Origin of the sequence: Lacimonas salitolerans (genome assembly GCF_042677865.1) — a bacterium.
In the GTDB taxonomy this organism is placed as follows: Bacteria; Pseudomonadota; Alphaproteobacteria; order Rhodobacterales; family Rhodobacteraceae; genus Lutimaribacter; species Lutimaribacter salitolerans.
Window position 1 is genome coordinate 55,207 of record NZ_JBHUDD010000059.1, and the last position, 56,611, is coordinate 111,817.

The 56,611-nt window shown below is 64.5% G+C and carries 53 protein-coding genes (1 of these 53 cut by a window edge); 32 read left to right on the forward strand and 21 right to left on the reverse strand.

Annotated features, from left to right (window positions below; genetic code table 11):
• On the forward strand, window positions 1-1,982 hold the 3' portion of the coding sequence (gyrB, locus tag ACFTOW_RS12035; RefSeq protein ID WP_379915997.1) for a DNA topoisomerase (ATP-hydrolyzing) subunit B. 436 nt of this gene lie to the left of the window's left edge; only the last 1,982 of its 2,418 coding nucleotides appear in the window; the start codon falls outside the window, past its left edge; the stop codon is at window positions 1,980-1,982.
• A gap of 144 nt (window positions 1,983-2,126) precedes the next feature.
• Here gyrB and htpX read toward each other — a convergent pair whose 3' ends face one another.
• Window positions 2,127-3,050, reverse strand: coding sequence for a zinc metalloprotease HtpX (gene htpX, locus ACFTOW_RS12040; RefSeq protein WP_379915999.1), 924 nt, complete (start codon window positions 3,048-3,050; stop codon window positions 2,127-2,129).
• Window positions 3,051-3,661: 611 nt separating this feature from the next.
• Here htpX and ACFTOW_RS12045 point away from each other — a divergent pair.
• The 3 genes from ACFTOW_RS12045 (at window position 3,662) to glpK (ending at window position 7,646) form a co-directional block, all read left to right on the forward strand.
• Window positions 3,662-4,438 carry a transglutaminase-like domain-containing protein gene (locus tag ACFTOW_RS12045; RefSeq protein ID WP_379916001.1) on the forward strand — a complete coding sequence of 259 codons (777 nt, stop codon included), beginning with the start codon at window positions 3,662-3,664 and terminating at the stop codon, window positions 4,436-4,438.
• A 106-nt stretch (window positions 4,439-4,544) separates the two neighbouring features.
• Window positions 4,545-6,104, forward strand: a complete 1,560-nt coding sequence (gene glpD, locus ACFTOW_RS12050) for a glycerol-3-phosphate dehydrogenase (RefSeq protein WP_379916003.1) — start codon at window positions 4,545-4,547, stop codon at window positions 6,102-6,104.
• Window positions 6,105-6,161: 57 nt separating this feature from the next.
• Complete coding sequence (gene glpK, locus ACFTOW_RS12055) at window positions 6,162-7,646, forward strand: glycerol kinase GlpK (protein ID WP_379916005.1); 1,485 nt, start codon at window positions 6,162-6,164, stop codon at window positions 7,644-7,646.
• Here the strand turns inward: glpK and ACFTOW_RS12060 are convergent, their stop codons facing one another.
• Entirely contained in the window at window positions 7,647-8,471 is an 825-nt protein-coding gene (locus ACFTOW_RS12060) for an ABC transporter permease (protein ID WP_379916007.1), read from the reverse strand.
• A 132-nt stretch (window positions 8,472-8,603) separates the two neighbouring features.
• Between ACFTOW_RS12060 and cysQ the strand changes: the two genes are divergently transcribed.
• The 8 genes from cysQ (at window position 8,604) to ACFTOW_RS12100 (ending at window position 17,915) form a co-directional block, all read left to right on the forward strand.
• A complete protein-coding gene (cysQ, locus tag ACFTOW_RS12065) occupies window positions 8,604-9,401 on the forward strand; it encodes a 3'(2'),5'-bisphosphate nucleotidase CysQ (protein ID WP_379916009.1) in 798 nt (265 codons plus the stop codon).
• Window positions 9,398-10,198, forward strand: a complete 801-nt coding sequence (locus ACFTOW_RS12070; protein ID WP_379916011.1) for a 3-deoxy-manno-octulosonate cytidylyltransferase family protein — start codon at window positions 9,398-9,400, stop codon at window positions 10,196-10,198. Before cysQ ends, ACFTOW_RS12070 begins: the two co-directional genes overlap by 4 nt.
• The gene (locus ACFTOW_RS12075; RefSeq protein ID WP_379916013.1) at window positions 10,195-11,433 is read left to right on the forward strand and encodes a glycosyltransferase family 2 protein; all 1,239 of its coding nucleotides are present in this window, start codon (window positions 10,195-10,197) and stop codon (window positions 11,431-11,433) included. The genes ACFTOW_RS12070 and ACFTOW_RS12075 overlap by 4 nt, the downstream gene beginning before the upstream one ends.
• A 154-nt stretch (window positions 11,434-11,587) precedes the next feature.
• On the forward strand, window positions 11,588-12,481 hold the full coding sequence (gene galU / locus ACFTOW_RS12080) for a UTP--glucose-1-phosphate uridylyltransferase GalU (protein WP_379916015.1): 894 nt from the start codon (window positions 11,588-11,590) through the stop codon (window positions 12,479-12,481).
• A gap of 14 nt (window positions 12,482-12,495) precedes the next feature.
• Window positions 12,496-13,731 (forward strand): glycosyltransferase family 4 protein, encoded by a 1,236-nt coding sequence (locus tag ACFTOW_RS12085; protein ID WP_379916017.1) that lies wholly within the window; start codon window positions 12,496-12,498, stop codon window positions 13,729-13,731.
• Between the two features lie 48 nt (window positions 13,732-13,779).
• On the forward strand, window positions 13,780-14,790 hold the full coding sequence (locus ACFTOW_RS12090) for a glycosyltransferase family 2 protein (protein ID WP_379916019.1): 1,011 nt from the start codon (window positions 13,780-13,782) through the stop codon (window positions 14,788-14,790).
• Window positions 14,787-16,484 (forward strand): DUF5927 domain-containing protein, encoded by a 1,698-nt coding sequence (locus tag ACFTOW_RS12095; protein ID WP_379916021.1) that lies wholly within the window; start codon window positions 14,787-14,789, stop codon window positions 16,482-16,484. Before ACFTOW_RS12090 ends, ACFTOW_RS12095 begins: the two co-directional genes overlap by 4 nt.
• Before the next feature lie 3 nt (window positions 16,485-16,487).
• Window positions 16,488-17,915, forward strand: a complete 1,428-nt coding sequence (locus ACFTOW_RS12100; protein ID WP_379916023.1) for a nodulation protein NodH — start codon at window positions 16,488-16,490, stop codon at window positions 17,913-17,915.
• Between the two features lie 6 nt (window positions 17,916-17,921).
• Here ACFTOW_RS12100 and ACFTOW_RS12105 read toward each other — a convergent pair whose 3' ends face one another.
• The 8 genes from ACFTOW_RS12105 to ACFTOW_RS12140 form a co-directional block, all read right to left on the reverse strand.
• Complete coding sequence (locus ACFTOW_RS12105) at window positions 17,922-18,386, reverse strand: PTS sugar transporter subunit IIA (protein WP_379916025.1); 465 nt, start codon at window positions 18,384-18,386, stop codon at window positions 17,922-17,924.
• A gap of 51 nt (window positions 18,387-18,437) precedes the next feature.
• A complete protein-coding gene (hpf, locus tag ACFTOW_RS12110) occupies window positions 18,438-19,004 on the reverse strand; it encodes a ribosome hibernation-promoting factor, HPF/YfiA family (protein WP_379916027.1) in 567 nt (188 codons plus the stop codon).
• 238 nt (window positions 19,005-19,242) lie between these two features.
• Window positions 19,243-20,001, reverse strand: a complete 759-nt coding sequence (lptB, locus tag ACFTOW_RS12115) for an LPS export ABC transporter ATP-binding protein (protein ID WP_379916029.1) — start codon at window positions 19,999-20,001, stop codon at window positions 19,243-19,245.
• A 4-nt stretch (window positions 20,002-20,005) separates the two neighbouring features.
• Window positions 20,006-20,485 carry a lipopolysaccharide transport periplasmic protein LptA gene (gene lptA / locus ACFTOW_RS12120; RefSeq protein WP_379916466.1) on the reverse strand — a complete coding sequence of 160 codons (480 nt, stop codon included), beginning with the start codon at window positions 20,483-20,485 and terminating at the stop codon, window positions 20,006-20,008.
• A gap of 18 nt (window positions 20,486-20,503) precedes the next feature.
• Complete coding sequence (lptC, locus tag ACFTOW_RS12125; protein ID WP_379916031.1) at window positions 20,504-21,109, reverse strand: LPS export ABC transporter periplasmic protein LptC; 606 nt, start codon at window positions 21,107-21,109, stop codon at window positions 20,504-20,506.
• 10 nt (window positions 21,110-21,119) lie between these two features.
• A complete protein-coding gene (locus ACFTOW_RS12130; protein WP_379916033.1) occupies window positions 21,120-21,731 on the reverse strand; it encodes a ribonuclease D in 612 nt (203 codons plus the stop codon).
• Between the two features lie 115 nt (window positions 21,732-21,846).
• Window positions 21,847-22,059 carry a hypothetical protein gene (locus tag ACFTOW_RS12135; RefSeq protein ID WP_379916035.1) on the reverse strand — a complete coding sequence of 71 codons (213 nt, stop codon included), beginning with the start codon at window positions 22,057-22,059 and terminating at the stop codon, window positions 21,847-21,849.
• Between the two features lie 157 nt (window positions 22,060-22,216).
• Window positions 22,217-23,233, reverse strand: coding sequence for a LacI family DNA-binding transcriptional regulator (locus ACFTOW_RS12140; RefSeq protein WP_379916037.1), 1,017 nt, complete (start codon window positions 23,231-23,233; stop codon window positions 22,217-22,219).
• 158 nt (window positions 23,234-23,391) lie between these two features.
• Here ACFTOW_RS12140 and denD point away from each other — a divergent pair, with 158 nt between their 5' ends.
• The 7 genes from denD to otnC all read left to right on the forward strand — a co-directional run bounded on the left by denD (window position 23,392) and on the right by otnC (window position 30,006).
• Window positions 23,392-24,363: a D-erythronate dehydrogenase gene (denD, locus tag ACFTOW_RS12145; RefSeq protein WP_379916039.1), complete on the forward strand. Its 972-nt coding sequence runs from the start codon at window positions 23,392-23,394 to the stop codon at window positions 24,361-24,363.
• A gap of 37 nt (window positions 24,364-24,400) precedes the next feature.
• Window positions 24,401-25,366, forward strand: a complete 966-nt coding sequence (locus tag ACFTOW_RS12150) for a TRAP transporter substrate-binding protein (RefSeq protein WP_379916041.1) — start codon at window positions 24,401-24,403, stop codon at window positions 25,364-25,366.
• A 70-nt stretch (window positions 25,367-25,436) separates the two neighbouring features.
• Window positions 25,437-25,946, forward strand: a complete 510-nt coding sequence (locus ACFTOW_RS12155; protein ID WP_379916043.1) for a TRAP transporter small permease — start codon at window positions 25,437-25,439, stop codon at window positions 25,944-25,946.
• A complete protein-coding gene (locus ACFTOW_RS12160; protein ID WP_379916046.1) occupies window positions 25,943-27,223 on the forward strand; it encodes a TRAP transporter large permease in 1,281 nt (426 codons plus the stop codon). Before ACFTOW_RS12155 ends, ACFTOW_RS12160 begins: the two co-directional genes overlap by 4 nt.
• Window position 27,224: 1 nt before the next feature.
• Window positions 27,225-28,112, forward strand: coding sequence for an L-threonate dehydrogenase (ltnD, locus tag ACFTOW_RS12165; RefSeq protein WP_379916048.1), 888 nt, complete (start codon window positions 27,225-27,227; stop codon window positions 28,110-28,112).
• Complete coding sequence (gene otnK / locus ACFTOW_RS12170) at window positions 28,112-29,365, forward strand: 3-oxo-tetronate kinase (protein WP_379916050.1); 1,254 nt, start codon at window positions 28,112-28,114, stop codon at window positions 29,363-29,365. The genes ltnD and otnK overlap by 1 nt, the downstream gene beginning before the upstream one ends.
• On the forward strand, window positions 29,362-30,006 hold the full coding sequence (gene otnC / locus ACFTOW_RS12175) for a 3-oxo-tetronate 4-phosphate decarboxylase (RefSeq protein WP_379916052.1): 645 nt from the start codon (window positions 29,362-29,364) through the stop codon (window positions 30,004-30,006). Before otnK ends, otnC begins: the two co-directional genes overlap by 4 nt.
• 53 nt (window positions 30,007-30,059) lie before the next feature.
• Here the strand turns inward: otnC and ACFTOW_RS12180 are convergent, their stop codons facing one another.
• The 7 genes from ACFTOW_RS12180 to ACFTOW_RS12210 form a co-directional block, all read right to left on the reverse strand.
• Window positions 30,060-30,806 carry a GntR family transcriptional regulator gene (locus ACFTOW_RS12180; RefSeq protein ID WP_379916054.1) on the reverse strand — a complete coding sequence of 249 codons (747 nt, stop codon included), beginning with the start codon at window positions 30,804-30,806 and terminating at the stop codon, window positions 30,060-30,062.
• Entirely contained in the window at window positions 30,803-31,528 is a 726-nt protein-coding gene (locus tag ACFTOW_RS12185) for an ABC transporter permease (RefSeq protein WP_379916056.1), read from the reverse strand. Before ACFTOW_RS12185 ends, ACFTOW_RS12180 begins: the two co-directional genes overlap by 4 nt.
• A complete protein-coding gene (locus tag ACFTOW_RS12190; RefSeq protein WP_379916058.1) occupies window positions 31,528-32,223 on the reverse strand; it encodes an ABC transporter permease in 696 nt (231 codons plus the stop codon). The genes ACFTOW_RS12185 and ACFTOW_RS12190 overlap by 1 nt, the downstream gene beginning before the upstream one ends.
• A 74-nt stretch (window positions 32,224-32,297) precedes the next feature.
• The gene (locus tag ACFTOW_RS12195) at window positions 32,298-33,080 is read right to left on the reverse strand and encodes a lysine/arginine/ornithine ABC transporter substrate-binding protein (protein WP_379916060.1); all 783 of its coding nucleotides are present in this window, start codon (window positions 33,078-33,080) and stop codon (window positions 32,298-32,300) included.
• Window positions 33,081-33,255: 175 nt separating this feature from the next.
• On the reverse strand, window positions 33,256-33,966 hold the full coding sequence (locus tag ACFTOW_RS12200; RefSeq protein WP_379916062.1) for a GntR family transcriptional regulator: 711 nt from the start codon (window positions 33,964-33,966) through the stop codon (window positions 33,256-33,258).
• A gap of 28 nt (window positions 33,967-33,994) precedes the next feature.
• Entirely contained in the window at window positions 33,995-35,371 is a 1,377-nt protein-coding gene (locus ACFTOW_RS12205; protein WP_379916064.1) for a glutamine synthetase family protein, read from the reverse strand.
• Window positions 35,372-35,496: 125 nt separating this feature from the next.
• Window positions 35,497-36,255: an SDR family NAD(P)-dependent oxidoreductase gene (locus tag ACFTOW_RS12210; RefSeq protein WP_379916065.1), complete on the reverse strand. Its 759-nt coding sequence runs from the start codon at window positions 36,253-36,255 to the stop codon at window positions 35,497-35,499.
• A gap of 183 nt (window positions 36,256-36,438) precedes the next feature.
• Here ACFTOW_RS12210 and ACFTOW_RS12215 point away from each other — a divergent pair, with 183 nt between their 5' ends.
• From ACFTOW_RS12215 to ACFTOW_RS12230, 4 genes are read left to right on the forward strand one after another with little or no spacing between them, the layout of a single operon-like run.
• A complete protein-coding gene (locus tag ACFTOW_RS12215; RefSeq protein ID WP_379916067.1) occupies window positions 36,439-37,371 on the forward strand; it encodes a 3-hydroxyacyl-CoA dehydrogenase NAD-binding domain-containing protein in 933 nt (310 codons plus the stop codon).
• Entirely contained in the window at window positions 37,364-38,044 is a 681-nt protein-coding gene (locus ACFTOW_RS12220; protein ID WP_379916069.1) for an aspartate/glutamate racemase family protein, read from the forward strand. The genes ACFTOW_RS12215 and ACFTOW_RS12220 overlap by 8 nt, the downstream gene beginning before the upstream one ends.
• A 12-nt stretch (window positions 38,045-38,056) precedes the next feature.
• Complete coding sequence (locus ACFTOW_RS12225; protein ID WP_379916071.1) at window positions 38,057-39,442, forward strand: aminotransferase class III-fold pyridoxal phosphate-dependent enzyme; 1,386 nt, start codon at window positions 38,057-38,059, stop codon at window positions 39,440-39,442.
• The gene (locus ACFTOW_RS12230) at window positions 39,435-39,920 is read left to right on the forward strand and encodes a DUF3237 family protein (protein WP_379916073.1); all 486 of its coding nucleotides are present in this window, start codon (window positions 39,435-39,437) and stop codon (window positions 39,918-39,920) included. The genes ACFTOW_RS12225 and ACFTOW_RS12230 overlap by 8 nt, the downstream gene beginning before the upstream one ends.
• 123 nt (window positions 39,921-40,043) lie before the next feature.
• On the opposite strand, the gene ACFTOW_RS12235 is transcribed toward ACFTOW_RS12230, so the two are convergent.
• Window positions 40,044-40,745 carry a GntR family transcriptional regulator gene (locus ACFTOW_RS12235; RefSeq protein ID WP_379916075.1) on the reverse strand — a complete coding sequence of 234 codons (702 nt, stop codon included), beginning with the start codon at window positions 40,743-40,745 and terminating at the stop codon, window positions 40,044-40,046.
• Between the two features lie 154 nt (window positions 40,746-40,899).
• Here ACFTOW_RS12235 and ACFTOW_RS12240 point away from each other — a divergent pair, with 154 nt between their 5' ends.
• The 8 genes from ACFTOW_RS12240 to ACFTOW_RS12275 all read left to right on the forward strand — a co-directional run bounded on the left by ACFTOW_RS12240 (window position 40,900) and on the right by ACFTOW_RS12275 (window position 51,225).
• Window positions 40,900-42,558, forward strand: a complete 1,659-nt coding sequence (locus ACFTOW_RS12240) for an amidohydrolase (protein WP_379916077.1) — start codon at window positions 40,900-40,902, stop codon at window positions 42,556-42,558.
• Window positions 42,559-42,591: 33 nt separating this feature from the next.
• Window positions 42,592-43,419 (forward strand): ABC transporter ATP-binding protein, encoded by an 828-nt coding sequence (locus tag ACFTOW_RS12245; RefSeq protein ID WP_379916079.1) that lies wholly within the window; start codon window positions 42,592-42,594, stop codon window positions 43,417-43,419.
• Entirely contained in the window at window positions 43,419-44,252 is an 834-nt protein-coding gene (locus ACFTOW_RS12250) for an ABC transporter permease (protein ID WP_379916081.1), read from the forward strand. Before ACFTOW_RS12245 ends, ACFTOW_RS12250 begins: the two co-directional genes overlap by 1 nt.
• Before the next feature lie 105 nt (window positions 44,253-44,357).
• Window positions 44,358-45,419, forward strand: coding sequence for an ABC transporter substrate-binding protein (locus ACFTOW_RS12255; RefSeq protein ID WP_379916083.1), 1,062 nt, complete (start codon window positions 44,358-44,360; stop codon window positions 45,417-45,419).
• A gap of 110 nt (window positions 45,420-45,529) precedes the next feature.
• Window positions 45,530-47,116 carry a gamma-glutamyltransferase gene (gene ggt, locus ACFTOW_RS12260; protein WP_379916085.1) on the forward strand — a complete coding sequence of 529 codons (1,587 nt, stop codon included), beginning with the start codon at window positions 45,530-45,532 and terminating at the stop codon, window positions 47,114-47,116.
• A gap of 54 nt (window positions 47,117-47,170) precedes the next feature.
• Complete coding sequence (locus ACFTOW_RS12265; protein ID WP_379916087.1) at window positions 47,171-47,713, forward strand: cysteine hydrolase family protein; 543 nt, start codon at window positions 47,171-47,173, stop codon at window positions 47,711-47,713.
• Window positions 47,714-47,955: 242 nt separating this feature from the next.
• Complete coding sequence (locus ACFTOW_RS12270; protein WP_379916089.1) at window positions 47,956-49,182, forward strand: ATP-grasp domain-containing protein; 1,227 nt, start codon at window positions 47,956-47,958, stop codon at window positions 49,180-49,182.
• 21 nt (window positions 49,183-49,203) lie between these two features.
• Window positions 49,204-51,225 (forward strand): hypothetical protein, encoded by a 2,022-nt coding sequence (locus ACFTOW_RS12275; protein ID WP_379916091.1) that lies wholly within the window; start codon window positions 49,204-49,206, stop codon window positions 51,223-51,225.
• A 22-nt stretch (window positions 51,226-51,247) separates the two neighbouring features.
• Here the strand turns inward: ACFTOW_RS12275 and ACFTOW_RS12280 are convergent, their stop codons facing one another.
• The gene (locus ACFTOW_RS12280) at window positions 51,248-53,191 is read right to left on the reverse strand and encodes an acetyl/propionyl/methylcrotonyl-CoA carboxylase subunit alpha (protein WP_379916093.1); all 1,944 of its coding nucleotides are present in this window, start codon (window positions 53,189-53,191) and stop codon (window positions 51,248-51,250) included.
• Between the two features lie 18 nt (window positions 53,192-53,209).
• Window positions 53,210-54,823 carry an acyl-CoA carboxylase subunit beta gene (locus tag ACFTOW_RS12285; RefSeq protein WP_379916095.1) on the reverse strand — a complete coding sequence of 538 codons (1,614 nt, stop codon included), beginning with the start codon at window positions 54,821-54,823 and terminating at the stop codon, window positions 53,210-53,212.
• A gap of 180 nt (window positions 54,824-55,003) precedes the next feature.
• Between ACFTOW_RS12285 and ACFTOW_RS12290 the strand changes: the two genes are divergently transcribed.
• Window positions 55,004-55,864 (forward strand): beta-keto acid cleavage family enzyme, encoded by an 861-nt coding sequence (locus tag ACFTOW_RS12290; RefSeq protein ID WP_379916097.1) that lies wholly within the window; start codon window positions 55,004-55,006, stop codon window positions 55,862-55,864.
• Here the strand turns inward: ACFTOW_RS12290 and ACFTOW_RS12295 are convergent, their stop codons facing one another.
• Window positions 55,865-56,575 carry a 2-keto-4-pentenoate hydratase gene (locus ACFTOW_RS12295; RefSeq protein WP_379916099.1) on the reverse strand — a complete coding sequence of 237 codons (711 nt, stop codon included), beginning with the start codon at window positions 56,573-56,575 and terminating at the stop codon, window positions 55,865-55,867. It abuts the gene before it with no gap.
• Window positions 56,576-56,611 lie beyond the last annotated feature (36 nt).

Consider the following 56,611-nt stretch of genomic DNA (forward strand, 5'->3'; position numbering starts at 1 on the left):
AGCATTGCGCGCGGTTCGAACGCGGTGACACGGTCGAACACCTGCGCGTCGTGGGCGACGCCCCGGGCGAAAGCGGCACCGAGGTGCGGTTTCTGGCATCTACCACCACGTTCTCGAACCTCGACTATGTGTTCGAGACGCTGGAAAAGCGCCTGCGCGAACTGGCGTTCCTGAATTCCGGCGTGCGCATCATTCTTGAGGATGAACGGCCCGCCGAACCCCTGAAAACCGAGCTTTTCTACGAAGGCGGCGTGCGCGAATTCGTCAAATACCTGGACCGTTCGAAATCCTCGATCATGGCCGAGCCGATCTTCATGGTGGGCGAACGTGACGGGATCGGCGTCGAGGTGGCGATGTGGTGGAACGACAGCTATCACGAAAACGTCCTGCCGTTCACCAACAACATTCCCCAGCGCGACGGCGGCAGCCACATGGCGGGCTTTCGTGGGGCGTTGACGCGCACGATCACCAAGTACGCGCAGGAAAGTGGGATCGCCAAGAAGGAAAAGATCAGCTTTACCGGCGATGATGCGCGTGAGGGTCTGACCTGCGTTCTGTCGGTCAAGGTGCCCGACCCCAAGTTCAGCAGCCAGACCAAGGACAAGCTGGTCAGTTCCGAGGTGCGCCCGGCTGTGGAAAACCTTGTGAATGAAAAGCTGTCGGAATGGTTCGAGGAAAACCCGAGCCAGGCCAAGATCATCGTCGGCAAGATCGTCGAGGCCGCACTGGCCCGCGAGGCCGCACGCAAGGCCCGCGAACTGACCCGGCGCAAGACGGCGATGGATGTGAACTTCCTTGCCGGAAAGCTCAAGGATTGTTCCGAGAAGGACGCCAGCAAGACCGAACTGTTCCTGGTCGAGGGGGACAGCGCCGGCGGATCGGCCCAGACCGGCCGCGACCGGCGCACGCAGGCGATCCTGCCCCTTCGCGGCAAGATCCTGAACGTCGAACGCGCGCGGTTCGACAAGATGCTGGGCAGCCAGGAAATCGGCAACCTTGTGATGGCGCTTGGCACCGGCATCGGTCGGGATGAATTCGACATCACCAAGCTGCGCTACCACAAGATCGTCATCATGACCGACGCCGATGTGGACGGCGCGCATATCCGCACGCTCCTGCTGACCTTTTTCTACCGCCAGATGCCGCAACTGATCGAGGGCGGATACCTCTATATCGCGCAACCGCCGCTCTACAAGGTTATGCGCGGCAAGTCCGAGGTTTACCTGAAGGACCACACCGGGCTTGAGGATTACCTGATCCATCAGGGCACCGACGGCTCGGTCCTGCGGCTTGAATCGGGCGAAGAGATCATCGGCAACGATCTGGTGCGCGTGGTCGAGGAAGCGCGGCAGGCCAAACGGAACCTTGAGTACTTTCCAACACATTACCCACGGCACATTCTGGAACAGGCGGCAATCGCCGGTGCGTTCGAAATCGGGCGCGCCGATGAAGACCTGCAAGGGATCGCAGACGATGTGGCCCGCCGTCTGGACCAGGTTGCGGTAGAGTATGAACGCGGCTGGCAGGGCCGCATCACGCAGGATCACGGTATCCGGCTGACCCGCGTCGTGCGCGGTGTCGAAGAGGTGCGCACGCTGGACGGTCCGGTTCTTCGCTCGGGCGAGGCGCGCAGGCTGGGGGCCATGTCGGGCGTGCTGAAAGCGGTCTACGACCAGCCCGCGTTTCTGATGCGCAAGGAGCGCAAGCAGGAAATACACGGCCCGCTGAACCTGCTGGATGCGATCCTGAAAGAGGGCGAAAAGGGTCTGAGCCTGCAACGCTACAAGGGTCTGGGCGAAATGAACCCCAGCCAATTGTGGGAAACCACGCTGGACCCCGAGGCGCGCACTCTGTTGCAGGTCAAGGTTGATGACATGGCCGAGGCGGATGACCTGTTCACCAAGCTGATGGGGGACGTTGTGGAGCCACGGCGCGAGTTCATCCAGCAAAATGCTCTGAATGTCGAAAACCTCGATTTCTGATCGGGTCACGGGGCGGGCGTGTCCGGGTTCAGGATGCGGTATCTTCGCCTTGGGTATAAAGGGGTGGCGAAAAGCTGCACCAGCAGCGGTCTTGGCGGCTCCGTCACCTGATCCTGCGGCGCAAGCATAAACAAAGGGTCGTGCTCAGTCCCATGGCCCTGTTTGCTTGCGGTTGCGGGTGTTGGGAACACGGCTGGCGGAAACCGGGTGGTCAGCGGCTCTTGACGTCTGTCGGCCTGGCGCCGCCATGGCGTGAAGGGCGGCCACGCGGTTCTCGGTCGCGGGATGGGTTGCGAACAGGCTGTCGTGTTTGTGCGCGTGCAGCGGATTGATGATGAACATATGCGCCGTCCCCGGATTGCGCTCGGCTGCGTGGTTGTCGATCTGCGCCGCGCCCATGGCGATCTTTTGCAGGGCCGAGGCCAGCCAGAGTGGCTGACCGCAGATCTCGGCCCCAGCCTTGTCGGCGGCATATTCCCGCGTCCGGCTGATGGCCATCTGCACCAGGGCCGCCGCCATCGGTGCAAGAAACATCATCAGAAGCGTGCCGACCAGTCCCAGCCGCTCTCGCGATCCGCCAAAGAAAAGCGCGAAATTGGCCAGCATCGAGATCGCACCGGCAAAGGTCGCGGTGACGGTCATGATCGCGGTGTCATGGTTGCGGATGTGGGCGAGTTCATGAGCGATCACACCGGCCAGTTCCTCGCGGGTCAAGCTGCGCATCAGGCCCGAAGTCACCGCTACGGCGGCATTCGCGGGGTTGCGACCGGTGGCAAAAGCATTCGGCTGCGGCGTGTCGATCAGATAGACATTGGGTTCGGGCAGGCCCGCGTTCCGCGCAAGATCGGCAGTCAGGGCGTGCAGGCCCATCCTGTCACCCGGCAGCACCGGCTGGGCGTTATGCATACGCAGGACCATGCGGTCCGAGTTCCACCAGGTAAAGGCGTTCATTGCCGCGGCGACGACAAGCGCGATAAGCGCGCCGCCCGATCCGCCGATCAAGTAGCCGACGCCCATGAAAAGCGCGGTCATCGCCGCCATCAGCATCGCAGTCTTTACATAGCCCATCTTTGTCTCCCGAACGTCACCCAGCGGTCATGCACGAGATATGGAGAGTGTTCGGGCCTATGCAAGCATCTGCGCCAAGGGCCGGTTGCACACGGGCGGTTCTTTCTGGATCGCCCTGCCCGTCAGGTATTCACCGCTTCGGAGATCGGCAGGCCGACCTCAAACCTGACGCCGGGGTGGCGAATGGGGCTTGCCGGCTTTGTTGCGCAGATCACATTGAGGGTTCACCCTGCGACCCCGGTATGATGGCCGAGCGGCAAGAGCAGTCGGGCATCCCAAGAAGGACAAGACCACGACCTGTCATTACGTTAGAACGCTCTGAAGCTGCATTGATCGCTCGCAATCTGCGTCAAGCCGGATATGCAAAGCTTCGTCGCGAGAACCTTCGATCCGCCCTTGGCATTCCCGTCACCGAGGTCGTAGGATGAACCCCTGAAAGGGGATATTCGCCCTGATACAGTTTTGCGCAACAAATCCCCTAACCCGCCTGACTTCGAAAGAATCGGGGCACGGCGCAACACGATCACCACATCCTGTGATGCCGGGCAGGGAAACTCGCGTCAGGCCGGATCGCGCCCTCTGACGTGACATAAACAACAGGCCACCCCACCGTGAGATTGAACATCGACGTCTACATGGATTACCAGACCGCGCCCAGCGATCCCGTCTTGCTGGCTGTGACCGCCGCGCAGACCGAGGGGCAGACCGTTCTGCAAAGCGACCTTGAGGTCGAAGGCGCCACGCTGCGCTGGATTGATGGTGCGGGGCAGCGCGGGCGCATGGTCTGGGCCTTTGTGCCGGGCGAGCGGCTGCAATTGCGCTACAAGGCGCTGGTCGAGGTGACGCGGGCCACCGTCCCGCTGGATCGGCTTGCGCCGACGCGGTTTCCCGATCTGCCCGGCGGGGTCATCCCCTATCTGCGGCCATCGCGCTTCTGCCCGTCGGATCTGTTTGTTTCCTTTGTGGCCAAGCAATTCGGCCATCTGGATGGCGGGGCCAAGGTTGCGGCCATGCGCGACTGGGTTGCCGGCGCGCTGACCTATGTTCCGGGCAGCTCCACCGGCACCACGACAGCCATCGACACATTCGTCACGCGCGAAGGCGTGTGCCGGGATTATGCCCATGTCATGTGCAGTCTGGCGCGCGCGGCGAACATCCCCGCGCGCTATGTCTCGGGCTATGGCCCGCAGGTCAATCCGCCCGATTTCCATGCTCTGGCCGAGGTCTGGCTGGATGGTGCCTGGCATCTGGTGGACCCGACGGGCACCAGCACCCCGTCCGACCTGGCGGTGATCGGATCGGGGCGCGATGCGGCGGATGTGTCGTTCATGGAGACCGAGAATTTTGCGCAGGCGATCTATCAACGTATTGAAGTATCGCAGGTTTGAGGAAAACCAGGGCCCATGCCGCCATCGATTTCGTGCAAACGTCATATGGTCGCGTTACGGCAGGGCAGGATTGACAAGGCGGGCGGGCTTGCTGCCCCTGTGACCCATGACTGATGCAACCAGACCTGACCCAGTGGACCTTTTGATCGTCGGCGGCGGCGTCAATGGCTGCGGCATCGCGCGCGATGCTGCGGGGCGCGGGCTGTCGGTGATGCTGGTGGAACAGGGCGATCTGGGGCAGGCGACCTCGTCCGCTTCGACCAAGCTGTTTCATGGCGGGTTGCGGTATCTGGAGTATTTCGAGTTCCGTCTGGTGCGCGAGGCGCTCAAGGAACGCGAGGTGCTGCTGCGCAACATGCCCCACATCAGCTGGCCGATGCGTTTCGTTTTGCCGCTGGACCCCGCGATGCGGTTCGAGGGGGACACACCGGCGGGTAAGCTGTTGTCCCGGGTTATGCCGTGGTTGCGCGGGCGGCGGCCGGGTTGGATGATCCGGCTGGGCCTGCTGGCCTATGACAACATGGGCGGGCGACAGATCCTGCCGCCTGCGCGCAGCCTGCGGCTGGATGGCCCCGAGGGTGTGGCGCTTAAGCCGCAGTTTCGGCGCGCGTTCGAATATTCGGATTGCTGGGTGCAGGATTCACGTCTTGTGGTGCTGAATGCCCGCGATGCCGCCGCGCGCGGGGCCCACATCGCGCCGCGCACCCGGTTGGTGCGCGCCACGCGCGGCGATGATCTGTGGCAGGCCGAGCTTCTGGATACAGACACCGGTGCGCAGCAGACCGTGACCGCGCGGATGATCGTCAATGCCGCTGGCCCCTGGGTGGCGCAGGTGATCCATGGCGCGCTGGGACAGAACACCAGCGATGCGATCCGGCTGGTGCGGGGCAGCCATATCGTGACCCGGCGGCTGTACGACCACGATAAATGCTATTTCTTTCAGGGGCCTGACGGGCGGATCATCTTTGCCATTCCCTACGAGCAGGAGTTCACGCTGATCGGCACCACCGATCAGGAACACCCCGACCCGGACCTGCCGCCGCATTGTACGGATGAAGAGCGCGATTACCTTTGCGCCTTTGCCTCGCGCTATTTCCGGCAGCCAGTGACGGCGGAGGATGTCGTCTGGAGCTATTCCGGCGTGCGCCCCTTGCGCGACGATGGCAGTGCCTCGGCCAGTGCGGCGACGCGGGATTACTCGCTGCGGCTGGACCGGGATGGTGCGCCGGTGCTGCATGTGTTCGGCGGCAAGATCACCACCTATCGCAAGCTGGCCGAGGCGGCGGTGGCCGAGATTGGCGCGGTGCTGCCCATGACCCATGGCCCGTGGACGGCGGATGCACCCTTGCCCGGCGGCGATTTCCCGGTGGCCGAGGTGGGTGCGCGGATCGCGCTGTTGCAGGCGGAGTATCCGTTCCTGACGCCAGCCTGGGCCGAGCGGTTGTTTCAGACCTACGGGTCCGAGGCGTGGGACGTGCTGGGCGATGCGCGCACGATGGCAGACCTTGGTACGGATTTCGGCGCGGGCCTGACCGAGGTTGAGGTCGACTGGCTGCGCAGCCATGAATTTTCCCACACGGCCGAGGATATCATCTGGCGGCGCACCCGCCTGGGCCTGCGGATGACATCGGAGCAGGTGGAACGCCTGCGCGTGCATCTGGGCTAAACCCTTGCCCGGAAATGGCTTTCGCCGCAGTATGCGGACCGAAAGGGAGGCAGGGCAATGACATATATTCTGGCCATCGATCAGGGCACCACATCCTCGCGCTCGATGATCTTTGACGCGGGCCTGCATCCCGTGGCCACGGCGCAGCAGGAATTTCCCCAGCATTTCCCGGCCTCTGGCTGGGTCGAGCATGATCCGAATGACCTGTGGTCCTCGGTCGCGGCCACGTGTCGCGCAGCGATTGAAAAGGCGGGGCTGCGGGCGGGGGATATCGCGGCCATCGGCATCACCAACCAGCGCGAAACCACGTTGATCTGGGACCGCAAGACCGGCAAGCCGATCCATAACGCGATTGTCTGGCAGGACCGTCGGACAGCCGAAACCTGTGACAGCCTGCGTGCGGCAGGACACGAGGCGATGATCACGCAGACCACCGGTTTGCTGCTGGACCCGTATTTTTCTGCCAGCAAGATCAAGTGGTTGCTGGATAATGTCGAAGGAGCGCGGGCGCGGGCGGAAAAGGGCGAACTGGCGTTTGGCACGGTAGACAGCTGGCTGATCTGGAACCTGACCGGCGGGGCGGTGCATGCGACGGATGCCACCAACGCCTCGCGCACGATGCTGTTCGATATCCGCAGCGGTGACTGGTCCGATGACCTGTGCGCGCTGTTCGGCATACCGCGTGACCTGCTTCCGCAAGTGCATGATTGCGCGGCGGATTTTGGCACGACGCGCGCCGATCTGTTCGGGGCGGAGATCCCCGTCCTGGGGGTGGCGGGCGATCAGCAGGCGGCGACGATCGGGCAGGCCTGTTTCGATCCGGGGATGATGAAATCGACCTATGGCACGGGGTGTTTCGCGCTGCTGAACACCGGCCCGGAAATGGTTATGTCGCATAACCGTTTGCTGACGACGATCGCCTATCAACTGGACGGGCAGCGCACCTATGCGCTGGAAGGGTCGATCTTTGTCGCCGGGGCCGTGGTGCAATGGCTGCGCGACGGGTTGCGGATCATCCGCGCGGCGGGCGAGACGCAGGCATTGGCCGAACAGGCCGACGCCGGTCAGGATCTGGTGATGGTGCCTGCCTTCACCGGGCTTGGCGCGCCCTATTGGCGGGCGGATACGCGCGGCGCGATCTTTGGGCTGACGCGCAATTCGGGACCAGCGGAATTTGCCCGCGCGGCGCTGGAAAGCGTGGGCTTCCAGACCCGTGACCTGTGGGAAGCCATGCGCGCCGACTGGCAGGGTGCGGATGACGGCGTGCTGCGGGTGGATGGCGGCATGTGCGCCTCGGACTGGGCGATGCAGTTTCTGGCCGACATTCTGGGCGCGCCGGTGGACCGGGCCGAGGTGCAGGAAACAACCGCGCTGGGGGCGGCATGGCTGGCGGGGATGCGGGCGGGCATTTGCCCGGATATGGAAGGGTTTGCGGCGGGTTGGCGATGCGACAGGCGGTTCGAGCCAAGCATGGAGCCTGACCGGCGCGATGCGCGTTATGCGCGGTGGCAAAAAGCGGTCAAGGCCGCGATGGGGGTGTGATCAGCGCCGCGCCTCCCAACTGGCCGAGGCGTGGCGGCGGGTATAGAACTCGCCCATCAGCCCGATCATCAGCAGGATCAGACCCACCCAGAACGCATATTCCCAACTGGAATAGCGCGGGGCATAGTTTATGAACACATAGCCGCGCGACTGGTCGATGGCGTGAAACAGCGGGTTCCAGTCGAACATCGCCAGCATGTAGGCGGGCAGGGTATTGGCCACGAACATCTTGCCCGAGGCGATCATGTTGGCGCGTTGATAGATCGTGGTGAAGATGCTGACGAAGGTCGGAAACCACGGCTTGATCGCCAGCAAAAGCACGCCCAGCCCCAGCCCGGTGAACCACGCCAGCATGACCATGGCAAAGGCGGATGCGGGGTCTTGCACCTCGAACGGGGTAAAGGCCACGTCATAGATGAACAGGATCACGAACAGCGACAGAACCTGGATATACAGCGTCGACAGGGCCGCCGCCGCGATGGCGATGATCGTGTTCATGGGCGCGTGCTTCATCATCGGCGATGCCGGTCCTTCGGAGCCGACAACCGCGCCCAGGGTCTTTGCATGGGTCATGTAAAGAAAGATGCCCGACATGATGTACAGCAGGAAGTCGCCGCGGATCGCAGCGCCGCGCAACCCCAGGACGGTGAACAGGATGTAGAAGGCCAGCACAAAGATCGCCACCTGAAGCATGTTCATCAGGATCGCCATGATGGCGTTGCCATGGGTCTTGCGGATGCTGCGCACCGTGCTGTGGTAAATCAGCTCGAATATCGTGAGGCCTGCCGACAGGCTTGATTGGCGATAGGGTCTTTGTTGAAACATGGCCTCACTGCTCCGCGTGCAGGCTGGATATCGCACGGAATTCTTGCCGATCCGTTTGTCGGGTACCATAAGGGGGCCAGCCCGATTTGGCAATTCGCGTCGTTGCCGCGACGCAAAGGCAGGAGAGATGCTTTGGATTACGAAAAACTGACCGTGGTGATGCGCCGGCTGGCGCTGCAGGCGGGTGAGCGGATCATGGAGATTTACGACGCGGACGATTTTGACGTGAAGGTGAAATCGGATGCCAGCCCGGTGACCGAGGCGGACGAGACGGCGGATGCGCTGATCTCGGCCGGGCTTCGGGCGGAATTTCCCGGTGTGGTGCTGGTGACCGAGGAACAGGCCGAGTCGCACAGCGAAAAGGCGGAGACGTTCCTGATCGTCGATCCGCTGGACGGCACTAAGGAGTTCATCAACCGGCGCGGTGATTTCACGGTGAACATTGCGTATGTGGAAAATGGCATACCCACCCGTGGCGTGGTCTATGCGCCGGCCAAGGGGCGGATGTTTCTGACGCTGGCCGACGGGTCGTCGGTGGAAGAAACCGGTGATCTTGCCGAGGATACGATGGGTCCGACCACGCCGCTGCGGGTGGCAGATGCCGACAACGGCGCGTTGATGGTTGTCGCCTCGAAATCGCACCGCGATCAGGCGACGGATGATTACATCGGCAAATACGCGGTCAAGGACATGACATCGGCGGGCAGTTCGCTGAAATTCTGCCTTGTGGCGACGGGCGAGGCTGATCTGTATCCGCGCGTGGGGCGCACGATGGAATGGGATACTGCCGCTGGTCATGCCGTGCTGCATGGCGCGGGGGGGCGGGTTGTGCGGTTTGATGACCACACGCCGTTGACCTATGGCAAGGATGGCTATGCCAACCCGTTCTTCATCGCCCACGCACCCGGTGTCGATCTGAAACCGGCATGAGCGTTCTGATCGTCATACCGGCGCGCTATGCCTCGACCCGCTATCCGGGCAAGCCCCTTGTCGGGCTGACCGGGGCCAGTGGCACAAGCCAGACGCTGATCGAGCGCAGTTGGCTGGCGGCCTGCGAGGTGACGGGCGTGGACCGCGTGGTCGTGGCCACGGATGACGCGCGTATCCGCGATGCCGCGCAAGGGTTCGGGGCCGAGGTCGTGATGACCTCCGAGGATTGCCAGAACGGGACCGAGCGGTGCGCCGAGGCGCATGCCGCCCTGGGCGGCGGGTTCGACATCATCGTGAACCTGCAAGGTGATGCGCCGCTGACGCCCCATTGGTTCGTCGAGGATCTGATCGCGGGCCTGAACGCTGGCGCGGCGGCGCAGGTGGCCACGCCGGTTCTGCGCTGTGACGGGCGGGCGCTGAACGGGTTTCTGGACGATCGCCGCGCGGGGCGCGTGGGCGGGACCACGGCAGTGTTCACCGCCGATCGCCATGCGCTGTATTTCTCGAAAGAGGTGATCCCGTTCACCCCGGATCGCTATGCCGATGATGCCGACACCCCGGTGTTTCACCATGTTGGCGTCTATGCCTATCGTCCGGAGGCACTGGCCGCCTATCCCGGCTGGGCCGCCGGCCCGCTGGAGCGGCTGGAAGGGTTGGAGCAGTTGCGGTTCCTGGAGCAGGGCCACACCATCCTGTGCGTCGAGGTTCAGGCACGCGGTCGCCAGTTCTGGGAGTTGAACAACCCCCAGGACGTGCCAAGGATCGAGGCGATGATGGCCGAGATGGGCATGGAATGACCACGCCGCGGGCCAGTCTGCGGGCCAGCGTCGTCATCGTCAGCCGAGGCAGGCCCGATACGCTGTGCCTGTGTCTTGCCGGGGTCGCGCGCCTGCGTCGTGCGACCTACGAGGTGATCGTGGTGGCCGATCCGGGCGGGTGTGCCGCCGCCCGTGCGCTGCCCTTTGCCAGGCAGTTGAAGCTGATCGAGTTCAATCGCGCGAATATCTCCGAGGCGCGCAACCTGGGCATCGCGCAGGCGGCGGGCGATGTGGTGGCGTTTATCGACGACGATGCCGTGCCCGAGCCGCGCTGGCTGGATCATCTGCTGGCGGTCTTTGCCGACACGCGCGTGGCGGCGGCGGGTGGCTTTGTGCGCGGGCGCAACGGTATCTCGTTTCAATGGAAGGCGCGGACCGTGGATGACACGGGACAGGCGCATCCGATCGAGGTGAGCGACACCCGCGCCACCCTGCTGGCCCCGCCTGCAGGACGCGCCGTCAAGACCGAAGGCACCAACATGGCCGTGCGGCGCGACGTGCTGGCCGATCTGGGCGGGTTCGACCCTGCCTATCGGTTCTACATGGATGAGACCGATCTGAACATGCGGCTGGCGCGGGCCGGACATGCCACGGCGATCGTGCCGCTGGCGCAGGTGCACCACGCCTATGCCTCCAGCACGCGGCGCAGTGCGGATCGTGCGGTGACCGATCTGCGCGATATCGGCGCGTCGCAGATGGTTTTTCTGCGCCGCCACCACCCGGACGCCGAGGCCTGGCCTGGGATCATTGGCACCGTGCGCGCCGAGCAGCGCAAGCGGCTGCTGGAGCAGATGGTGGATGGCCGTCTGGAACCGGGCGATATCGGGCGGATTTTGCGCGGGTTCGATGCCGGTGTGACCGAGGCGCGGGCGCGCGCGCTGCCGTTCATGCCCCGCATCCCGGCGTCGCCGCGCGGGTTTCTGCCCTTTGCCAGCCGCGCCACCGGTCCGGTCGAGGTTCTGTCAGGCCGGATATGGAGCCGCGCGCGGTTGCGCAGGCAAGCAGCGGAGCGGGCCGAACAGGGCGCGACGGTGTCCCTGTACCTGTTTTCGCACACCGGGTTGTTTCACACCGTGCGGTTTCTGCCCGAAGGTGTGTGGCTGCAACGAGGCGGGCTGTGGGGGCGCAGCGAACGCGACGATCCGGTGTGGCGGTGGTGGCGCTTTGCGTCTCGCGTCAGGCGGGAAACCGCCCGCTGCGCGCATCTCAGATAAGCGCGTAACCCCTGAATTTTACGCATACTTCAAGAAAATTCTATGTTTGCCCCTACCGTCATGGGAATTTAACATGTTCCGGGTGATGTGATATGTCAGAATAACAATGTAAGGCCATGCGGAAAGCAATGGCAGAGGTACCAGAGGTCTATTTATGAAACGAAAAGTCACCAAAGCAATTTTTCCCGTCGCCGGTCTGGGTACGCGGTTCCTGCCAGCGACAAAGTCTGTTCCGAAAGAGATCATGACATTGGTTGACCGGCCGCTGATCCAGTATGCCATCGACGAGGCGCGGGCGGCAGGTATCAAGGAATTCATTTTCGTCACCTCGCGAGGCAAGGGTGCGCTGGAAGACTATTTCGACGAGGCGCCCCAGCTTGAGCAGTCGTTGCGCAAGTCCAACAAGACCGAGCTTCTGGAAATCCTGAAAAGCACCAACATGGAATCCGGGGCCATCGCCTATATCCGGCAGCACAAGGCGCTGGGGCTTGGCCATGCGGTGTGGTGCGCCCGCCGTCTGATCGCGAACGAGCCCTTTGCGGTGATTCTGCCCGATGACGTGATCGCGGCAGAAACCCCCTGCCTGCAGCAGATGGTCGAAGCATACGAGGAAAACGGCGGCAACATCGTCGCCGCGATGGAGGTTCCGCCGGAAAAGGCCAGTTCGTACGGTGTGCTGGATATCAAGGAGGATATGGGCAGCGTCGTGTCGGTGCGCGGCATGGTCGAAAAGCCCGCCCCGGGCGAAGAGCCGTCGAACCTGGCGGTGATCGGCCGTTACATCCTGACGCCGAACGTTCTGAGCAATCTGAACAAGATGAAGTCGGGCGCCAACGGCGAGATCCAGTTGACCGATGCCATCGCGGCAGAGATCGACGCCGGGCGCGATGTCTTTGGCTATCGGTTCCGTGGCCAGCGGTTCGATTGCGGTTCCAAGGCCGGTTTCCTGCAGGCGACCGTGTCCTTTGGCCTGTCGCGCCCCGAGTTGCGTGACGAACTGGCGCAATATCTCCGCGAGATCGTGGCACTGGACAAGGCCGCCGAATAGGCGGCCCTTGGTCTGTGGCCGGGACCGGCGGTTCACATCCTGTCTACCTGCTTGACCTGTCGCGGCTGATCAGCCGCGCGGGCCGCGTTGCTACCGGCGTTGACAGGGTAGAGCGCGCCTATCTGGATCACCTGCTGACGCTGGATACGCCGCTGTTCGGGCTGGTGCGTACCGCCTATGGCTTCGCCCTGCTGGACCGGGACGGGATGACCAGTCTGCGCGAACGGCTCGCCGGGCGCGTGGCATGGGGGCGGGCCGATACCCTGTCGCGGTTGCGGCGGGGCCTGTCACCTGCGCGCCAGCAGGCCGAAGCAGATGTGCGGCGGCTGGCCATTGCGCGCTGCTTGCCCGCGCGGCTTACACGGATGTTGGCGCGCCATGTGCCACCGGGCGGCGTGTACCTGAACCTGGGCCATGCCAACCTGACCGACCGGGTGCTGAGCGCCGCCAGGCAGGGCGCGCGTGCGCGGATTGCCGTGCTGATCCATGACACGATTCCGCTGGACTATCCGCAGTACCAGCGCGCCGAGGTGGTTGCACGCTTTGGCCCGATGCTGCGGCGGGTGCGGGCGCGGGCTGACTGGATCATCTGCAATTCGATCCAGACCGCCGCCGATGTGCAGCGCCATATGGGGGCATGGGGCCCGGTGCCTGAACGGATTGTCGCGCATCTGGGCGTGGATGTGCCCGTGCCGGCCCCCGACTGGCCGCGCCCGGCGGGGTTTGATCCGGCGCGGCCCTGGTTCGTCACCGTTGGGACCATCGAGCCGCGCAAGAACCATGGATTCCTGCTGGATCTTTGGGATGCGCTGGCGCGCGATGGTGTGCAGCCCATGCCGCAACTTCTGATCTACGGCAGCCGGGGCTGGATGAATGACGCAGTGTTTGCCCGGTTGGATAACGACGGGATAATGGGCCGCGATGTGTTCGAACTGTCGGGGTTGAGCGATGGGCAGATCGCCGCCGCGCTGACCGGATCGGCGGGCCTGCTGTTTCCCAGCCACGCCGAAGGGTTCGGCCTGCCCCCGGCCGAGGCGGTGGGGCTGGGCGTTCCGGTGATCTGCAACGATCTGGCGGTCTATCGCGAAATCCTGGGTGATATTCCCGTTTACGCGAAGGTGGACGGTATATATCCTTGGCAGGAAACGATATTGGCCGTTATGGCCGGGGAAAAAGGCAATCGGGGCAGCGAGGCCGACCTTCCGGGCTGGGACGCGCATTTCAATACCGTCTTAAGCAAGCTGGTATAGTGGCGGTTACGGGATGACGGCCGCCGGGGGCAGGACAAGGAAAGCGTTTTGGGCGCATGGCAATCATACCGGCTGAGGCTGCAGCGCAAGCGATGGCTGATCCGTGCCTTTCGCAAGCGCCGCGAGTTGCGTTCGGTCATCGACCGGACGGGGCAGATCAAGCCCGGTGACCTGTTGCTGTTTTCGACCCAGCGCAACGAACAGGTCCGCCTGCCCTATTTCCTGCAATATTACCGCGACATGGGGATCAATCATTTCCTGATCGTGGACAATGACAGCACGGATGGATCGGTCGACTACCTTGTCGATCAACCCGATGTGTCGGTCTGGCACACCACGAAAAGCTACAAGCGATCGCGGTTCGGTGTCGACTGGCTGAACTGGTTGCAGCGCAAGTATGGCCACGGGCACTGGACGCTGGTGGTCGATCCCGATGAATTCCTGGTCTATCCGTTCTGTGACACGCGGCCCTTGCGCGCACTCACCGACTGGTTGGATGCGTCCTCGATCAAATCCTTCTCGGCCATGCTGCTGGATATGTATCCCAAGGGGCGGATCGACGATCAGCCCTATCGCTCGGGGCAGGACCCGCTGGAAATCGCAAACTGGTTCGATGCCGGAAACTATGCGATTTCCAAGAACCGGCGCTTTGGCAACCTGTGGATTCAGGGCGGGCCGCGGGCGCGGGTGTTCTTCCCCGAGATACCCGCCAAGGCGCCCGCGCTGAACAAGATACCGCTGGTGAAGTGGGACCGGCGCTATGCCTATGTCAGCTCGACCCACATGCTGTTGCCGCGCGGCCTGAACCTTGTCTACGACGAATGGGGCGGGGAAAAGGCCAGTGGCGTGCTGCTGCACACCAAGTTTCTGGACACCTTCACCGTCAAGGCCGCCGAGGAACTGACCCGCAGGCAGCACTATGCCGCCAGCGTGGAATACAAGGCCTATGCCGCCACGCTGGATGACAACCCCGACCTGTGGTGCAAATGGTCCGAGAAATACATCAACTGGCGCCAGCTGGAGATTCTGGGCCTGATGTCAAAGGGCAACTGGGCATGACCGTCGGGATCGTCATGCTGGTGCATACCGCGCTGGGCCGGGCCGAGCAGGTGGCGCGGCACTGGCACGCGGCGGGATGTCCCGTGGTGATACACGCCGACAGGATCGTGACACGCAAAACCTATGACGCCTTCGTGCGCTCGCTGTCTGATCTGCCCAATGTGCGGTTTTCGCGCCGCCACCGCTGTGAATGGGGCACATGGGGGATCGTGGCGGCATCGCAAAGCGCGTCCGAGATGATGCTGGCCGAGTTTCCGCAGGTGCGGCATGTCTATCTGGCGTCGGGATCGTGCCTGCCGCTGCGCCCGGTGCAAGAGCTGATTGATTACCTGGCCGCCCGCCCGCGCACCGATTTCGTCGAAAGCGCGACCACCGCCGACGTGCCCTGGACCGTCGGGGGGCTGGATCAGGAGCGGTTCACCCTGCGTTTTCCGTTCAGCTGGAAACGCAACCGGATGCTGTTTGACACCTATGTCAGACTGCAACGCCGCCTGCGCCTGCATCGCGCCATCCCCAAGGGCATCGTGCCGCATATGGGCAGCCAATGGTGGTGCCTGACCCGCCAGACGCTGAGCGCGATCCTGCAAGACCCCGAGCGTGAGGTCTATGACGCCTATTTCCGCCGCGTCTGGATTCCGGATGAATCCTATTTCCAGACGCTGTCGCGGCTGTATTCCACCAATATCGAAAGCCGGTCGCTGACCCTGTCCAAGTTCGATTTCCAGGGCAAGCCGCACATATTCTACGACGATCACCTGCAACTGCTGCGCCGGTCCGACTGCTTTGTCGCGCGCAAGATCTGGCCCCATGCCGACCGGCTGTACGAGGCGTTTCTGACCGATCCGGCAGGCGCGATGAAACGGACCGAGCCGAACCCCGGCAAGATCGACCGGATTTTCGCCAAGGCCGTGGAAAAGCGGACGCGCGGGCGGCCCGGCCTGTACATGCACAGCCGCTTTCCCAACCATGGCTGGGAAAACGGAGTGACCAGCGGACGCTATTCGGTGTTTTGCGGGTTCTCCGACCTGTTCGAGGATTTCGAGCCCTGGCTGAACAAGGCCACCGGCGCCCGCGTGCATGGCCATCTGTATGCGCCGGAACGGGTGGAATATGCGCAGAACCAGACGTTGATGAACGGGGCGCTTTCGGACAATGCCGCGCTGCGCGACTACAATCCGCAGGCGTTTCTGACCAACCTGATCTGGAACACCCGTGGCGAACGGCAGTGCTTTCAGTTCGGGCCGGGCGATACGCAGGACATCAACTGGTTCATCGCGCGCGATCCGAATGCGCAGATATCGGTCGTGTCGGGGGCTTGGGCGGTGCCGCTGTTCAAATCCAACCGGAACTTTGCCGACATCCGCAAGGAGGCCGCGAACCTGCAACGCATCGAAAGCGCCTTTCTGGACGTGCTGCGTGCGCCGCATTCCAAGGCGCGCATCCGAATCTGGACCATGGCCGAGTTCATCGAGGCCCCGATGGAGCCGTTGCAGACCATCATCGACGAGATCGGCAACAAATCCCTGCGCCGTCTGGCCGAGGTGCCGAAGATGGCCGATCTGGCCGGGTTCGGCCAGTTCCTGCAAAACCTCAAGAATCAGGGCATGCACCCCTATCTGATGGGCGATTTTCCGGTTGCGCGCGATCTTGGCCCGCAGAAAAGCCGCCCGCGCAAACCCTATCTGGTCAAGTAACCCATGCCGCAGCCCTTTGATTACTTTGTCGTTTTCGCGGAAATGCGGACAGGATCGAATTTTCTGGAAACCAACCTGAACGCCTATGACGGCGTCACTTGCCATGGCGAGGCGTTCAACCCGCATTTCATCGGCTATCCCAACAGCACCGAGATTCTGGGCGTGACCCAGGCCATGCGCGATGCCGATCCGCTGCGGCTGATCACCACGATCCGCGATCAGACCGAGGGGCTGGGCGGGTTTCGATATTTCCACGATCACGACGCGCGTGTGCTGGATGCGATGCTGGGCGATCCGCGCTGCGCCAAGATCGTGCTGACGCGCAACCCCGCCGAAAGCTATGTGAGCTGGAAGATCGCGCAGGCCACCGGCCAGTGGAAACTGACAGACGGTCGCCGCCGCAAGGACAGCCGTGTGACGTTCGACCGGGACGAGTTCGAGGCGCATCTGACCGCCTTGCAGACGTTTCAGGTTTCACTGATGAACGCGCTGCAAGTGACCGGGCAGACGGCGTTCTATCTGGATTACGAGGATTTGCAGAGCGTCGAGGTGATGAACGGTCTTGCCCGCTGGCTGGGTGTGTCGGCGCAACTGGACGGACTGGACAAAAGCTTGAAAAAGCAGAACCCCGAGGCGATGGCCGACAAGGTCACGAATTTTGACGCGATGGCGCAGGCGCTGGCGCGGCTGGATCGGTTCAACCTGTCGCGCACCCCGAATTTCGAACCGCGCCGCGGGGCGCAGGTGCCCAGTTTCGTGGCCACCTCGCGTGTGCCGCTGCTTTATATGCCGGTGAGATCCGGGCCCGAGGCGCAGGTGATGGACTGGCTGGCCGCGCTGGAGGGTGCGGGCGTGGACGGGCCGGAGACGAAGTTCACCCAGAAAACCCTGCGCCAGTGGAAGCGCGCGCACCCGGGCCATCGGTCGTTTACCGTGCTGCGCCATCCGGTGGCGCGCGCGCATGATGCGTTCTGCCGCCGCATACTGGCGACAGGGCCGGGCAGCTATGCCGATATCCGCAAGACCCTGCGCAAGGCGTACAAACTGCCGATTCCGGGGCAGGGTCCAAGCGGCGAGTATGACCGCCGCGTCCATCGCAACGCTTTCCTGGCGTTTCTGGAATTTCTCAAGAAGAACCTGAACGGTCAGACCGGCATTCGTGTTGACGCCGCATGGGCCAGTCAGGCCAGCGTGGTCGAAGGCTTTGCCAATTTCGCCCTGCCAGACCTGATCCTGCGGGAGGAGGAGATGGCCTTGGCGCTGCCCGCTTTGGCAACGCGACTGGGTGGCGCCAGTGTGCCCGACATGGCCGGCGCGGCAGATGACCTGCCCTTCGATCTGGCCGAAATCTATGACGCCGAGATCGAGGATCTGGCAGCGCAGGTCTATCAGCGCGATTACGTCACCTTCGGGTTCGATCGCTGGGGCTGACGGGGCTTAAGCTGCCTGAACGCTCTGACCTTCCGTCAGGATTGTATAGAGCGTTTGCGGATCGGTGTTGGCCCGCAGCTTCTTGCAGATCGACGCCTCGCGCAGGGTGCGCGACACCAGCGCCAGCGCCTTGAGGTGTTCGACCCCGGCATCCTCGGGGGCGAACAGGCCAAAGACGATATCGACCGGCTGACGGTCGACGGCGTCAAAGTTGACGGGCTTTTCAAGCAGGATGAACACGCCCCGAACCTCGTCAATATCGCCAAGGCGGGCATGCGGCAGCGCCACACCATGCCCCACGCCGGTGGGGCCAAGCGTCTCACGTTCCATCAACGCCTCGACCGCGCGGGTGGGGTCAACGTGATGGACGCTGGCCGCCAGATCGCCCAGATCATGCAACAGACGCTTCTTGCTGGAGGTCGAGGAAATGACCTTGACCGCCTCGGGGCGCAGGATGGAGGAGATTTGCATGCTTGTCCTGTCATTGGCGCGGGGCCGGTTTAAACCGGCCGCCGCTTGTAATCAATTCGGATCGATCCAGCCGATGTTTCCGTCTTCGCGGCGGTAAACCACGTTCAACCCGTTCTTGCCTTCTTTGCGGAACACCAGAACAGGTGCTCCGGCGATCTCCATCTGCATCACGGCCTCGCCAACGGACAGCGAGGGGATGCGCGTTTCCATCTCGGCGATGATGATCGGCTGGAGCGTGTCCGGCTCTGATTCCACATCGTCCTTGTCAGGCGCGAGGATATACGAGGACGCTCCCATAAGTTCAACCGGTTCGGACCGATCGCGGTGATGATCCTTCAACCGGCGCTTGTAGCGGCGCAGTTGCTTGTCCATCTTTTCGGCGCATCCATCGAAAGCCGCATAAATTTCGGTCGCATTGGCCTTGGCCTGCGCGGTCAACCCGGTCGACAGATGCACCGTGGCTTCGCATACGAATTCGTGGCCGGATTTTGAGAACACCACATTCGCATCGGTGGGGCGACCCGCGTATTTCTCCAGCATTTCGCCCATTTCGGTCTTCACATGGGTCTGAAGGGCGTCGCCAATGTCAATATGCTTGCCTGTGATCTGATAGAGCATCATGTCTCCTTTGCATGACAAATCGGGGGTTATCCGGCGGCGAAGCGCGCCGGTTTATTGTGCCCGAATGCGGAAAACAGACATTTCAGGGGATAGTGCCGGACCGCTGCCTGAAACACAGGCCAAACGCGGATACGGTGCGGAACCCAGGAATGTCATCCCATCATTTGAGGCGAGTCGGACCGCTTCTGTCAATCGAAACCGGCGAAACAGTTTGAATGCGCGCCACTCCGGCGCGTCAGGACATGCGGAAATTGTCGCCCAGATAGACGCGGCGCACGTTGTCATTGCGCACCACGTCGGCGGGTGTGCCGGTCATCAGAACCTTGCCATCGTGCAGAATATAGGCGCGATCCACGATTTCCAGCGTCTCGCGCACGTTGTGATCGGTGATCAGCACGCCGATGCCACGTTTTTTCAGGTCGGCGACAAGATGCCGGATGTCGCCCACGCTGATTGGATCGACCCCGGCAAAGGGTTCATCCAGCAGCAGGTATTTGGGGTCGGCGGCCAGACAGCGGGCGATTTCCACGCGGCGGCGTTCACCGCCCGACAGGGCCAGCGCGGGCGCGCGGCGCAGGTGTTCGATGGAAAACTCGCTTAGCAATTCCTCCAGCCGTTCCCGGCGTTTGTGCCGGTCGTCCACGGCGATATCCAGCACGGCGGCGATGTTGTCCTCGACGTTGAGACCGCGAAAGATCGACATTTCCTGCGGCAGATAGCCGATGCCAAGCTGCGCGCGGCGGTACATCGGCAGGTTCGTCACCTCGCGCCCGTCCAGCATGACATGCCCGGCTTCGGCGTTCACCAGACCGGCGATCATGTAGAATGTCGTGGATTTGCCACAGCCGTTGGGGCCCAGCAGCGCGACAACCTCGCCCCGGTTCAGCTCCATGCTGAAATCGCGGATCACCGTGCGCTTGCGATAGCTTTTGCGCAGGTTCATCACGCGCAGGCCAAGATCGCCCTGTGTGACGGTCAGTTCGGGGCGGGCCATGGCGTCAGTTCCGCGATTGCAGAACGGTTTTCACCCGGCCCTGCATCTGTGCCGACCCGGTTTTCAGATCCACGGTCATGCTGTCCGAGGTCAGCGCGTTGTTGCCCTGTGTCAGCAGCACATCACCCGACATCACCACCGTGCCGGCGTCGATGTCATAATCGGCGCGCTCGGCCTCGGCGGCATCGGGGCCGGTCACAAGGGTGACACCGCCCGACGCCTCAAGCCGCTGGATGCGGCTTTGGTCAGCGGCGTAGACGACCAGCACGCGGTCGGCCGCAAGACGCATCTCTCCCTGGCCGATCACCACGTTGCCGGAAAAAATCGCGGTGCCGTTCTCCTGATCGACCGACAGGTTGTCGGCGCTGACCTCGACCGGTTGGCTGGTGTCCTGCTGGATGCCGCCAAGCGCGATGCTGGTGCCTTGGGCAAACCCGCCCAACGGAAGCAGGATCAGCCCGAAGGTCAGAATGAATGAGGGAATGACTGACACGGGAACTCCTTAGTTTGACGGATCGTATAGCAGCTTGACACCGTCGGTGAAAAGCAATTGGGCGTTCCCGGTTGCAGAATCGCTTTTAAGTTGCATGCGCCCGGCGGAAAACGTGCCCGGCGGCCCCTGGGCCTGCACCGGCCCCTTTGTGTTGGCATCAAGTTCGGTCAGGGCGGCGTCCAGTTCGTCGGTCGTGACGCGATACCCCGCCGAGCTGGTGATGACCGCCCCGCCGATCAGCTGTGCGCGCTGGCTTTGCATGTCGACGATGCCCCGGTCGGCCCGGAATTCGATCAGATCTCCATCCGGCAGGGTAATCTTGGCTGACAGGTCGTCTGACAGCAGGCGTTTGGCGTTCTGGGCGTCGGGCTGTGCCGAAGTGGCGGTAAAGGTGATCATGTCTCCGCGCGGCGTGGCGCCAGCGAAATTCGGTGCGGTGATGCGTTGGTCGCGCAGGCGTTCCTCGATCTCGCCCTCGGTAAAGGGGATCGATCCGGTCGGGTCGATGTTGCGCGACAGGAGGAACAGCGTCGACAGGATCCCCAGCGCCGCCAGTGGCAGTGCGATGCGCAGCCAAGCGATGATGCGGGGGTAATATCTGTCTCGGCGGCTCATTCTTGCGGGATCAATGCGCGAAGATGTCGATCTCGGGCCAGCCCGCAAGGTCAAGCCGCGCGCGCATCGGCAGGAAATCAAAGCAGGCCTGCGCCATTTCCGTGCGACCTTCGCGCGCCAGCATGCGGTCCAGTTCGGTGCGCAGCCGGTGCAGGTACAGCACGTCGGATGCGGCATAGGTCAGTTGCGCCTCGCTCAGGTCCAGCGCGCCCCAGTCGCTGGATTGCTGCTGTTTCGAGATGTCGATGCCCAGCAATTCCTGCAGCAGGTATTTCAGCCCGTGCCGGTCGGTGTAGGTGCGCACCAGCTTGCTCGCGATCTTGGTGCAATAGACCGGCGCGGTCAGCGCGCCAAAGGCGTTGTAGAGCGCGGCAATGTCGAAACGGCCAAAGTGGAACAGCTTCAGCACATCGGGGTCTTCCAGCATGGCGCACAGGTTGGGCGCCTCGGTCTGGCCCTTTTCGATCTGCACCAGATGCGCATGCCCATCCCCGCCCGAAAGCTGCACGACGCACAGCCGGTCACGATGCGGGTTCAGGCCCATCGTCTCGCAATCAATGGCCACGATCGCGCCAAGGTCCAGCCCGTCGGGAAGGTCGTTTAGATACAGGTGGTTTGTCATGCCGGGCCCTTGTGTCTGAGGACAGCCGGGGCAGCTGCGCCAAGGCCCCGGACGGATGCCGGAGTTATCCGACCTGATCGACACGGGTGCAAGGGGATTGTCCTGTCTGCCCGGGTCACAGGTCTTGCCATCGGCGCAAACGCACCTGTCCGGTCTGCAGGCCATGGCTGTTTTCAGTCCGGTAGCCTGATGCAGGCACAACGTCGGTCGCATCGCGGAGATGCCCCCAAGCCCGCTCTGCGGCGTCTGGTTTCTGGCCGATCACGCGCTGCACCCTCGCGCGGATGTGGTTGTCGCGCATGGCATCCGCTGCGATCTTGTCGATCAATCTGTTGTTTCTGAGGAAAACGATACGCTGGCGTTTTGGTGGAGTAGACGGACCAGGCGATGTGTGGATGACCAAACTGGCGGCGCGCAACAAGGGCGTGGCGGCAATGTCCGCCCTGTGCCACTTGCGTTACCCTGTTGCGGCGCGAACATGCGGTTCAGCTTGTGCCGCCTTCGATCAGGCTGAATCCGACATCCATAAGGCGCTTGGTGTCTCGTCCTGCGATCCGCATCAGAATGTTGTCTGCCGCCGTCTCGCCGATGCGCGTGCGATGGGATGCGGTGGTCGTCAGCGGCACGGGCAGGCTCTGGCCAAGCTCCAGACCGTTGAATCCCGCGATGGCCAGATCCTCTGGCAGCCGTATGGCATTGGCCATGCAGTGAAACACCCCGCCCACGGCCATGTCGTCATTCGAGAAATAGACCAGATCAGGCCGGATTTCGGCATGGTCCAGCAGCTGCGCCAGACCCCGCCGGCCCTGGGCGACGGACGAGGGGTCGGGCAGGGTGACGCAGGCGGTCAGCGCAAGCCCGGCCTCGTCCAGACCGGCCCGAAACCCGTCAAGCCGCGCGGCGGCACGGTGATCGCGGGTCAGGTCATGGCCGATGTAGGCGCAGCGCCGATAGCCGCGCGCCACAAGATGCCGGGCCATGGCCAGCCCCGCCCCCCGATGCGACATGCCCACCGCCATGTCGACCGGATCGGTGTCGATATCCATGATCTCGACCACGGGCAGATCGACGCCCCGCAGCAGGCTGCGGCTTGTGTCGGTCGTGCCGCTTGGCGCGATCACCAGACCGGCGGGCCGCCAGGCCAGAAGATTGCGGATCAGGTTTTCCTCGCGGTCCGGATCGTAGTTGGAAATGCCCAGAACCGGGTGAAAGCCCGCGTGCTCCAGCCTGTCTTCCAGCCCTTTCAGGACATCGGGGAACACGATGTTGGACAGCGACGGCAGGATCACGGCCACCTGATTCGACGGCCCGCCCGCCAAAGCGCCCGCCAGCCGGTTGCGCAGATAGCCCAGCGAGGCGGCTGCCTTCTCGACCTTGGTGACGGTGTCGCGGGTGACAACGGTGCTGCCGCGCAGGGCGCGCGCGGCGGTGGTCTCGCTGACCCCGGCGCGGGCGGCGACCTGGGCCAGGGTGGGTTTTGCGGTGCGGTTTGTCGGTGCCACGAAGCAGTCTGTCCTGAAAGCGCCCCGGACCTGATCGACAGGACACGGCGCGCATTTGGGTTGGTTTCTTGATTCTGCGCAGATGATGCCATCGATTGACAGCGCTGTCATTCGATGCCAGCCTTGCCCCCGGAGGAGACCTGACTTTGCGCATCTTGGTGACAGGAGCGGCCGGATTCATCGGCCAGATGGTGGTGCGCGCGCTTGCGCAGCGCGACGCCGTGATGCTGAACGGGCAGGAGCGGCGGATCGCGGCCATCCTTGCGACCGACATCGCGGATGCGCCGCTGGAAACGCTGGCTGCGCGGCACGACAGGGTGCATGCGCTGCCCGGGGCGCTGTCTGCGCCGGATATTCTGACGCGCATTGCCGAAGACGCGCCCGATCTGGTGATCCATCTGGCGGCGGTGGTGTCGGGGCAGGCCGAGGCGGATTACGATCTTGGCATGGCGGTCAACATGCACTCGACCATCGACCTGATCAACGCCTGCCGCAACATGCGCAAACCTCCGGTGTTCCTGTTCTCGTCCTCGGTCGCGGTGTTTTCCTGCGCGGCCAATGACACGATTTCCGAAGACACGACGCCTGCGCCGCGATCGTCCTACGGCACGCAAAAGATGATGGGGGAACTGCTGGTGCGCGATGCCACGCGCAAGGGGTTCATCCTGGGGCGCAGCCTGCGGTTTCCGACCATCTCGGTGCGGCCCGGTGCACCCAACAAGGCGGCCAGCAGTTTTGCCAGCGGCATCATCCGCGAGCCGCTGGCAGGGCAGGCGGCCATTCTGCCGGTCAGCCGCGATCTGCGCCTGCACTTGGCCTCGCCCGACCGGGCGCTGGCCTATACGATCCACGCCGCCGGGCTGTCGCAGCAGGACATCGGCCCCGATACCACGCTGACCCTGCCGGGCGTCACCGTGACTGCGGGCGCGATGATCGACACGCTGGCGCAGGTGGCCGGTGCGGATGTGGCCGCGCGCGTCAAGGTCGAGCATGACCCGGCGATCGAGGCCATCGTGGCCAGCTGGCCCGGCCAGATCCTGACGCCGCGCGCGCTGGCGCTGGGGTTTGAACCCGATACCGATTTTGCCGATCTGATCACGTCGCACATGCGGCGGATTGCGGCGGAATAACCAACAAAGTCTAACCAACGCTCATGGGAGGAGCATCATGAAACATCTATTTACCGGATTTATCGCCGCTGCGGCGCTGGCAACTGGCGTTCAGGCGCAGCAGAACATCGTGGTCGGCCACGCCCTGTCGCCGGCATCGCATTACGGCGTAGGCGCTCAGGCGTTCATCGACACGCTGAACGAGCTGTCGGACGGGGCCTTTACCGGCGAGCAGGCACCCGCCGGCCAGCTGGGCGGCGAGCGCGACATGATCGAAGGGTTGCAGATCGGGTCGCTTGACCTGGTCGTTACCTCGACCGGGCCGCTGGGCAACTTCGTCCCCGAGGTGTTTGCCCTCGACCTGCCGTTCCTGTTCCGCGACTATGATCATGCCCGCACGGTGCTGGATGGCGAGATCGGTCAGGAGCTGCTGGACAAGATCGGCGAGAACAACCTTGTCGGGCTGGCATGGTCCGAAAACGGGTTCCGCCATGTCACCAACTCGCAGCGCCCGGTGCGCACGCCCGAGGATCTGGCGGGGCTGAAACTGCGCACGATGGAAAACCGCGTGCACATGACCGCCTTCAGCGGCATGGGCGCCTCGCCGACGCCGATGGCGTTCCCCGAACTGTTCACCGCGATGCAGCAGGGCGTTGTCGACGGGCAGGAAAACCCCGTGACGGTGATCACCGCCGCCAAGTTCTGGGAAGTGCAGGATTACGTGTCGCTGACCGGCCATGTCTATTCGCCGGCGGTGGTTCTGGCCTCGCCGATCCTGTTTGACAGCCTGAGCGACGAAGAAAAGGGCTGGTTCATGGAAGCGGCCAAGGCATCCGCCGCAGCCACCCGCGCCGAGGTGAACCGTCTGGAAGAAGCCGGCGTTGCCCTGCTGATCGAGAACGGGATGGAAGTGATCACCGACATCGACAAGGCCCCGTTCGCGGCGCTGGCCGAGGCGTCCTATTCCGTCTATACGGACCAGTATGGTACGGAAATGGTCGATCGTATCAAAGCGGTCGAGTAATCCCGATACCAAACGGCAGACCGGCGCATGACCTGCGCCGGTTTTTTCATCGACCAGAGCGGAGGCCGGGATGCGCGCATTCCTGCGACTTGAGGATTTCACGACCGGGCTTGCCCTGCGGCTTTCCATCGGTTTTCTGGTGATCGCGGCCTCGCTGGCGCTGTTCCAGGTTGTCACGCGGTTCGTCTTTGCCAGCCCCTCGACATGGTCCGAGGTGATCACCCGATCCGCGATGATCTGGTCGGTGTTTCTGGGCGTCGCCGTCGCTTTCCGCCATGGGGCCATGATCTCGGTCGAGGTGATCCAGCAGGTGTTGCCGCCCCGCCTTGGGCTGGGCCTGTTCCTGACGGCCAACGCGCTGTCGGTGGTATTCTTCGCGATCCTGTTCTGGCAGGGCTGGGCAATGACACAACGGGTCATGCGGCAGAACCTTGCCGCGCTGGATATTTCCATCGCATGGGTCTATGCGGCCCTGCCGGTGGGGTCGGTTTTCATCATCATCGCGGCGATTGCCTGCATGATCCGGGGCGCGCAGGGCGACTGGCTGTCCGAGCGCACGCGCAAGGGGCTTGAGGAATGAACACCGCATTGGGCCTGTCGCTGGCGATCCTGTTCCTGATGGGCGTGCCGATTGCCGTGGCCATCGGCCTTGCCTCGATCATCGGCATCGAGGCGCATGGTCGCCTGCCGCTGTTGCTGGTGGCGCAACGCATGTTCACCGGCATCGACAGCTTTCCGCTGATGGCGATTCCGTTGTTCATCCTTGCGGGCAACCTGATGTCGGCAGGGGGCATCTCGCACCGGCTGGTGGAGCTGGCGAAATCCATGGTGGGCGGCATTCAGGGCGGGCTGGCCTGTTCCTGCGTGCTGACCTGCATGATGTTTGCCAGCGTTTCGGGCTCCAGCGTGGCGACGACCTTTGCGATCGGGGCCATCCTGATCCCGGCGATGGTCAAGCATGGGTATCCCAAACCGATGGCCGCCTCGATCCAGGCCAGTTCGGCCGAGCTGGGCGTTCTGATCCCGCCATCTATTCCGCTGATCCTGTATGGCGTGTCCACCGACACCTCGATCGGCAAGCTGTTCATCGCCGGGATCGGTCCGGGGCTGCTGGTGGCCACCTGCCTGATGATGCTGGTGCTTGTGCTGTGCCGGGTGCGCGGCATCGGTATGCGCGACGGCGAGGACCGGTCGAGCCTTGGGCGCGCGGGTCTGAATGCCTTGCCCGCGCTGCTGGTGCCCTTTGTGATCCTGGGCGGCATCTATTCGGGCATCTTCACCCCGACCGAGGCCAGCGCCGTCGCCGTGGCCGCTGCCCTGATCGTCGGCATGGGCATGTACCGCGAGCTGAAATTCAACATGCTGCCCGGCATCCTGAAACAGACGGTCATCGCCACCTCGGCGATCATGATCATCATCGCGGCGGCATCGCTGTTTTCCTTCCTGATCACCCGGTCCGGCCTGCCGAACGAGATCGCGGCATGGTTCAAGGACGTGTTCGAAAGCCGCATCGCGTTTCTGCTGGCGGTGAACGTGCTGCTGCTGATCGTGGGCATGTTCATCGAGACCTCGGCGGCGATCCTTGTGCTGGCCCCGATCCTGACACCCATCGCCATCGTCTATGGCGTCGATCCGGTGCATTTCGGGCTGATCATCGTGGTCAACCTGGCGCTTGGGATGATCACGCCGCCGCTGGGGGTGAACCTGTTTGCCGCCTGCGCCGTGGCGAAACTGTCGGTGGACAAGATCATCCCGCATCTGATCTGGTTCGTGCTGACCGTGTTCGGCGCGCTGATGATCATCACCTACGTGCCCGCCATCACGCTCTGGCCGGTCGAACTCGTGTTTGGAAACTGACATGGCTGTCGTGCATGTGATCGGGCTGGGCTCGATGGGTCTGGGGATGGCGTTGTCGCTGGTGCGTGCGGGTCACGCGGTGCACGGGCTGGACCTGAACGAAGGGCAGGTGACGCGGCTGACCGAGGCCGGCGGCCATGCCCTGAGCACGTCATCACCGCAGGCCGATGCGCTGGTCTGCGTCGTGCTGAACGCCGAGCAGACGCAGGCGGCGCTGTTCGGCCCTGACGGCTGGGCCGGGCATCTGAAGCCGGGTGGCACAATCGTTTCCTGCGCAACCGTGGCGCCCGATTTCGCGCGCGAAATGGAAGCGCTGGCCCTGGCGCGCGGTCTGCACTATCTGGACGCGCCGATTTCCGGCGGCTCGGTCCGTGCGGCCGAGGGCGCGCTGTCGGTCATGGCATCGGGCACGCCTGCCGCCTTTGACGGTGCGGCGCCGGTTCTGGAGGCGATTGCGCAGACCGTGCACTGGCTGGGCGATCACGCCGGGCCAGGATCGGCGATGAAGGCGGTGAACCAGTTGCTGGCCGGTGTGCATATCGCCGCCATGGGCGAGGCGCTGGGGCTGGCCACATCGCAGGGGCTGGATCTGGCCCGCGTGCTGGAGGTGATCCGCGTGTCCGCCGGGACTTCGTGGATGTTCGAGAACCGCGCGCCGCATGTGATCGAGGCCGATTACACCCCACGTTCGACCATCAACATCTGGCCCAAGGATCTGGGCATCGTCACCGACATTGCCGCCGGTGCAAACCTGCCGCTGCCCCTGACGGAAACCGCGCTGGCACAGTATCGCGCGGCGGCCGAGGCGGGTCTGGGCCAACAGGATGACGCCGCGATCACCAGATTGATCGCATCCCGCGCGGGGCTGAAGCTGCCGGGGGATAGGTGATGCTTCTGGGCTGTATAGGGGATGATTTCACCGGCTCGTCCGATCTGGGCAACACGCTGACCAAGGCGGGTATGCGCGTGACGCAATACGTGGGCGTGCCCGATGCGCCCGCGGCGGATGATGTCGAGGCGGGGATTGTCGCGCTGAAATCCCGCTCGATCCCCGTGGCCGACGCGGTGGCGCAATCGCTGGCCGCGCTGGCGTGGCTGCGCGATCAGGGCTGTCGGCAGTTCCTGTTCAAATACTGCTCGACCTTCGATTCACTGCCGACGGGCAATATCGGCCCCGTGGCCGAGGCGCTGGCCGATGCGCTGGACGCCCGGCAGGTGCTGGTGTGCCCGGCGTTTCCGGCAACCGGGCGCTCGGTCTATCAGGGGCATCTGTTCGTGGCCGACCGGCTGCTGAGCGAGAGCGGCATGCAGACCCATCCTCTGACGCCGATGACCGACCCGGACATTCGCCGCTGGCTGGGCCATCAGATCACCGGAACCGTGGGCCATATCCCCGCGCAGGTGGTGATGCAGGGTGCCGACATCACGCGCATCCGGATGCTGGCCGAGGATGCGGCGGGCCATCGACTGCTGGTGGCGGATGCGATCACCGATGACGATCTGGTCACGCTGGGCCGGGCCGCCGCCGATCTGCCACTGATCACCGGCGGGTCGGGCATTGCGATGGGTCTGCCGGAAAATTTCCGCGCCAGCGGGCTGTTGTCGGCCACACCATCGGGATGGACCGGGCAGGCCGGGCCGGCGGTGATCCTGTCCGGCTCATGCTCGGATGCGACGCGCGCGCAGGTCGCGCGGTATGCGGATCACAACGCCGCGCGCGAGGTGACGGCGGATCAGGTCATGTCGGGGGCCATCACCGCGCAGGCGCTGGCCGATTGGGCGCTGGGGCAGGGCGGTGCGCCGCTGATCTATACCTCGGCCGATCCGGCGGTCGTGGCCGATGCGCAGGCAAGATGCGGCAGAGAGGTTGTCGCCACCCGGATCGAGGCGCTGTTTGCCGATCTGGCCCGCGCGCTTGTGGATGCGGGCGTGACCCGGCTGATCAGCGCGGGCGGCGAAACCTCGGGTGCGGTGGTGGGCGGGCTGGGCCTGTCGGCCTTGCAGATCGGACCCGAGATCGCGCCCGGCGTGCCGATGATCCGCGCCTCTGACAGGCTGGTTCTGGCGTTGAAATCGGGCAACTTCGGCGGGCCTGATTTCTTTGCCCGTGCGGTTGCGATGATGGAAGGGGCCGATGCATGAGCGACGCGAAGCTGCGCGAGGATATCTGTTTCTGGGCCGCGTCGATGTTCAATCGTGGCCTGACCGGCGGGGCCTCGGGCAACATCTCGGTCCGCACGCCGGATGGCGGGCTGCTGGTCACGCCCACGGGGTCCAGCATGGGGCGGCTTGATCCCGCGCGGCTGTCGCGGTTCGACGCGGATGGGCGGCACATCGGGGGCGACGCGCCGACCAAGGAAATGCCGCTGCATGCGGCGTTCTACGAAACGCGCACCGGCACGGGGGCTGTGGTGCACCTGCACTCGACCCATTCGGTGGCCCTGTCGATGCTGCCCGACACCGACCCGGACAACGCGCTGCCGCCGCTGACGCCCTATGCCGTGATGCGCGTGGGCAAGGTGGCGCTGCTGCCGTTCTTTCTGCCCGGCGATGCAGCCATGGGCGACGCGCTGCGCGGGCTGGGCGGCAAACGCGCGGCGGTGCTGCTGGCCAATCACGGGCCAGTGGTGGCGTCAAAGGATTTGGAGGCCGCGGTTTTTGCGATGGAAGAGCTGGAAGAGACCGCGAAACTGGCGCTGCTGCTGCGCGGCCACACTCCGCGCGCGCTGACGCAGGCGCAGATCGGGGTGCTGGTTCAGAAGTTCGATCTGGACTGGGATTGATACGGTTCAGGCGACGCCGCTTTCCACGATCGTCTGTCCATGTTCCCCGCCGCTCAGGCCTTTCCCTTTGACACCGGCAGGCGGCGCCCGTCACTGCGGCGCAGGTCGTGGACCTTTTTGAGGGTCTGCATGTTGTCGCGCGAGCTGCGCACATGGGCGCGGGCGGCCTGTGCTGCGGCGACCGGATCGCGGGCGATCAGCGCGTCGATGATCGCGCGGTGTTCCGTCACGGTATCGGCCGACACGTCGATCCAGCGCACCTCAAGCCAGAGCGCAAGGCGCAACTGGTCATACACCCGCTCGCTGAATTCCGACAGGGCGCGGTTGCCGGTGATCTCAAGGATCATCTCGTGCACCAGCAGGCCCAGTTTCAGCTCGCGGGCATAGGTTTCGGCGTCTCGCTGGGTGCGCGTGGCCAGTGCCTCGATCTCGGCCATGACGGCGCGCAGGCGGTCCAGATCGGCCGGGGTCGCGACGGTGGCGGCGATCTCGGCGGCGATGCCGTCCAGACCTTCGCGCACGATCAGCAAGTCGCACACGTCGTCGATGTCCAGATTGGCGACGGAATAGCCGATGTTGGGCTCGCTTGCGACCAGACCTTCACGCTCCAGCCGGTTGAACGCCTCGCGCAGCGGCGTGCGGCCCAGATCGAAATCGCGCATCACGCGCACCTCGGACAGGCGTTCGCCCCGTTGCAGAACCCCGTTCAGGATCGCGGATTTCAGCGTTTCATAGGCGCGCTGACGTTCCGTACCGCGCCGTACGGGTGCCTGCGGCTTGCTGTTTCCGGCATCCGTCATTTCATCAATCCCATCGGGGCTATCGACCGTTTCGGCGCATCGAAGGTGTGATAGCGGTTCAGCCGAACCTCGATCCGCTTGGCCACAAGTATAAAGCCGTAGACGATGATCAGATAGAACAAAGCCGCGAGGCTGAAGGATTCATAAAAGCTCAGATCGCGCGACCCGATCTTGCGGGCGACCCCGGTGATGTCCATGACGGTGATGATCGACACCAGTGACGTCGCCTGGATCTGATACACCACCTCGTTGGTATAGGCGGGCCAGGACAGGCGCAGCGCGCGGGGCAGCACGATCAGGCGCAGCCGCGCGCGAAACCGCAGGCCAAGCGCCTTGGCGGCCTCGATCTCGCCCTTGGGGATGGACTGAATCGCGCCGCGCAGGATCTCGGACGTATAGGCGACGGTGTTCAGCGTCAGGCTGAGCAGCGCGCAGAACATCGGCTCGCGAAAGAACTGCCACAAGCCCACAGAGTCCAGCGCGGGCCGGAACTGACCGCTGCCATAGTAGATCAGGAATATCTGCGCCAGCAGCGGCGTGCCGCGAAAGAAGAACACATAGGCCGTCGACAGGGCGAACAGCACCCTGATTTCCGAAAGCCGCATCAGCGCCAGCGGCACCGCAAATACAAACCCGATCGAGCAGCTGAACAGCGCCAGTTGCGCCGTGATCCACGCGCCTTGCAGATAAAGCGGCAGGTTCTGTTGCACGAAGTCCAGCATCACAACGCCCCCGCGCCAATGCCGCGCGCGGCCCAGCGTTCAATCCGCGCCTGCGCCAGCATCGAAATGCCGGTGATCACCAGATACAGCACGCAGGCAGAGAAAAAGAAGGTGAAGGGCGAGCGCGTCGCGCGCGCCGCGATATCGGCGTTGCGCATCAGTTCCGGCAACTGGATGATCGAAATCAGCGCCGTTGCCTTGACCAGCACCATCCAGACATTGCCCAGACCGGGCAGGGCAAAGCGCACCATTTGCGGCAGGATCACCTTGCGAAAGCTCAGCCAGCGCGACAGGCCAAGCGCATTGGCGGCGTCATGCTGGCCGGTGGGCACGGCCAGATAGGCGGCGCGATACACCTCGCAGGCAAATGCGCCATAGATCAGGGTCAGCGTGCCGATCCCGGCGACAAACGGGTTGATGGCCAGATCCACATCCATCCCGGCGCTGGTGAACGTGTCCTGCACAAGCGTTGGCAGCCCGTAATAGATCAGCAACAGCAGCACCAGTTCCGGCACACCGCGCACGATCGTGGTGTAGACCTCCAGCAAGATGCGCAGCACGCGCGGCAGGAACAGCTTGCCCGCCGCCGCGGCCAGACCCACGATCAGTGCCCCCAGCATCGAGGCCAGGGCCACGCCGATGGTCATGGCCAGACCGTCCAGCAGCAGGGGGCCGTATCCCTGAAAATCGGGCATTCAAGCATCCTGTTTCGGTTCGGGGGAAAGACATGGTGCGGGCCCTCAGGACAGGCCCGCACTGGCGCAGGGTATCAGCCGCCGTAGACGTCGGCATTGAACCACTTGTCGCTCAGCTCCTGATAGGTGCCGTTGTCGCGCAGCGTCTTGATCGCCTCGGATGCTGCTTCGGCGATGGCCGCGTCTTCCTTGCGCACGCCCATGCCCACGCCTTCGCCGAAATAGGCGACGCCGGTAAACTCGGGCCCGCGCATTTCATAGGTCTCGCCAGTATCCTGCGTCAGGAACCCTTCGGCAAGCCCGATGATGTCACCCATAACCGCATCGACCCGGCCGGATTCCAGATCCAGATAGGCCTCGTCCATCGTGCCATACAGCCGCAGTTCGGCGCCCGGCATCTCCGAGCTCAGGAAGTTTTCAAAGCTGGTCGCGCGCTGGGTGCCGATCACCTTGCCCTCCAGCCCCTCGGCCGAGATTTCGATGTCGCTGTCCTTGGGGACGGCAAAGCGCGCGGGCACCTGATAGTATTTGTCCGAGAAGGTGATGACCTCCTTGCGCGGCTCGGTGATCAGCAGCGACGCCATGATGGCATCGTATTTCCGTGCCAGCAGACCGGGGATCAGACCGTCCCAATCCTGCGTGACCCAGGTGCAGGTCACCCCCATTTCCGCGCACAGGGCATTTCCCAGATCAACCTCGAACCCCTGCACATTGCCGTCGGCGTCGGTGAAGTTGAACGGGGGATAGGCGCCTTCGGTCCCGATGGTCAGGGTGTCGGGCAGTGATTGCGCCTGCGCCGACAGGCCGAATGCGGCCAGCACCGCGGCGCATCCCAAGGTCTTGAGCAGTGTATTCATATGGACAACCTCCTTGTTGTCAGCCGCGCGGGTTTGCCCTTTTTCACGACCGTATGTTAAATAGTATACTATCTAATGTACGGTTGATGAGTGCGGTTCTGTCAACCGGTTTGCGTGATTTCTTGGGAAAGACCGCCATAGCCGCGCACCAACACCGGGCCAGACGCCTGAAAATTCAGCGCCTGCCGCCCGGCTCGCGCTGTTCGAACTGTCCGTTCTGCAATAGAAAATCATGGCCTTCGCGTATGTCGCGGGCCAGCAGGTCGGCGGCGGTGTCACCGTCGCCGTCTTCCAGCCGCTTCACGATCTCGTCGTGGTAATCCAGCGCGAGTATCCCGCGCAGGTCGTTGCCGAACTGGCCGCTGAACTGGCGCAGGAACGGCCCGACCTGAAGCCACAGCGTCTCGATCAGGAACAGCAAAGAGGGCGAGCCGCAGGCGTTATAGATGCTGAACTTGAAATCGTGATTGTGCAGCAGATAGCCGTCGATATCCTGATCCTCGGCGGCGGCGGTCAGCGCAACGGCGGCCTGCCGCAGCTTCAGCAGCCCGGCGCGGTCCAACCCGCCCACCGCCGCGCGGGTCGCCGCCGGTTCGCAGATCAGTCGCGTCGCCATCAGGTCGGAAAACCGCGCGCGCGTCATCGCGGGCAGGATCATCGAACCGTTGGCCATCTGATCCAGCGCGCGCAGCGCCTGCAACCGCAACAGGGCCGAGCGCACGGGCATGTCACTGGTGCCCAGTTCGCGCGCCAGCTTGCGCGAGGTCAGCTTGCGCCCCGGCGCGATCTGTCCCGACATCAGCGCATGGCGCAGCTTTTCGTAAACCTGCTCGTGCAGCGGCTGCGTCTCGATTGCGCCAAGTCCGATCGGTTGTTGCGGTGTCATGCGCGTATCCGGTCGTTGCGGGGCAGTGTCACAGGGTGGTGCCGTAGAGCTGCCATTCAAGGTCTGTCACCGTGACGGCCAGGGCATCATGCTCGCCCCGTTTCACGGCCCCGTACATCTGATGGAGGGGTGCGCCCAGCAGGGTTTTCATCGTCTGTGACGCCTCGAACCGCTGGATCGCGTCCAGCCAGCCGCCGGGCATCGGGGGATAGGCGTGCTCGCCCTCGGGGCCTTGGGGGCCGGGGTCTGTGCCGGCGTCGATCCCGTCCAGCGCGGCACCCAGAACGATGGCGGCGACAAGATAGGGGTTGGCATCCACCCCTGCCACACGGTGTTCGAAATGGCGCGAGGCGGCGCCGCCCGCCGGGATGCGCAGCGCGACGTTGCGATCCTCGGTGCCCCAGGTGTTGGACGCGGGCGAATAGACAGTGCCTGCAAACCTGCGCCAACTGTTCAGCACCGGGGCCAGCACCAGCATGCTGTCGGCCATACTGTCCCGTATCCCGCCTATGGCATGCAGCATGCGCGGCGACAGCGTGCCGTCAGAGGGATCGGCAAAGACATTCGCGCCCTGCGCATCGGTCAGCGACAGGTGCAGGTGCATCCCCGAGCCCGAGCTTTGCGAAAACGGTTTCGACATGAAACACGCCTCCATCCCGAACCGCCGCGCGGTGGTGCGCAGCAGCCGCTTGGAGCGCACGATATCATCCGCCGCGCGCGCCAGATCGCAATAGCGCAGGGTCAGCTCGAACTGACCCACGGCGTATTCGGAAATCAGGCTTTCCATCGGCAGATCCAGCGCTGCCGCGCCTTCGTAGACGGCATCGAAGAACGGGGCCATCTCGTCCAGTTCATCGACCGACATGCAGTTGGTGCCCGACAGGCGCCGACCCGTCATGGGCGCGCGGGCGGGCTGTGGCCGGCCATCGGCGTCACGCTCCTTGTCGACCAGGTAGAATTCCAGCTCCAGCGCGCCCATCGGCGTCAGCCCCTGCGCATTGGCCCGCGCGATCTGCGCCAGCAGGGCATTGCGCGGGTCCAGCGGGCTGGGCGCGCCGTCCGGCCCCTCCATCTGCAACAGCACCAGCCCGCGCCCGGTGGCCGTCTGGTAGCCAAGCGTATGCGGCACCGGCCAGCACCGGCTGTCGCCGCCGCCATCCTCCATCATGTCGATCGCGGCATCCACGTCATGGCCCGACACATCCTGCGCAAACAGCGATGCAGGCATCCCACGCCCGGTGGTGAACAGGCTTTCCAGCTCGTGCCGCCGGATGATCTTGCCCCGCCCGACCCCGTGCAGGTCGCTGAGGACGATGTCGATGGCCTGAACCTGCGGATAGGCCTCCAGAAAGGCGCGCGCCTCGGACAGGGGGGCGTGGATCGGGGCGGCGAAATGCGTGGTCATGTCATGAGTCCTGTGGAATCAGCCTGCGGAGGTATAGGCGGTCTTGACCGAGGCAGGAAAGCGCAACGCGTGGTAAGGCCGTGCCAGCCTGCGTCGTCAACAACGGTCATCGCCTTACCCTCCTGTCAATCGGCGCTCGCGCCGCCATCGACCGGGATCAGGGCCCCGGTCATGTACCCTGCCGCATCCGACGCAAGGAACGCGGCAACGCGCGCCACATCCTCGGGCGTGCCGACCCGGCCCATCGGGATCGCCGCGCCAAGGGCGGCCAGCCGGTCGGCGCGTGCCGCACCGCTGACGCCTGCCGCCAGCATCGGCGTGTCGGTGTCGCCGGGGCAGACCGCGTTGATGCGGATGCCCTCGGCGGCATGGTCCAGCGCCATGCAGCGGGTCATCTGCGCCACTGCCGCCTTGGACACGGCATAGGCCACGGCCCCGCGCGCGCCGACCAGCGCCCAGTCAGAGGCGATGTTCACGATCGCCCCGCCCTGCACCCGCAAGGCAGGCATCGCCGCGCGCGACATGCGAAACACCGCGCCGGTGTTCACGTCCATGATCCTGTCCCAGTCGTCATCCGGGGTTTCCTCGGCCGTGCCGTGGATCAAGGCGCCCGCGTTGTTGATCAGCACATCCAGCCGGCCAAAGCTGTCCAGCGCGGCCCGCACGATTATGTCCGGCGCGGCCCGGTCCGACAGGTCGGCGCGGACAAACTGCGCAGGTGTGCCATGGGCTGTCAGGCTGTTGGCCAGCGCCGCGCCCTCGGCCTGACGCCGCCCGACCAGCAGCAGCGCGTGCCCCTGTGCGGCCAGTGCCCGCGCAATCGCCATGCCGATCCCCGAGGTTGCCCCGGTGACAATCGCACAGGTTCCGTGATGCTGGTCCATGGTGCCCCTTCCGATACTTCGGACCAGCAGTTACATTTTGCGATCGCAAAAATCAACAGCAGACTGGAGATTGGATAGCCGATGCCAGCGGTCCAATTATTGTTGGAATAATCATTTTATGACAAAGCTTGCGCCACCGTCCGGGCTTGTGCAAAACTGCGATCGCAAAAGGATTGATGCCAAATGAGCCAGACACACACCCCACCACAGGTTGCCATACTGGGCGCAGGGCTGATCGGCGCGGCCTGGGCGGCGCTGTTCCAGCATCACGGGGCCGATGTCCGCGTCTGGGACCCTGTTCCCGAGGCGCTGTCAGGGGTGCGCGCGCGCATGGCCGCCCCTTTGGAGCAACTGGCGCAGGTCGCGCCCGACGCCGGGCCGCCGGGCAAGCTGACCCTGTGCGACACGCTGGCCGACGCGGTCAGCCATGCCGACCTGATTCAGGAGAACGCGCCGGAGAACGCCGCCCTGAAACACGCGCTTTTTGCGCAGGTCGAGCCGCTGATGGGCCGGGATGCGGTTCTGGCCTCGTCCACATCCGCGCTGACATGGTCCGATCTGGCCCCGGGGCTGAACGACCCGGCAAGGCTTATCACGGCGCATCCGTTCAACCCGCCGCATCTTGTCCCGCTGGTCGAGATCTACGGCACCGACCTCGACCGCATCGCGCGGGCCGAAGCGATCTATCGCGCCGCTGAACGCGTGCCGGTGCGGTTGAAAAAGGACGCGACCGGCCATATCGCCAATCGCCTCGCCTCGGCCCTGTGGCGCGAGGCGGTGTTCATGGTGCAGGACGGCATTGCAGAGGTCGAGGCGATCGACACCGCGCTGGTGAACGGCCCGGGCCTGCGCTGGTCGGTGCTGGGTGCGCATATGGCTTATCATCTGGGCGGCGGGGCAGGGGGTATGGCGGGCTATCTGGCGCATCTCGGCCCCAGCCAGGAACGTCGCTGGGCTGCGCTTGGCACGCCCTCGCTGACGCCCGATGTGCAAAAGGCGCTTGTGGACGGTGTCGCGCGCGAGGCGGCGGGCCGTGACATTCCCGAACTCGAAGCCGCCCGCGACACCGCGCTGATCGCCATGCTGCGCGCGCGCCGGGAGGCACCCCATGTCTGATACGGCCCCCCGGATCGCGCTGATACATGCGCTGGAGGACTCTGTCGCGCCCATCCGCGATGCCTTTGCCCGGCACTGGCCGCAGGCGCGCACCGCCGATCTGCTGGACGCGTCGCTGTCGGTGGATCTGGCGGCGGCGGGCGGGCTGGATAACGCGATGATCGCGCGCTTTGTCACGCTGGGCCGTTATGCTGCCGGCGGCACGGGCAGCCACGACACCCGCGCGATCCTGTTCACATGCTCGGCCTTCGGCCCGGCCATCGACGCGGTCAAGGCCGACCTGCGCATCCCCGTGATGCGCCCGAACGAGGCCGCTTTTGACGCGGCGCTGAAGACCGGGCGGCGCATCGCGCTGGTGGTGACGTTTGAACCCTCGTTGTCGTCCCTGACCCGCGAGTTGCAGGATATGGCCGCCGCGCGCGGTCAACCGGTCGAGATCACCCCCATCCTGGCCGAGGGCGCGCTCCCCGCCCTCAAGGCCGGGGATGGCGCGGGGCATGACGATGCCGTGCTCCGCGCCTGCCGGTCCCTTGGGCCGCAGGATGCCGTTCTGCTTGGGCAATTCAGCCTTGCGCGCGCGGCCATCCCGCTGCGACGACATCTGGAGTGCCCCGTCCTGACAACACCCGACAGCGCCGTGCGGGCGCTGCGCGACCTGATTTCCGTATCCTGAAAGGAATACGACATGAACGAATTTACCAACGTCTCGCTGGATCGGATGGACCGGGCCAGCCTGTTTCATCCGGTCAGTTCGATCCATGACATCACCACTCATGGCCCGCAGATCTATACCGATGCCAAGGGCGTCGAGGTGACGCGCGACACCGGCCAGACCCTGTTGGACATGGGCGCCGGGCTGTGGTGCGTGAACGTGGGCTATGGCCGGACCGAACTGGTGCAGGCCGGGGCCGAAGCGATGCAGAAACTGAGCTTTCAGCACTTTTTCGGCGGGGCCTCGGCAGAACCGACAATCCGTCTGGCCGACCGCCTGCTGGGCCTGTTCCGCGAGACGGTTCCGGGGTCTGACATGGCGCGCGTGTTCTTTGGCAACTCGGGGTCGGATGCCAATGACACGGCGGTCAAACTGGTTGTCTACTACAACAATCTGCGCGGCAAACCCGACAAGAAAAAGATCATCTCGCGGCAGGGGGCCTACCACGGCCTGACCATGACCGCCGCGGGCCTGACCGGGATCGCGGGGTATCACACCGCCTTTGATCTGCCGGGCAAGGGCGTGCTGCACACCACCTGCCCGCATCATTTCGGCTTTGCCACCCCCGGCGAATCCGAGGCCGCCTTTACCGACCGGCTGATCGCGGAACTGGAACAGATGATCGCCCGCGAAGGGGCCGATACCATCGGTGCCTTCATCGCCGAGCCTGTGATGGGCACCGGCGGCGTGCTGCTGCCGCCCGAGGGGTATTTCGCGCGGGTGCAGGAGGTGCTGGACCGTCATGACATCCTGCTGATCGCGGATGAGGTGATCACCGGGTTTGGCCGCACCGGGCAATGGTTCGGCAGCGGCACCTACGGGCTGCGCCCCGATATCGTCTCGCTCGCCAAGGGGCTGACCAGCGCGTATTTCCCGATGTCGGCCTCGATGATCTCGACCCGGATGTGGGAGGTCTTTGCCAATGCGTCTGAAAAGACGGGCGCGGTGATGCATGGGTTCACCTATTCCGGTCACCCGGTGGGGGCCGCGATCGCGCTGGCCAATCTGGACGTGATGACGCGCGAAGGCATGGTCGACAACGCCGCCCGCCTGGGCCCGGTTCTTGTCGATGCGCTGCAATCGCGGGTCGGCGGCACCCCGCATGTGGGCGATGTGCGCGGCGTCGGCCTGATGGCGGGCGTCGAATTCGCGGGTTTTCCGGCGGGCAGTGCACCGCACAAGATCGTGGCAAAGCACGCGATGCAGGCCGGCGTTCTGACCCGTGCCTTGCCCTATCGCCCGGTCACGTCATTCTCGCCGCCGCTCTGTGTGACCGAGGCCGAGATCATCGAGGCCGCCACCCGCTATGACCGCGCGCTCAAGGCCGCGATGCCGGAGCTGGACGCGCTGCATGGCTGACACCGGGGCAAATGGCCCGCGCTGCACCGATCTTGGCGCGTCGCGCCCGCTGGACCCGCCCGCGCTGGAATTCCGCATCGCGATCCGGGCAGACATCGGCCCCGCGCAGGAATTCATGACCAGCGCGGGCACCACCCGCGCGGTGTTTCCGATCACCGGCGGCGTCCTTGCGGCAGACGGCCTGACAGGCGACATTCTGCCGGGCGGGGCCGACTGGGCCATCGGCCTGCCCGACGGCAGCTATGCGATCGAGGCGCGGTATCTGATCGCGTTGCAGGATGGCACTGTCATCGCCATCACCAATGCCGGGCGCATGGTGCCGCGGGCCGACGGGGCCTATATCGGTCGCACCCGCGCGTCCTTCGAGGTGCCGCCGGGACCACACGACTGGCTGGGCAAGGCGGTGTTCCTCGGCACCGCCATGGCCGAAGCGGGCGATGATGATCACGTCTACATCGAACTGTGGGAGGCGACCTGACCTCCCGCTTCACGTCTGATGGATTATGCGACCGTCACGGAACGTCAGAACCGGGCCGAACGTTGGTCCGGTTGCCCTGCATGGTGTTTCCGCTTGTCTGACAATCGCTTGTCGTCGCCGGGATCAGTGCGTTTTCGCCATGATATCCCGCACGCCCCGGCGCAGGCGCAGCACGCTCAGCACGTTGTCGCGGGCCTGTGCGATATGGCGGCGGGTCAGCGTCACCGCCGTTTCTTCATCCCCGCGACAGATCGCGTTGACGATTTCACGGTGATCCTCGCGCGCGGCGCCAAACGTGTTCAGGTTGGTCACATCCAGCCAGACATAGGCCTGACAGCGATCCAGCACCCCGTCCAGAAGGCTGTAGAGCAGCCTGTTGCCGCTGAGTTCGGCAATGACGCGGTGCAGGTCGATTCCGATCTGCATCTCGCGCAGGTCCTCTTGCAGACCACGATCGGGCAGGGCGGCCAGCGCGTCACATTCCGCGATGATCGTCTCCAGGGCGGCGCGGCCGGCCGCGTTGACCCGACGGGTCGCAAGCCGGGTCGCCTGCGTTTCCAGGAGGTCGCGGACGTCGAACGCCTCGTTCACGGTATCGACGTCGATCTGCATCACGGCGTACCCGTTGCGCGGGCGGGGCAGGACGAAACCGTCCCGCTCCAACCGGCTCAGCGCCTCGCGCACGGGTGTGCGGCTGACGTTAAGCGTGCTGGCAAGATCGGCCTCGGTCACGCGTGATCCGGGGGGCAACTGTCCCGTCACGATCAGCATCTTGATCGAGTCATAGGTCGTCTGCCTTAAATTTCCGCGTCCCTCGTCACTCATCCGACCGGCTTTCCCAGCAAATCCTGCAGAAAACCCCTAGCGGCTGAGTTTCCGGTTGACAAGTTTTATGTCCACCAAGAACGTATACAAAAAAGAATGCAAACCTGACACGGAGGAATGGCGCGGGGTGTTTCGGCATCTGCGTCTGCACGGAATGACCGCTGACCTGATCATCAAGGGCGCATCCGCGCTGACCATGAACCCCGATTTTCCCACCGCCTCGGCGGTTGCCATTGCCGATGGCCGCATCCTTGCCGTGGGCGACGATGATGCCGTCATGGCGCAGGCCGGGCCTGCCACCCGGATCATCGACGCCAAGGGGGCGACCCTGCTGCCCGGCTTTGTCGAGGCGCATATGCATCTCTTTGGTGGCGGCGCTTCGCTGCGGCATCTGCTGCTGACCGGCACCAAGGGCTTTGATGCGATCTGCGACAAGGTGCGCGCCTATGCGGCGGACAACCCGGACACCAAGGTGCTGTATGTGCGCGGCGTGGATTACGACATGCTGGATGGCACGCCGTTCGATCGCCACATCCTTGACCGCATCATTGCCGACCGTCCGCTGGCCTTTGTCGCGTTCGATTTCCACACCATGTGGGCCAACACACTGCTGCTGACCGAAACCGGGCTGTTGCAGGGCAAAGAGCTTGGCCCCGGCAACGAGATCGTGATGGCCGAGGACGGGCTGGCCACCGGCGAGTTGCGCGAGGTCGAGGCCTTTGGCCCGATCAATGTCTATTCCGGCGAAGAACGTAACGGGCTGGGCCTGTCCACCGGCGGCGAACCCGATCCCGCGCCCACGCCCGAAGAACGCGCCTTCGACAAGGCCGACCTGCGTGCCGGGCTGGACTGGTGCGCGCGGCACGGCATCACGTCGATCCACAACATGGATGGCAACCTCTATACCCTTGATCTGCTCAAGGAGATCGAGGCCGAGGGCGACCTGCCCTGCCGCGTCAAGGTGCCGTTTCATTTCAAGAACTTCATGGGTCTCGAGATGCTGGAAAAGGCGTCGATGATGCATGACACCTATCAGGGCGACTGGGTGACCTCGGGGCTGGTCAAGGCCTTCTGCGACGGGGTGATGGAGGGCTTTACCGGCTATCTGGTCGATGACTATGCCGACCGCCCCGGCAATCGCGGCGAGCCGCTGTTCACCGAGGAAAAGATGACCGAAATGATGGTCGAGGCGGATCGCCGCGGTCTTCAGATCGCGGTGCATTCCTGCGGCGACGGGGCGGTGCGGCAGGTGCTGAACGGGTACGAGGCCGCCGCGCGCGCCAACGGGGCCCGCGATGCGCGCCACCGGGTCGAACATGTCGAACTGATCCAGGAATCCGATATACCCAGGTTCAAGGCGCTGGGGGCGATCGCGTCGATGCAGCCGCCGCACCCGCCGGGCGCGATGGATTTCCCGGTCGAGCCCGCGAAAACCCGGATCGGGCCGGATCGCTGGCATCTGGCCTATGCCTGGCGGCGGATGATCGACGCGGGCGCGCATGTGCCGTTCTCGTCCGACTGGCCGGTGGCGCGGATCGACGTGCTGGCCGGTATCTACGCCGCCCTGACATGGGAGCCGTGGGAGCCGCACCTGCCCCGGCAGACCGTCACCCTGCACGAGGCGCTGGCGGGCTACACCATCGAAGGCGCCTATGCCGAACATGCCGAAGACCGCAAGGGGATGCTGAAACAGGGCTACCTGGCCGATCTTGTCCTGCTGTCCGGCGATATCGAGGCGGTGGATGTGGCCGACATCCCGTCGCTGAACGTCGCCCTGACGATCTGCGGCGGCAAGATCACCCATCGGGCGTGAACGCATGACCCCCAGGAAATGGAAAGAGCGGATATGACCCTATCAGACCAGACCTTGAAACCCTCGGATCAGGCCGGTGCAGCGCCGGCGGGCCAGCCCTTCATCCGCGCGCTTGGCGTCGGCAAGGTCTATGGCACGAAGGACGAGGATGTCATCGCGCTGGAAGACATCAACCTGCACATAGATCAGGGCGAACTGGTGGTTATCGTCGGGCCGTCGGGCTGCGGCAAATCCACCTTCATGCGGATTCTGGCGGGGCTGACCCCGGCCACGTCCGGGGAACTCTGGCTCAAGGGCGAGCAGGTGACGGGATCGCGCCATGACGTGGGCGTGGTGTTTCAGTCGGCGGTGCTGTTTCCGTGGCGGACCGTGCTGGAAAACGTGATGCTGCCGATCGACGTGCAGAAACGCGGGCGCAAGCAGAACCTGAAACGGGTCAAGGACCTGCTGGCGCTGGTCGGGCTGTCGGATTTCGAAAACCGCTATCCGGCAGAACTGTCGGGCGGCATGCAGCAGCGCGTGGGGATCGCCCGCGCCCTGGCGCATGATCCCGCGATCCTGCTGATGGATGAACCGTTCGGCGCGCTGGATGCCATGACGCGCGATCACATGAACGTCGAGCTTCAGCGCCTGTGGGCCACCAGCCACAAGACCATCCTGTTCATCACCCATTCGATCCCCGAGGCGGTGTTTCTGGCCGACCGCGTCATCGTGATGACGCCGCGCCCCGGGCGCATCGCCGAAATCATGGACATCGACCTGCCGCGCGAACGCACGCTCGACATGATGAGCTCGCCCGAATTCGGCGACTACGTCCGCCGCATCCGCCACCACTTTGGCTCGACAGGAGAACTTGACTGATGCCTGATCTTTCCGACATCGACACGCTGCGCAACCGCATCCTCAGCGTGCTTCTTCTGGTCGTCATCCTTGGCTCGTGGGAGATGTTCGTCCGCTTTGGCGGCGTTCCGGTCTTTGTCCTGCCGCCGCCATCCGACATCGGTGCCGCGCTGTGGCGGGGCTTTGCCAGCGGCGTCTACTGGGAACACATCGGGGTGACCCTGTTTCAGGTCGTCGCGGGCTATGCCATCGGCTGCGGCCTTGGCTTTGTCCTGGGGATCGGGATCGCGCTGAACCGCTATGTGGCGTATTTCATGTATCCCTACATCGTGATGTTCCTGTCGATGCCCAAGGTCGCGCTGGTGCCGCTGATCGTGCTGTGGTTCGGGCTTGGCATGACCTCGAAAATCGTGACAGCGGCGCTGATCTCGTTCTTTCCGCTGATGGTCAACACGATCACCGGGCTGAACGCGGCCAACAAGGATTCGATCGACCTGATGCGCTCGCTCGGGGCGTCGGGGCGGCAGATTTTCGTGATGCTGCGCCTGCCAAGCGCGCTGCCCTTCATCTTTGCCGGGCTCGAGATCGCGATCACCCTGTCGCTGATCGGCACGGTCGTGGCCGAATTCCTGGGCGCGGAACGCGGTCTGGGGATGCTGATGCAAAGCATGAATTTCCTGATGGATATCGGCGGGTCGTTCTCGATCCTGATCATCCTGGCGCTGGTCGGCCTGCTGCTGAACCGCACGCTGCTGTTCGCACGGCGCAAGATCTACTTCTGGGAAAAATTCGACAGCTCGGCACCCACGGCCAAGGCAAAGCCGGCTGCCATGCGTCAGGGCGAAGTGACCTGATGGCGCGGGCGCAGACGCAGCCCAACCGAAAAGCCCCGCAAGAGGGCGACACGCAGGCAGGCACCGCCTGCCACCCCAACGAACGACCAACATAGGAGACTACGAATGACACGTTTCAAGACATTCCTGCTGATGGCGGGCTGTGCTGCGGCAACCGCCTTTGCGCCGGCCGCGCAGGCGCAGACCGAGACGGTGCGCGTGGGCTGGTGCACCAGTGTGCTGACCACCGGCGCCGCGCCCTTTGCCATAGCACAGCATTTCGGCTGGTTCGAAGAGCTGGGCATCAAGGTGGATGTGGTCAATTTCGGCGGCTCGTCGGATTGCGTGCGCAACCTTGCCACCGGCGAGGTGCTGGCCGCCGTGCCGTCGCTGGAGCCGATGGCCCTGCTGGATCAGACAGGCGTCAAGACCAAGGTTTTCTACTCTGCCTTCCGCCGCAACATCTTTGGCATCGGCGTGCCCGAAGACAGCGACATCCAGACCTATGAGGATCTGAAAGGCAAAAGCATCGGCGTGACCTCGATGGCGTCCAATGGCGTCCTGATCGCGCGCTCGATCGCGGCCAGCGTCGGCCTGAACCCGGACACAGATATCAAGATCGTCGTGTCGGGCCAGCCCGCGCAATCGGCGGTCCTGTTGCAGAACGACCAGATTCAGGCGGTCAGCCAGTGGGACACCAACTATACCCTGATGACCCGGGCCGGTGTGCCGATGCGCATGATGACCGATGACCTGATCTCGACCTTCCCGGCCAACAGCTTTGCCGCCCTGCCCGAAACCATCGAGACCCAGGGCGAATTGCTGGCCAAGGTCGCCAAGGGCTACGCGATGGGTCAGATGTTCATCATCGCCGACCCGCGCAAGGGCATGGACATCTTTCAGCAGGTGTATCCGCAGGTCGTGCCCACCGGCCTGGCCTACGAAGAGTCGCTGGACCGTGGCGAGGCGCTGCTGGAAACCGTTGCCGGCAACTGGACCCTGAACGGCGAGACCGAGAACTGGGGCGAGGCCAACATGACCACCTACCAGACATATCTCGACTGGCTGGTGGATGCCGAAGTGCTGACCGCCTCGGTCGATGCAAGCGAACTGGTGACGAACGAGCTGATCGAGCTGATCAACGACGGGCTGGACGAGTCCAAGGTCGAGGCGGCCCTGGCCCAGTAACCAGACGACGCGCGCCCTGTGACCGGGCGCGCGTATCGCAGACATGAAGGGGTTTCGGCCCCTTCATCCCCCAAGTACCGCAGAATCCTGCCAAAAGACGGAGCCGCACAATGCGCGATTTTCAATCCCCAGGCCGCTCGCCCGCACGGTCCACCGATGCGATGGCCGCCACGTCGCACCCGCTGTCCACGCTTGCCGCGCTGGACATCCTGCGCGCAGGCGGCAACGCCATGGATGCCGCCATCTGTGCCGCGGCGGTGCAGGCCGTGGTCGAGCCGCAATCCACCGGCATCGGCGGCGACTGCTTTGCGCTCTATTGCCCGAACGGCAGCGACGAAGTGATTGCCTTCAACGGATCGGGGCGCGCGCCGCAGGGGGCGACGATCGACGCCTACCGCGCCAAGGGCCTGACCGAGGTGCCAAGGCACGGCCCCCATGCGGTCACGGTGCCCGGAGCCATCGACGGTTGGTGCCAGCTTCTGGCCGATCACGGTCGCCTGGACATGGCCGCGGTGCTGGCCCCCGCCATCCATTATGCCGAACACGGCTACGTCGTCCACGACCGCGTCGCCTTTGACTGGAAGGCCACTCAGGATGCGCTGGCCGCCGATCCGCATTCGGCCCGCATCTTTCTGCCCGGCGGTCAGGCCCCAAGCGCCGGGGATCTGCACAGGCAGCCGGAACTGGCCGAAACCCTGCGCACAATTGCCAAAAATGGCCGTGCCGGATTCTACGAGGGGCCTGTGGCCGAAGATATGGTGGCCCGCCTGCAGGAGCTGGGCGGCGTCCATACGATGCAGGATTTCGCCGATACCAAGGGCGACTATGTCACCCCCATCGCCGCCGATTACCGGGGCGTGCGCGTGCATCAGGTACCGCCCAACAATCAGGGCCTGACCGCGCTGGTGATGTTCAACCTGATGGCCCGACACGATCTGACCGGGCTTGATCCGATGGGCGTCGACAAGCTGCACCTTGAGGTCGAGGCCGGCCGGCTGGCCTTTCATCAGCGCAACACGCGCATGGCCGATCCCGCAGCTTCGGCCGGGGTGGTCGAGGAATTGCTGTCGAACGCCTTCACCGACCGGCTGGCCGCCGAGATGGACCCGACCCGCGCGATGGATCACCTGCCCGATGCCGATCTGGCGATGTCCGACACGGTCTATATCTCGATCGTCGACAGCGACCGCAACGCGGTCAGCTTCATCAACTCGACCTACTATGCCTTCGGCAGCGCCGTGACCGCGCCGAAATCCGGTGTCGTGCTGCAGAACCGCGGCCACAGCTTCAAGCTTGACCCCGATCATCCCAACGCGATCGCGCCGGGCAAGCGCCCGCTGCACACGATCATGCCCGGGATGGTGACAGGCGCAGGCAAGGCGCTGATGCCCTTCGGCGTGATGGGCGGCGATTACCAGCCATTCGGCCATGTGCACGTTCTGACCAACCTGCTGGATCATGGCATGGATATTCAGGAGGCCATCGACTGCCCGCGCGTGTTCCACGAAAAGGGCGCGGTGGTCGCGGAAACCGGCGTGCCCGAACAGACGGTTCAGGGGCTTAAGGCCAGGGGTCACAAGGTGATTGCCGCCGACGCCCCCCATGGCGGTGCGCAGGCGATCTGGATCGACTGGGACAAGGGCACGCTGACCGGCGGCTCGGACCCGCGCAAGGACGGTCTGGCGCTTGGGTACTGATGGCCGCACACTATGTAAGCTGGGCCAACCGCCCCAAACCAGAATGGACACCAGATGAAAAACGCGCTGATCCTTGTCGATATCCAGAACGATTACTTCGAAGGTGGCAAATGGCCCGTCGCCCGCATGGCCGAGGCGGCAGAAAACGCCGCCCTGCTGCTGGCCGCCGCGCGCGACAAGGGCGACATGGTCGTTCATGTGCATCACGAGATGCCCGAGGGCGGCCCGTTCTTTGTCGCAGGCACTCCCGGTGCCGCGATAAGCCCGGTCGTCGCCCCTCAAGAGGGCGAGGCGCAGGTGCTGAAACACAAGCCCAACAGCTTTCGCGACACCGGGCTTGAGACGCTGTTGCGCGACGCAGGCATCGGATCGGTCACGATCTGCGGGGCCATGTCGCAGATGTGCATCGACGCCACAGCGCGCGCAGCGGCCGACATGGGCTTTGCCGTCACCGTGGTCCAGGATGCCTGCGGTGCCAGGGCCACGTCTTTCGCCGGTGTCGATGTGCCGGCCGAGATGGTCCATGCCACCATCATGGGCGCGCTGAACGGCAGCTATGCCTCGGTCGTCGGCACGCAGGCCCATCTGGCGGATTGACCTCGGCCTGATTGCAACCATCGCAAGGGACATGCCGATCCATCGGCATGGCGCTGGCTGTCCCTGCGACATCAGCCACGCGCCGAGTTTGCAATTATACTTAGATATGCTAAGTACCTTGTGTATGACATGACGCCTTTGCCCCAGTGCGGCCGGCTTGCTCCGGTTTGAACCGGCATCCCGGCCCGACCGGGGTGGTGGTTTATTGCGTCACCCTGATCCAGATTTCCGAGAGGCTTACCATGACAGAGAAAAACCCCGACAAGGGTTACGTAGCGATCCTTGGCTGGTCGCTGAACGCGATCGACGCCATCGACCGATTCGACCGGCGCTACGTGATCGTTGCGCCCACCTGGGCCGAGGAATATGCCAAGGCGAACGATATCCCCTTTATCGCTTGGGATTTCGACCGGCTGAACGAACGTTCGCACGAGATTGCGCAGATCCTCAAGGACGAGGGCTGCGACGTGGCGATCCCTCTGTATGAAGAGACGGTGGAATGGGCCGGGGCGATCAATTCGGTGCTGCTGGACAACCCGCGCCTGCTGGGCCAGTCGATGCTGTTTCGCGACAAGTCGCTGATGAAGCGCCGCGCGCAATTGGCCGGCATCCGCGTCGGCATCTTTGAAGAGGCCGACAACCACGCCGATGTAATTCGGTTTCTGAAGCGTGTGAACCAGACGCTGCTCAAGCTGGACGGCGACGTGAACGACCCGATCCATTTCAAGGCGTTCGACAAGGCCGGCTGCCTTGGGCACCGCACCATCCGCACGGTCGAGGATGTCGATTCCATTTCGAATGACGAGTTTCCCGCGCTGCTGGAAAGCCATCTGGACGGTTGGGAATTCGCGGTCGAGGCATGGATCAAGGATGGCAAGATCCAGTTCCTGAACATCTCGGAATACGTGACGCTGGGCTATTCGGTCTTCGTGCCCGCCACGCCCGAGCTTGAATCCTGGCGCCCCAAGATCGAGGAGCAGATCAACAAGCTGATCGAAGCCTTCGAAATCGACTTCGGCTTCATCCACCCGGAGTACTTCGTGACCAATGACGGCACGATGTACTTTGGCGAGGTGGCCTATCGTCCGCCCGGCTTCAACGCGCTGGAGCTGATCGAACGCGCCTATGGCTTCAACGGCTATCAGGGCATCGTTCTGGCCTTCGACCCCAAGACCACGCAGGAAGAGCTTGATGCCTTCTTCCCGACGCCGCTGGAAGACGCCAAGGGCTACGCCGGGTGTTTCGGGGCCTATCCCCGCCGCCGCGTTGTCGAGCGGCTGGAAGTGCCCGAAGAAACCGCGAAACATCCGTATTTCGAGTTTCACGAGCTTGCCCAGCCCATGGAACAGAAGGTAACCAAGCGCACGGCCTTTGGCACGCATTGGGGGCTGGTGTATTTCTTCGGTGAAGATCCGCACAAGCTGCGTGATCTTCTCAGGGCGCAAGAGGATCTTGATTTTTATGTGTAACCCCCACGGAGACCACCGCCCATGACCGGCGCCGACACCGGGGACGAGGCCGCGCGCCTCGTCGCCACCCTCGAGGGTCCGCTGTCGCGGCTCGAACAGGCCCGCCCCTTTGCCAAGCCGCGTCACCAGACACAGGTTCTGGACGTGGCAAGCCGTCTGCTGGCCGTCGCCGGCGGGGTGGCCCGGTTGCGCGGGCTTGCCCCGCGGATGGACGCGGCAGGCATCTTTTCCGGGTCCGACTGGGATGCACCGGCCAACCTGCTGCCCGGTCTGGTCTCGGGCACGCTGGAACATGGCGCGCCCCATGCCGTCGCCGCCGAGGCCACCAGCCTGCTGCGCCTGCTGGCCATCGCCAAGGGCGAGGCAGAGCATCCGACGATCCATGCCGCTGCCGCCCGACGCTTCCTGACGCAGGTTCTTGCGCTCAACATGCGGCGGTTCTTTGGGGCCACGGACGAGGCCGCGCGCGCCAACAGCGACCGCCAGGCCATGGTCGACGTGCTGTTTCGCTATCTGGTCGAGCATGTCGGCTTTCAGGATGTGACCGGCGAACTGGTCGAAGAGATATGGCGCATCCTGCGCCAGCGCTCGATTCAGGTCGCGCATGTGAAAGACATGATCGCGCAGATCGCCATCACCCTGTCCGAACGCGGCGGCGATCTGGGCGACCGGCGGCTTGGGGCCGACCGTCTGGTGTCGGCGCTGTTTGGCCCGACCACCGCCTGCATGGATGATCCTGGTCTGGACGCCTATCGCGAGCGGCTGGCCAGAATGGATGAAAGCGACCTGCGCCACGAAGCGCAGGGGCTGGCCAGGGCGATGCACGACACCGGGCTGGTGTCAGACTATCACGCCGCGTTCCTGCTTTGGGTGCTGGATACCGACCATGACGGGCTGGCCCCCGAGGTTCTGGGTCTTGGCAACACCGGGCGAGACTGCTGGCGCTGTCATCGCGGGCTGGTGATCGACATGATCCGCCGCGCCGTGCGCCCCGAAACCGCGCAGGCGCTGTATGGCCTGTCACTGCTGCTGGATCGCGGCATCCTGCATCACCCGCCCATCGCACCCGCCCTGCGCCGCCAGCTTGCGCTGCAGCCGTGCCCGGCTGTGGCCGAGCGGTTGTCGATGGCCGGTCTTTACGTGGCACCGCCCGCCGATCTTTTGCTGGCCGGATGCATCCAGGTGCTGGGTCAGCCCTTGGGCGTGGGGCAGGGGGCCAATCCCACCTGTCAGTCCGCGCGCGCCATCGCGATGTGGGCGCAGAACGATCCCGACTATCTGCTGCATCTGGTGGCACAGGCCGCGCGGGCCGAGTCCGTGGCAATGCATTTCGAAGGCCGGGCCATTGATTCCGCCGCCCTTCCGGCGGGGCTGGCGACCGGTGCGCCGCTGGATGCCGACCCGGTGTCGGTCGTGCTGGTGCCGCATCTTGACCGGATCTATGCCGAGATGGGCCGCCTGTGCGCCGACCGCAACAACGACCCCCATATCTGGATCAACCCCGAGTTTCATGGCTGGTGGGTTGGCCGCAACTGCGCGGTCGCAGTCGACGTGCCCACCGGGGCGCTGGCCGGGATCGAGGATTTCATCGCCCGGTTCCACACCGCCTATCACCCAAGGTTCAACGGTGGCGAGCCTGTCACCCATCCCCAGCCCGCCGGGATTGCCGCAACGGACGCAACCGGGCGCTTTGTCGGCTGGCACGCGATCACCATCCTGCGCGTCGCCCCCGATCAGGAAGACGACATGCGGGTCTATTTCTACAACCCCAACAACGATTCCGGGCAGGACTGGGGCGATGGCGTCGTCGTCTCGACCCATGGATCGGGCGAGCGTCCGGGCGAGGGATCACTGCCCTTCGAACTCTTCGCCTCGCGTCTGTACCTGTTTCACGAGGACAGGCTGCGGCCCGCCGGCATTCAACGACCGCCCGACGAGGTGCTGACCCGCACCGCCGATCTGGCGCGCAGGACTTGGGCCGCAGGCCGGGAAGAGATCGGCGGCGACGCCATCACCCGCCTTGCCACGGTCGAGGTCATCTGATCCGGCCAGACCGCTTGCCGGATCAACCGCCCTCGATCTCGACCAGCACGGCACGGGCGCTGACCTGCATGCCCCTTTCCACGTTCACGGCGGTCACCGAGCCGGACAGGGGGCTGGCGTGGGCGTGCTCCATCTTCATCGCCTCGATGACCAGCAGCCGCTGACCGGCGGTGACGGCATCGCCGACCGCCACGTCAACTGCCATCACGGTGCCGTTCATCGTGGCGCGCACCCTGCCATCGCCCCCGGCGACGGCCGTGACGACCGGGGCAAAGCTGAGGTCGCGAAAATCATGGCACCGCCCGTCGATCTGGATCGTCACATCGTCCCCGTCGCGGAGCAGGATCGCCGGCTGCAAGGCCCCGTTCAGGTCCAGCGTCACCCTTGGCCCCTGCACATCGACGACACGCAGATCCACGGGTTCGTGCCCGGGCATGGAGACATGGCACAGCCCGTCCGGCAGCGCCCGAACAACGGGGTGATAATCGGTTTCGCCGCGCGACAGGCGCATGGGCGTCGGAAACCCGTGCACCAGCCGTATGCCCGGACCGGCGCGCAGCATGGCCGCCGCAATCATCGCCGCGCGGGCCTGCGCGCCTGCATCCCCGCCCAGCAGGTCATCGCCATGATCGCCGATGAACCCCGTCGTCGCAGCCCCCGCCGCAAACACAGGGTGCGCCAGGCAATCGGCAAGGAAATCCCTGTTCGTCCGCAGCCCGATGGCCACCGTCTGCTCCAGCCCCGCCAGCAGCTTGCGCCGCGCGTCCTCGCGCGATGTGCCATGCGCAATCAGCTTGGCGATCATCGAATCGTATTGCGGCGGCACCCTCGATCCGCTGCGCAGCGCGTGATCCACCCGCAGGAACGGCGCCGGTTTCCACAGCGCCAGTGTCCCGCTTTGCGGCATGAAACCCGCATTTGCATCCTCGGCGCACAGGCGCACCTCGATCGCGTGGCCGGTGAAGGTCACATCGTCCTGCGTCATCGGCAGCGGCTCGCCCGCTGCGATCCGAAGCTGCAATTCGACCAGGTCCAGCCCGGTGATCGCCTCGGTCACCGGGTGTTCCACCTGAAGCCGCGTGTTCATCTCCATGAAGAAGAAATTGCCCTCCGCATCCAGCAGGTATTCGAACGTGCCCGCCCCGACATAGCCGATGGCCCGCGCGGCCTCGATCGAGGCTTGGCCCATCGCCGCGCGCAAGCCGGGGCTGACGGCGGGTGAGGGCGCTTCCTCGATCACCTTCTGGTGCCGCCGCTGGACCGAGCAATCGCGCTCGCCCAGGTGGATCACGTTGCCATGGCGGTCGGCCATGATCTGGATCTCGACATGGCGCGGGGCGGTGATGGCCTTTTCCAGCAGCAAGGTGTCATCGCCAAAGGCGCTTCTGGCCTCGGATTGCGCCGAGGCGAGTTGACCGGCAAAGTGGCTTTCGTCGCTGACCAGCCGCATCCCGCGCCCGCCACCGCCCGCCGTGGCCTTGATCATCACCGGAAACCCGATGCGTTGCGCCTGCGCCAGCAGCGCATCCGTGCCTTGATCCCCGCCCTGATAGCCCGGAACGCAGGGCACCCCGGCCTTGTCCATCAGGGCCTTGGCACTGGCCTTGTCACCCATCTGCCGGATGGCCTCCGCCCCCGGTCCGACAAAGACGATGCCCGCCGCCTCGCAGGCCAGCGGCAGTGCCGGGTTCTCGGCCAGGAACCCGTAACCGGGATGGATCGCATCGGCCCCGGTCTTTCTCGCAGCCTCAATGATCGCATCCACCCGCAGGTATGACTGCGCCGGGGCCGCCCCGCCGATGCACACCGCCTGATCGGCCATGCGCACATGCGCGGCGTCGGTATCCGCGTCGGAATAGACGGCCACCGTGCCAAATCCCATGGCGCGGGCCGTGCGCATGATGCGCACCGCGATCTCGCCCCGGTTGGCGACCAGCAGTTTGCGGAATGGTGTGGGATGGGTCATCTGCGTGCCTTGCGAGGATCAGGGACGGGCAACGGCGAACTGGATCTCGCGCGGCTTGCGGGCATCACCCGCGCGCGCCATCTGCATCAGCTCCAATATCAGGTCGCGGGTGTCGCGCGGGTCGATCACGCCGTCATCCAGCAACCGTGCCGAGGTATATGTCGCATCCATCTGCCGGTCGAAATTGTTGATGATCCGTGCCTTCAGCGCGTCCAGCCTTGGCCGGTCCACCGGCTGGCCCAGCCGCTCGGCGCGCATTTCCTGCACCACCGCCATCGTTCCGGCGGCCTGTTCACCGCCCATCACGGCGGTGCGGGCATTGGGCCAGGAAAAGCAGAACCGCGGATGAAACCCGCGCCCGCACATGCCGTAATTGCCCGCACCAAAGGACGCCCCGCAATAGATGGTGAATTGCGGCACCGTCGCGGTTGTCACGGCCTGGATCATCTTTGACCCGTGCTTGATCGCGCCCGCCTCTTCATAGCTGCGCCCGACCATGAACCCGGTGGTGTTGTTGAGATACAAAAGCGGCGTGCCCGCCTGGCAACAGGCCTGAATGAAATGCCTGGCCTTGGCGGCGCCATCGGGGTCGATCGGACCGTTGTTGGTGATGATCCCGATGGGCCAGCCCGCGATCGTCGCGGTGCCGCAGACCGTGCCGCTGCCATAGCGCGCGCCGAATTCCACAAATTCCGACCCGTCGACGATGCGGGCGATCACCTCTTTCATGTCTACCGGCTGGCGGTGGTCCATCGGCATCAGCCCCAGAAGATCGTCGCGGTCATACGCGGGGTCGGCGTAGTCCCGTGGTTCCTGACCATCGTCCCAGTCGATGCCTCCAAGGATCGACCGGGCCAGCCCCAGCGCCTCGCGGTCATCCTCGGCCAGATAGTCGCCCAGACCCGAGACGCCGGTGTGCATCTCGGCCCCGCCCAGTTCCTCTTCGGTCGCGATCTCGCCGGTTGCCGCCTTCAACAGCGGCGGACCGGCCAGAAACGCCCGCGTGCGCCCGCGCACCATGATGATGTGATCGCTCAGCCCGGTCTGATAGGCCCCTCCGGCGGTCGAGCTGCCATGCGTCACCGTCACCACCGGCAGCCCCGCCGCCGACAGCCGCGCAAGGTTGCGAAACAGGTTGCCGCCGCGCACGAAATCCTCGACCCGGTACTCCATCAGGTTGGCACCGGCGCTTTCGACAAGCTGGACATAGGGCAGCCGGTTTTCCAGCGCGATTTCCTGCGCGCGCAACTGCTTGTCCAGCCCCATCGGCTGCAACGCCCCTGCCGCGATGCCGGAATCCGACGCGCAGATCATGCAGCGCACGCCGGCGACATGGCCGATCCCGGCGATCACACCGCCGCCCGGCACGGATTTTTCGGGATCGTCGGTATCCATCCCGTAGCCCGCCAGCCGGGACAGTTCGATGAATGCCCGCCCCGGATCCAGCAGCAGCGCCACCCGGTCACGCGGCAGCAATTGCTGGCGTTTCTCGAACCTGTCGCGGGACTTTTCCGAGGCGGCGCGGGCGCGCCCCTCGATCTCGGCCAGCCTGTCCAGCAGGTCCAGCATGCCCTTGCGATTGGCCTGAAACCCCTCTGATGCGGGAGAAACCGAGCTTATGATCCGGGCCATGCCTTGTCCCCCCGCGGCTGAAAACCTGAGCCAGTCGCCCTTGTCTGGCACGCAATCGTCCTCCGGTCAAAAGTGCCGTTCCCGCACAAATGCCGTGCCCGACTTGCGCAGACCCGTGGTTCAGGGTCAGCATGGACCGGCACAGGGCACCGAACGCCAGACCGAACAGCCGGAGCTGCCATGACCAAAGCCATCCTGACCTGCGCGCTGAACGGCGTGCTGACCGACCCACGCCAGCACAACGTGCCGGTAACCCCCGAGGACATGGCCGCCGAGGCGCGCCGCGCCTGTGATGCGGGCGCATCGGTCATGCATATCCATCTGCGCCGACAGGAACCTGATCAGGGACATCTGCCGTCGTGGGATGTGGCTTTGTCGCGCCGGGTGCAGGCGGCGATCCGCGATGCCTGCCCCGGTGTGATCATCAACCATACCACAGGCACTGTCGGCCCCGCGTATCAGCCTGCGCTGGACTGCATCGCCGCAACCGCGCCGGAGATCGCCGCCTGCAATGCCGGATCGCTGAATTACCTGAAACTGCGGAGCAACGGCGATTGGGCCTGGCCGCCGATGATGTTCGACAACCCGGTGGAGAAGGTGCGCGATTTTCTGGACGTGATGGCGCGCGCGGGTACCGTGCCCGAGTTTGAATGTTTCGATACCGGGATCGTGCGTTGCGTGGACATGTATCGCCGCCGCGGCATGTTCTCGGGCACTGCGCAGTTGAATTTTGTGATGGGTGTGGCCTCGGGCATGCCCGCCGATGCCGATCTGCTGCCGATCCTCGTGCGGCTGGCACCGGAGGATTCGCGCTGGCAGGTCACGGCCATCGGGCGCGCCGAGATATGGCCCCTGCACCGGCGCACGGCCGAGATGGGGGGGCATCTGCGCACCGGGCTGGAAGACACGTTCTACCTGCCGTCCGGCGAAAAGGTCACATCGAACGGCCCGCTGATCGAGGCACTGGCGCGCACCGCCCGCGAGGCCGGTCGCGAGGTCGCCACCCCGTCCGAGGCCCGCGCCATCCTCGGCCTGTCCTAGTCAGGTCAACCGCAACACCGCCCGGCCCAGACCGGACATTTCCATGACAATCTCGCCCGTGCCGTCGTGATACCAGATCGGGCTGTGGGTGCCGCACAGCACGATCTGCCCGGCCTCCAGCGTCAGGCCGCGCGCCGCCAGATGGTTGGCCAGCCAAGTCACGGCCTCCAGCGGATTTTGCGGCGCGGCGCCCGTCACATCGTGGCGGATTTCCCCGTCGATGGTCAACGTCGTGCGCACCTTGGATATGTCCAGCTGATCGGGCGCGATGCCCGGCCCGCCAAGGACTGCGCCCACGTTCGAGATGTTCTGCGCGACGATGTCGGGCAGGTGGATCTGGCTCATGTCGCAATCGCGCATGTCCAGCAGTTCGAACGCCGGCACAAAGCGGTCAATCGCGCCCTGAACGGTGGCCGCGACGAACGGCGCGTCCTGCGCAGGCAGGGTGGTTTTCATCACCGCGGCAATCTCGGGCTCCAGCGCGAACTGGCGATAATCGGCGGCGCGCAACTCGGCGGGGCTGTCGCGACGCAGCGCGGCAAATACCCGTCCGCTGGCAGGCTCGCCAATGCCGAACCGCTCCAGCAGCGCCTTGGAGTTCGCGGCGATCTTCCATCCCGCAACCGCACCGAATGCCGCGTCCTGCGACAGATGCCCGGCCACCTGATCCTGCAACGCATAGGCGGCGTCCAATGTCCGTGGCGTAGGCATGGGATGTGCATCGAATGTGCATGCCCCGTGTATCTC

What these genes read in the sequence shown, in the direction of transcription:
- ACFTOW_RS12195 (WP_379916060.1), bottom strand. Translation starts at nt 33,080, where the DNA reads ATGAATACACTGCTCAAGACCTTGGGATGCGCCGCGGTGCTGGCCGCA.
- ACFTOW_RS12220 (WP_379916069.1), top strand. Translation starts at nt 37,364, where the DNA reads ATGTCTGATACGGCCCCCCGGATCGCGCTGATACATGCGCTGGAGGAC.
- ggt (WP_379916085.1), top strand. Translation starts at nt 45,530, where the DNA reads ATGCGCGATTTTCAATCCCCAGGCCGCTCGCCCGCACGGTCCACCGAT.
- glpD (WP_379916003.1), top strand. Translation starts at nt 4,545, where the DNA reads ATGACTGATGCAACCAGACCTGACCCAGTGGACCTTTTGATCGTCGGC.
- ACFTOW_RS12240 (WP_379916077.1), top strand. Translation starts at nt 40,900, where the DNA reads ATGACCGCTGACCTGATCATCAAGGGCGCATCCGCGCTGACCATGAAC.
- ACFTOW_RS12150 (WP_379916041.1), top strand. Translation starts at nt 24,401, where the DNA reads ATGAAACATCTATTTACCGGATTTATCGCCGCTGCGGCGCTGGCAACT.
- ACFTOW_RS12230 (WP_379916073.1), top strand. Translation starts at nt 39,435, where the DNA reads ATGGCTGACACCGGGGCAAATGGCCCGCGCTGCACCGATCTTGGCGCG.
- ACFTOW_RS12270 (WP_379916089.1), top strand. Translation starts at nt 47,956, where the DNA reads ATGACAGAGAAAAACCCCGACAAGGGTTACGTAGCGATCCTTGGCTGG.
- ltnD (WP_379916048.1), top strand. Translation starts at nt 27,225, where the DNA reads ATGGCTGTCGTGCATGTGATCGGGCTGGGCTCGATGGGTCTGGGGATG.
- ACFTOW_RS12205 (WP_379916064.1), bottom strand. Translation starts at nt 35,371, where the DNA reads ATGACCACGCATTTCGCCGCCCCGATCCACGCCCCCCTGTCCGAGGCG.
- glpK (WP_379916005.1), top strand. Translation starts at nt 6,162, where the DNA reads ATGACATATATTCTGGCCATCGATCAGGGCACCACATCCTCGCGCTCG.
- ACFTOW_RS12060 (WP_379916007.1), bottom strand. Translation starts at nt 8,471, where the DNA reads ATGTTTCAACAAAGACCCTATCGCCAATCAAGCCTGTCGGCAGGCCTC.
- ACFTOW_RS12210 (WP_379916065.1), bottom strand. Translation starts at nt 36,255, where the DNA reads ATGGACCAGCATCACGGAACCTGTGCGATTGTCACCGGGGCAACCTCG.
- ACFTOW_RS12075 (WP_379916013.1), top strand. Translation starts at nt 10,195, where the DNA reads ATGACCACGCCGCGGGCCAGTCTGCGGGCCAGCGTCGTCATCGTCAGC.
- ACFTOW_RS12105 (WP_379916025.1), bottom strand. Translation starts at nt 18,386, where the DNA reads ATGCAAATCTCCTCCATCCTGCGCCCCGAGGCGGTCAAGGTCATTTCC.
- hpf (WP_379916027.1), bottom strand. Translation starts at nt 19,004, where the DNA reads ATGCTCTATCAGATCACAGGCAAGCATATTGACATTGGCGACGCCCTT.
- otnK (WP_379916050.1), top strand. Translation starts at nt 28,112, where the DNA reads ATGCTTCTGGGCTGTATAGGGGATGATTTCACCGGCTCGTCCGATCTG.
- ACFTOW_RS12295 (WP_379916099.1), bottom strand. Translation starts at nt 56,575, where the DNA reads ATGCCTACGCCACGGACATTGGACGCCGCCTATGCGTTGCAGGATCAG.
- ACFTOW_RS12180 (WP_379916054.1), bottom strand. Translation starts at nt 30,806, where the DNA reads ATGACGGATGCCGGAAACAGCAAGCCGCAGGCACCCGTACGGCGCGGT.
- ACFTOW_RS12190 (WP_379916058.1), bottom strand. Translation starts at nt 32,223, where the DNA reads ATGCCCGATTTTCAGGGATACGGCCCCCTGCTGCTGGACGGTCTGGCC.
- ACFTOW_RS12215 (WP_379916067.1), top strand. Translation starts at nt 36,439, where the DNA reads ATGAGCCAGACACACACCCCACCACAGGTTGCCATACTGGGCGCAGGG.
- ACFTOW_RS12285 (WP_379916095.1), bottom strand. Translation starts at nt 54,823, where the DNA reads ATGGCCCGGATCATAAGCTCGGTTTCTCCCGCATCAGAGGGGTTTCAG.
- ACFTOW_RS12160 (WP_379916046.1), top strand. Translation starts at nt 25,943, where the DNA reads ATGAACACCGCATTGGGCCTGTCGCTGGCGATCCTGTTCCTGATGGGC.
- lptC (WP_379916031.1), bottom strand. Translation starts at nt 21,109, where the DNA reads ATGAGCCGCCGAGACAGATATTACCCCCGCATCATCGCTTGGCTGCGC.
- ACFTOW_RS12245 (WP_379916079.1), top strand. Translation starts at nt 42,592, where the DNA reads ATGACCCTATCAGACCAGACCTTGAAACCCTCGGATCAGGCCGGTGCA.
- otnC (WP_379916052.1), top strand. Translation starts at nt 29,362, where the DNA reads ATGAGCGACGCGAAGCTGCGCGAGGATATCTGTTTCTGGGCCGCGTCG.
- ACFTOW_RS12200 (WP_379916062.1), bottom strand. Translation starts at nt 33,966, where the DNA reads ATGACACCGCAACAACCGATCGGACTTGGCGCAATCGAGACGCAGCCG.
- lptB (WP_379916029.1), bottom strand. Translation starts at nt 20,001, where the DNA reads ATGGCCCGCCCCGAACTGACCGTCACACAGGGCGATCTTGGCCTGCGC.
- ACFTOW_RS12265 (WP_379916087.1), top strand. Translation starts at nt 47,171, where the DNA reads ATGAAAAACGCGCTGATCCTTGTCGATATCCAGAACGATTACTTCGAA.
- ACFTOW_RS12185 (WP_379916056.1), bottom strand. Translation starts at nt 31,528, where the DNA reads ATGCTGGACTTCGTGCAACAGAACCTGCCGCTTTATCTGCAAGGCGCG.
- ACFTOW_RS12235 (WP_379916075.1), bottom strand. Translation starts at nt 40,745, where the DNA reads ATGAGTGACGAGGGACGCGGAAATTTAAGGCAGACGACCTATGACTCG.
- ACFTOW_RS12280 (WP_379916093.1), bottom strand. Translation starts at nt 53,191, where the DNA reads ATGACCCATCCCACACCATTCCGCAAACTGCTGGTCGCCAACCGGGGC.
- ACFTOW_RS12100 (WP_379916023.1), top strand. Translation starts at nt 16,488, where the DNA reads ATGCCGCAGCCCTTTGATTACTTTGTCGTTTTCGCGGAAATGCGGACA.
- ACFTOW_RS12095 (WP_379916021.1), top strand. Translation starts at nt 14,787, where the DNA reads ATGACCGTCGGGATCGTCATGCTGGTGCATACCGCGCTGGGCCGGGCC.
- ACFTOW_RS12255 (WP_379916083.1), top strand. Translation starts at nt 44,358, where the DNA reads ATGACACGTTTCAAGACATTCCTGCTGATGGCGGGCTGTGCTGCGGCA.
- ACFTOW_RS12070 (WP_379916011.1), top strand. Translation starts at nt 9,398, where the DNA reads ATGAGCGTTCTGATCGTCATACCGGCGCGCTATGCCTCGACCCGCTAT.
- galU (WP_379916015.1), top strand. Translation starts at nt 11,588, where the DNA reads ATGAAACGAAAAGTCACCAAAGCAATTTTTCCCGTCGCCGGTCTGGGT.
- ACFTOW_RS12275 (WP_379916091.1), top strand. Translation starts at nt 49,204, where the DNA reads ATGACCGGCGCCGACACCGGGGACGAGGCCGCGCGCCTCGTCGCCACC.
- ACFTOW_RS12225 (WP_379916071.1), top strand. Translation starts at nt 38,057, where the DNA reads ATGAACGAATTTACCAACGTCTCGCTGGATCGGATGGACCGGGCCAGC.
- ACFTOW_RS12290 (WP_379916097.1), top strand. Translation starts at nt 55,004, where the DNA reads ATGACCAAAGCCATCCTGACCTGCGCGCTGAACGGCGTGCTGACCGAC.
- ACFTOW_RS12155 (WP_379916043.1), top strand. Translation starts at nt 25,437, where the DNA reads ATGCGCGCATTCCTGCGACTTGAGGATTTCACGACCGGGCTTGCCCTG.
- ACFTOW_RS12250 (WP_379916081.1), top strand. Translation starts at nt 43,419, where the DNA reads ATGCCTGATCTTTCCGACATCGACACGCTGCGCAACCGCATCCTCAGC.
- htpX (WP_379915999.1), bottom strand. Translation starts at nt 3,050, where the DNA reads ATGGGCTATGTAAAGACTGCGATGCTGATGGCGGCGATGACCGCGCTT.
- ACFTOW_RS12130 (WP_379916033.1), bottom strand. Translation starts at nt 21,731, where the DNA reads ATGACAAACCACCTGTATCTAAACGACCTTCCCGACGGGCTGGACCTT.